The organism is Marinilactibacillus sp. XAAS-LB27 (assembly GCF_036039175.1).
GTDB lineage: Bacteria > Bacillota > Bacilli > Lactobacillales > Carnobacteriaceae_A > Marinilactibacillus.
In genome coordinates, this window is sequence record NZ_JAYXKP010000004.1 from 115344 (window position 1) to 173014 (window position 57671).

The 57671-nt window shown below is 38.1% G+C and carries 48 protein-coding genes and 2 pseudogenes (2 of these 50 cut by a window edge); 40 read left to right on the forward strand and 10 right to left on the reverse strand.

The window, feature by feature from the left end; translation table 11 throughout:
• From VXN63_RS06855 to VXN63_RS06865, 3 genes are all read left to right on the forward strand, one after another.
• Positions 1-738, forward strand: the 3' portion of a protein-coding gene (locus tag VXN63_RS06855) for a CehA/McbA family metallohydrolase (RefSeq protein WP_327757278.1). The gene continues 234 nt to the left of window position 1, outside the view; the window shows 738 of its 972 coding nt (coding positions 235-972); its start codon lies off the left edge, out of view; its stop codon occupies positions 736-738.
• A 360-nt stretch (positions 739-1098) separates the two neighbouring features.
• Positions 1099-2553 (forward strand): amino acid ABC transporter substrate-binding protein/permease, encoded by a 1455-nt coding sequence (locus VXN63_RS06860; RefSeq protein WP_327757280.1) that lies wholly within the window; start codon positions 1099-1101, stop codon positions 2551-2553.
• On the forward strand, positions 2546-3274 hold the full coding sequence (locus VXN63_RS06865) for an amino acid ABC transporter ATP-binding protein (RefSeq protein ID WP_327757282.1): 729 nt from the start codon (positions 2546-2548) through the stop codon (positions 3272-3274). Before VXN63_RS06860 ends, VXN63_RS06865 begins: the two co-directional genes overlap by 8 nt.
• A 186-nt stretch (positions 3275-3460) precedes the next feature.
• Here VXN63_RS06865 and VXN63_RS06870 read toward each other — a convergent pair whose 3' ends face one another.
• From VXN63_RS06870 to VXN63_RS06880, 3 genes are all read right to left on the reverse strand, one after another.
• Complete coding sequence (locus VXN63_RS06870; RefSeq protein ID WP_327757283.1) at positions 3461-4591, reverse strand: MFS transporter; 1131 nt, start codon at positions 4589-4591, stop codon at positions 3461-3463.
• 74 nt (positions 4592-4665) lie between these two features.
• Complete coding sequence (locus tag VXN63_RS06875) at positions 4666-5199, reverse strand: TetR/AcrR family transcriptional regulator (protein WP_327757284.1); 534 nt, start codon at positions 5197-5199, stop codon at positions 4666-4668.
• A gap of 109 nt (positions 5200-5308) precedes the next feature.
• Positions 5309-6061, reverse strand: coding sequence for a DeoR/GlpR family DNA-binding transcription regulator (locus tag VXN63_RS06880; protein ID WP_327757286.1), 753 nt, complete (start codon positions 6059-6061; stop codon positions 5309-5311).
• Between the two features lie 168 nt (positions 6062-6229).
• Between VXN63_RS06880 and VXN63_RS06885 the strand changes: the two genes are divergently transcribed.
• From VXN63_RS06885 to VXN63_RS06930, 10 genes are all read left to right on the forward strand, one after another.
• Positions 6230-7315: an ABC transporter ATP-binding protein gene (locus tag VXN63_RS06885; protein ID WP_327757287.1), complete on the forward strand. Its 1086-nt coding sequence runs from the start codon at positions 6230-6232 to the stop codon at positions 7313-7315.
• 7 nt (positions 7316-7322) lie between these two features.
• Positions 7323-8204 carry a carbohydrate ABC transporter permease gene (locus VXN63_RS06890; protein WP_327757388.1) on the forward strand — a complete coding sequence of 294 codons (882 nt, stop codon included), beginning with the start codon at positions 7323-7325 and terminating at the stop codon, positions 8202-8204.
• Positions 8205-8219: 15 nt separating this feature from the next.
• Positions 8220-9122 (forward strand): carbohydrate ABC transporter permease, encoded by a 903-nt coding sequence (locus VXN63_RS06895; protein WP_327757288.1) that lies wholly within the window; start codon positions 8220-8222, stop codon positions 9120-9122.
• 42 nt (positions 9123-9164) lie between these two features.
• Entirely contained in the window at positions 9165-10490 is a 1326-nt protein-coding gene (locus tag VXN63_RS06900) for an extracellular solute-binding protein (RefSeq protein ID WP_327757289.1), read from the forward strand.
• Between the two features lie 3 nt (positions 10491-10493).
• Positions 10494-11990, forward strand: a complete 1497-nt coding sequence (locus VXN63_RS06905; RefSeq protein WP_327757290.1) for a CehA/McbA family metallohydrolase — start codon at positions 10494-10496, stop codon at positions 11988-11990.
• Positions 11987-12694, forward strand: coding sequence for an HAD family hydrolase (locus tag VXN63_RS06910; RefSeq protein WP_327757291.1), 708 nt, complete (start codon positions 11987-11989; stop codon positions 12692-12694). Before VXN63_RS06905 ends, VXN63_RS06910 begins: the two co-directional genes overlap by 4 nt.
• Before the next feature lie 169 nt (positions 12695-12863).
• Positions 12864-13082 carry a DUF6440 family protein gene (locus VXN63_RS06915; protein WP_327757292.1) on the forward strand — a complete coding sequence of 73 codons (219 nt, stop codon included), beginning with the start codon at positions 12864-12866 and terminating at the stop codon, positions 13080-13082.
• Positions 13083-13162: 80 nt separating this feature from the next.
• The gene (locus VXN63_RS06920) at positions 13163-14278 is read left to right on the forward strand and encodes a lactate oxidase (protein WP_327757293.1); all 1116 of its coding nucleotides are present in this window, start codon (positions 13163-13165) and stop codon (positions 14276-14278) included.
• A 147-nt stretch (positions 14279-14425) separates the two neighbouring features.
• A complete protein-coding gene (locus tag VXN63_RS06925) occupies positions 14426-14650 on the forward strand; it encodes a DUF308 domain-containing protein (RefSeq protein WP_327757294.1) in 225 nt (74 codons plus the stop codon).
• Between the two features lie 108 nt (positions 14651-14758).
• A complete protein-coding gene (locus tag VXN63_RS06930) occupies positions 14759-15178 on the forward strand; it encodes a hypothetical protein (protein WP_327757295.1) in 420 nt (139 codons plus the stop codon).
• Between the two features lie 54 nt (positions 15179-15232).
• Here the strand turns inward: VXN63_RS06930 and truA are convergent, their stop codons facing one another.
• Positions 15233-15973 (reverse strand): tRNA pseudouridine(38-40) synthase TruA, encoded by a 741-nt coding sequence (gene truA / locus VXN63_RS06935; RefSeq protein ID WP_327757296.1) that lies wholly within the window; start codon positions 15971-15973, stop codon positions 15233-15235.
• 204 nt (positions 15974-16177) lie between these two features.
• Here truA and VXN63_RS06940 point away from each other — a divergent pair, with 204 nt between their 5' ends.
• The gene (locus VXN63_RS06940; RefSeq protein WP_327757297.1) at positions 16178-17200 is read left to right on the forward strand and encodes an acyltransferase family protein; all 1023 of its coding nucleotides are present in this window, start codon (positions 16178-16180) and stop codon (positions 17198-17200) included.
• A 23-nt stretch (positions 17201-17223) separates the two neighbouring features.
• Here the strand turns inward: VXN63_RS06940 and VXN63_RS06945 are convergent, their stop codons facing one another.
• On the reverse strand, positions 17224-17487 hold the full coding sequence (locus VXN63_RS06945; RefSeq protein ID WP_225742994.1) for a hypothetical protein: 264 nt from the start codon (positions 17485-17487) through the stop codon (positions 17224-17226).
• A 161-nt stretch (positions 17488-17648) separates the two neighbouring features.
• Here VXN63_RS06945 and VXN63_RS06950 point away from each other — a divergent pair, with 161 nt between their 5' ends.
• The 6 genes from VXN63_RS06950 to VXN63_RS06975 all read left to right on the forward strand — a co-directional run bounded on the left by VXN63_RS06950 (position 17649) and on the right by VXN63_RS06975 (position 25300).
• On the forward strand, positions 17649-18782 hold the full coding sequence (locus VXN63_RS06950; protein WP_327757298.1) for an exonuclease SbcCD subunit D: 1134 nt from the start codon (positions 17649-17651) through the stop codon (positions 18780-18782).
• Positions 18782-21841, forward strand: a complete 3060-nt coding sequence (locus VXN63_RS06955; RefSeq protein ID WP_327757299.1) for an SMC family ATPase — start codon at positions 18782-18784, stop codon at positions 21839-21841. Before VXN63_RS06950 ends, VXN63_RS06955 begins: the two co-directional genes overlap by 1 nt.
• Positions 21842-21942: 101 nt before the next feature.
• Positions 21943-22836, forward strand: a complete 894-nt coding sequence (locus VXN63_RS06960) for a fructose bisphosphate aldolase (RefSeq protein WP_327757300.1) — start codon at positions 21943-21945, stop codon at positions 22834-22836.
• A gap of 379 nt (positions 22837-23215) precedes the next feature.
• Positions 23216-23500 (forward strand): hypothetical protein, encoded by a 285-nt coding sequence (locus VXN63_RS06965; protein WP_327757301.1) that lies wholly within the window; start codon positions 23216-23218, stop codon positions 23498-23500.
• A gap of 107 nt (positions 23501-23607) precedes the next feature.
• Positions 23608-24786, forward strand: a complete 1179-nt coding sequence (locus tag VXN63_RS06970) for a M20 family metallopeptidase (RefSeq protein ID WP_327757302.1) — start codon at positions 23608-23610, stop codon at positions 24784-24786.
• 16 nt (positions 24787-24802) lie between these two features.
• Entirely contained in the window at positions 24803-25300 is a 498-nt protein-coding gene (locus tag VXN63_RS06975) for a GNAT family N-acetyltransferase (protein WP_327757303.1), read from the forward strand.
• A gap of 62 nt (positions 25301-25362) precedes the next feature.
• Here VXN63_RS06975 and VXN63_RS06980 read toward each other — a convergent pair whose 3' ends face one another.
• Together VXN63_RS06980 and VXN63_RS06985 are read right to left on the reverse strand one after the other, a co-directional pair.
• Positions 25363-26880, reverse strand: coding sequence for an ABC transporter permease/substrate-binding protein (locus tag VXN63_RS06980; RefSeq protein ID WP_327757304.1), 1518 nt, complete (start codon positions 26878-26880; stop codon positions 25363-25365).
• On the reverse strand, positions 26880-27848 hold the full coding sequence (locus VXN63_RS06985; RefSeq protein ID WP_327757305.1) for an ABC transporter ATP-binding protein: 969 nt from the start codon (positions 27846-27848) through the stop codon (positions 26880-26882). Before VXN63_RS06985 ends, VXN63_RS06980 begins: the two co-directional genes overlap by 1 nt.
• Positions 27849-27976: 128 nt before the next feature.
• On the opposite strand from VXN63_RS06985, the gene VXN63_RS06990 reads away from it, so the two are divergent.
• From VXN63_RS06990 to VXN63_RS07020, 7 genes are all read left to right on the forward strand, one after another.
• Entirely contained in the window at positions 27977-28459 is a 483-nt protein-coding gene (locus VXN63_RS06990; RefSeq protein WP_327757306.1) for a GNAT family N-acetyltransferase, read from the forward strand.
• Between the two features lie 228 nt (positions 28460-28687).
• Positions 28688-29887 (forward strand): hypothetical protein, encoded by a 1200-nt coding sequence (locus VXN63_RS06995; protein WP_327757307.1) that lies wholly within the window; start codon positions 28688-28690, stop codon positions 29885-29887.
• A 12-nt stretch (positions 29888-29899) separates the two neighbouring features.
• The gene (locus VXN63_RS07000) at positions 29900-31093 is read left to right on the forward strand and encodes a hypothetical protein (RefSeq protein ID WP_327757308.1); all 1194 of its coding nucleotides are present in this window, start codon (positions 29900-29902) and stop codon (positions 31091-31093) included.
• The gene (locus tag VXN63_RS07005) at positions 31090-32037 is read left to right on the forward strand and encodes an ATP-binding cassette domain-containing protein (RefSeq protein ID WP_327757309.1); all 948 of its coding nucleotides are present in this window, start codon (positions 31090-31092) and stop codon (positions 32035-32037) included. Before VXN63_RS07000 ends, VXN63_RS07005 begins: the two co-directional genes overlap by 4 nt.
• Positions 32018-32896: a hypothetical protein gene (locus VXN63_RS07010; protein WP_327757310.1), complete on the forward strand. Its 879-nt coding sequence runs from the start codon at positions 32018-32020 to the stop codon at positions 32894-32896. Before VXN63_RS07005 ends, VXN63_RS07010 begins: the two co-directional genes overlap by 20 nt.
• Positions 32897-32939: 43 nt before the next feature.
• Entirely contained in the window at positions 32940-33620 is a 681-nt protein-coding gene (locus tag VXN63_RS07015) for a hypothetical protein (protein WP_327757311.1), read from the forward strand.
• A gap of 41 nt (positions 33621-33661) precedes the next feature.
• A complete protein-coding gene (locus VXN63_RS07020) occupies positions 33662-34375 on the forward strand; it encodes a hypothetical protein (RefSeq protein ID WP_327757312.1) in 714 nt (237 codons plus the stop codon).
• 481 nt (positions 34376-34856) lie between these two features.
• On the opposite strand, the gene VXN63_RS07025 is transcribed toward VXN63_RS07020, so the two are convergent.
• Positions 34857-37112 carry a S8 family peptidase gene (locus VXN63_RS07025; protein WP_327757313.1) on the reverse strand — a complete coding sequence of 752 codons (2256 nt, stop codon included), beginning with the start codon at positions 37110-37112 and terminating at the stop codon, positions 34857-34859.
• A 289-nt stretch (positions 37113-37401) separates the two neighbouring features.
• Here VXN63_RS07025 and VXN63_RS07030 point away from each other — a divergent pair, with 289 nt between their 5' ends.
• From VXN63_RS07030 to VXN63_RS07060, 7 genes are all read left to right on the forward strand, one after another.
• On the forward strand, positions 37402-38706 hold the full coding sequence (locus VXN63_RS07030) for a TIGR02679 domain-containing protein (protein WP_327757314.1): 1305 nt from the start codon (positions 37402-37404) through the stop codon (positions 38704-38706).
• Positions 38707-38778: 72 nt separating this feature from the next.
• Complete coding sequence (locus VXN63_RS07035; protein WP_327757315.1) at positions 38779-39771, forward strand: LacI family DNA-binding transcriptional regulator; 993 nt, start codon at positions 38779-38781, stop codon at positions 39769-39771.
• A gap of 127 nt (positions 39772-39898) precedes the next feature.
• The gene (locus VXN63_RS07040) at positions 39899-41170 is read left to right on the forward strand and encodes a sugar ABC transporter substrate-binding protein (RefSeq protein ID WP_327757317.1); all 1272 of its coding nucleotides are present in this window, start codon (positions 39899-39901) and stop codon (positions 41168-41170) included.
• A gap of 73 nt (positions 41171-41243) precedes the next feature.
• The gene (locus tag VXN63_RS07045) at positions 41244-42500 is read left to right on the forward strand and encodes a sugar ABC transporter permease (RefSeq protein ID WP_327757318.1); all 1257 of its coding nucleotides are present in this window, start codon (positions 41244-41246) and stop codon (positions 42498-42500) included.
• Positions 42496-43350 carry a sugar ABC transporter permease gene (locus VXN63_RS07050; RefSeq protein WP_442915301.1) on the forward strand — a complete coding sequence of 285 codons (855 nt, stop codon included), beginning with the start codon at positions 42496-42498 and terminating at the stop codon, positions 43348-43350. The genes VXN63_RS07045 and VXN63_RS07050 overlap by 5 nt, the downstream gene beginning before the upstream one ends.
• 39 nt (positions 43351-43389) lie before the next feature.
• On the forward strand, positions 43390-45447 hold the full coding sequence (locus VXN63_RS07055; RefSeq protein ID WP_327757320.1) for a beta-galactosidase: 2058 nt from the start codon (positions 43390-43392) through the stop codon (positions 45445-45447).
• Between the two features lie 97 nt (positions 45448-45544).
• Positions 45545-48088, forward strand: a complete 2544-nt coding sequence (locus VXN63_RS07060; RefSeq protein ID WP_327757321.1) for a glycosyl hydrolase 53 family protein — start codon at positions 45545-45547, stop codon at positions 48086-48088.
• Positions 48089-48177: 89 nt separating this feature from the next.
• Here the strand turns inward: VXN63_RS07060 and VXN63_RS12110 are convergent, their stop codons facing one another.
• Together VXN63_RS12110 and VXN63_RS12115 are read right to left on the reverse strand one after the other, a co-directional pair.
• Positions 48178-49032: an ABC transporter ATP-binding protein gene (locus VXN63_RS12110; RefSeq protein ID WP_442915302.1), complete on the reverse strand. Its 855-nt coding sequence runs from the start codon at positions 49030-49032 to the stop codon at positions 48178-48180.
• Positions 49033-49113: 81 nt separating this feature from the next.
• Positions 49114-49902: pseudogene (locus tag VXN63_RS12115) on the reverse strand (ABC transporter ATP-binding protein); the annotation flags it as partial.
• A 514-nt stretch (positions 49903-50416) separates the two neighbouring features.
• Here VXN63_RS12115 and VXN63_RS07070 point away from each other — a divergent pair.
• From VXN63_RS07070 to VXN63_RS07095, 6 genes and pseudogenes are all read left to right on the forward strand, one after another.
• Entirely contained in the window at positions 50417-51865 is a 1449-nt protein-coding gene (locus VXN63_RS07070; RefSeq protein ID WP_327757323.1) for an ABC transporter permease, read from the forward strand.
• An 18-nt stretch (positions 51866-51883) separates the two neighbouring features.
• The gene (locus VXN63_RS07075) at positions 51884-53341 is read left to right on the forward strand and encodes an ABC transporter permease (RefSeq protein ID WP_327757324.1); all 1458 of its coding nucleotides are present in this window, start codon (positions 51884-51886) and stop codon (positions 53339-53341) included.
• Positions 53342-53408: 67 nt separating this feature from the next.
• On the forward strand, positions 53409-55229 hold the full coding sequence (locus tag VXN63_RS07080) for an ABC transporter substrate-binding protein (RefSeq protein WP_327757325.1): 1821 nt from the start codon (positions 53409-53411) through the stop codon (positions 55227-55229).
• Between the two features lie 266 nt (positions 55230-55495).
• Positions 55496-56367 (forward strand): annotated as a pseudogene (locus VXN63_RS07085) (transporter substrate-binding domain-containing protein).
• A 90-nt stretch (positions 56368-56457) separates the two neighbouring features.
• On the forward strand, positions 56458-57159 hold the full coding sequence (locus VXN63_RS07090) for an amino acid ABC transporter permease (RefSeq protein ID WP_327757326.1): 702 nt from the start codon (positions 56458-56460) through the stop codon (positions 57157-57159).
• Positions 57160-57174: 15 nt separating this feature from the next.
• A protein-coding gene (locus VXN63_RS07095; RefSeq protein WP_327757327.1) for an amino acid ABC transporter ATP-binding protein crosses the window boundary here: on the forward strand, positions 57175-57671 show its 5' portion. The gene runs 247 nt beyond the window's last position; the window shows 497 of its 744 coding nt (coding positions 1-497); the start codon lies at positions 57175-57177; the stop codon falls past the right edge of the window.

The window sequence follows — 57671 nt, forward strand, 5'->3', positions numbered from 1 at the left end:
TCGAAAGACTTTGTTGACTGGAGAACAGCGACGATAGAGTCTATTGGTCATCATATCGATCAAGTAAAAGAGGCAGAAGGATTAGTAGGTATTGCGCATCCATTCGCTATTGGGAACCCAATTTGTACCGGTTGTCATTGGGAGTTTCAAGTACAAGATTGGTCGAAAGTAGATTATATTGAGGTATGGAATCGAACAGCTCCGCACAAACAGTTCTGGAGCGAAAAAGCGTATGATTTGTGGACGAGCAAATTGAAGTCAGGTATAGAAATTTCTTGTTCTGCTGGAAGGGATTGGCACCGTCCAGATGCAAAAGGCTTACTCCCAGGGATTACTTATGTTCAAGTGCCGGATAAATTAGAACAGAGCACAATGAAAGCAGCACTTAAAAAAGGATCCATGTATATTACTCTAGCTCCTCGACTAGAATGGACATTAACTAGTCAAAATATAGACTATTCATTTGGTGATAGGGTACCAGAAGGAACTTATACTATATCAGTATCTTGTCTTGAACCAAGTTTGCCGCTTTTAAAAGAGTTAGATATCGAACCGAAGCGTATACTTGTCATCCAAAACGAAATGATTATAGAAGAAATAGAACTTTCGAAAACAAGTGCATCGTTTCGTTTTGATAAAACATTAGCTAGCGGCTATGTTAGAGTTGAGATTATCGGAAGGTATCAAAACGAGGAAGATATTCGACTAACGATTGGCAACCCAGTGTACCTAAAATAATTTAATAAAAGCACTCTTGAAAAATCTATCGTTACTATAAGATAGATTTTTTATTTAAAGTTAGTATGTTCAAGATTTAAATATACGTAAAAGTGTATATTTATTCTATTTAACTTATAGAAATCGAAAAATAACTTAAATTATATTCAGTTGAAAGTATTCATTATTATCTAATTAATAGTATCGAACTTTACAAGAAGACTGGCATGTAAAGTGTATTAACTAATAATCTAAAGTTTTTCTCATATTTATTTAATAATTGTAGTGTTCTAAGAGGGGCTCTCGATTGTTTCAGGTGGATGCATGCTGTATAATTAAATAATTGTCGTATGGAAAATTGAAAGGGGTACTATGAATATTATGGAAATTAAAAGGAAAAATAAAGTTTCATTAGGAATGCTATTTTTATTTACATTGTTACTAAATCTAGTTTTATCTCCTGTAAAAGTGGATGCAGCTGAAACAGGACAGAATTATACGATTGCTACAGATGTTACGTTCGCACCATTTGAGTTTCAAGATGAAGATGGGAATTATATCGGAATAGACGTTGATATCTTGACAGCAATTGCAGAAGATCAGGGTTTTGAATTTGAACTAAGACCGATGAACTTCAGTGCAGGACTTCAAGCTCTTGAGTCAAATCAAGTTGACGGTATGATTGCGGCAATGAGTATCACACCGGAACGTGAAGAAGCATTCGACTTCTCCGATCCGTATTTCGATGCCGGTCCCGTAATGGCTATTCGTGAGGATAACGACGAAATTAATGGCTATGAAGATTTAGATGGTAAAACAGTAGCCGTAAAAGTTGGAACAACTGGAGCGGAACTTGCAGCAGAACTTCAAGAAGACTATGATTTTGAAATCAACCAGTTTGAAGATTCAGCGGGTATGTATGAAGATGTTGTAGCTAGACACTCTGACGCGGTTATCGAAGATTACCCCGTAATGGCTTATGCCATTCAACAAGGTTTAGAGTTAAGCTTTCCTACTAACCCAGAAGAGGGAGATTCTTATGGATTTGCTGTTAATAAAGGCGCAAATCCTGAACTGATCGAAATGTTCAATGCCGGTCTAGTGAATATCCGAGAAAATGGAACTTATGAAGAAATTGTGCAAACGTATCTAGGTGATAGTGTTCAACCTGGTCAGAGTCTTGGATTCTTCGGTTTGCTCCAAAATAATTTCGGAAACTTAATGTCTGGGCTAGGTCGTACATTAGTGCTGACATTGATTTCGTTTGCGATTGCCTTGGTGGCCGGAACAATCATTGGATTATTTAGTGCAACACCAAGTAAAGTTTTAAATGTTATTGCGGATCTTTACGTAACTGTTTTACGTGGAATCCCGTTGATTGTACTGGCTTTCTTTATGTACTTCACAGTTCCACAATTACTTGGAATACAAATTACGGCCTTTATGGCTGGTGTGGTAACACTTAGTCTTAACACAACAGCTTATATCGCAGAGCAAGTACGAGGCGGTATTGCAGCTGTTGAAAAAGGTCAACTTGAAGCTGCACGCAGTTTAGGACTCCCTTATGGCGTTTCTATGCGTAAAGTTGTATTACCTCAAGCGATCAAAATAATGATTCCATCTTTGATTAATCAATTAGTGATTACGTTAAAAGATACTTCGATTTTATCGGTGATCGGAATCGTAGAACTGACTCAAACGGGACGCATTATTATTGCCCGTTCATATCAGTCAGGACCAATGTGGATTATTGTCGCATTGATTTACTTGATTATCATTACCCTATTAACGAAACTATCTAATCTGATTGAAAGGAGATTAGTAGCAAATGATTAAGCTTAAAACAGAGCAGTTAAGAAAAAGTTTTGGAGATCTTGAAGTCCTAAAAGGACTTGATATAGAAGTAAAAGAAGGGGAAGTCGTTGTCATTATCGGGCCATCTGGTTCTGGTAAGAGTACGTTCCTACGTTGTATGAACTTATTAGAAAAAGTTAGCGGAGGCAAAGTGATTGTAGACGATCACGACTTAACAGATCCTTCTCAAGATATCAATAAAGTTCGTGAAAATATTGGGATGGTTTTCCAGCAATTCAACTTATTCCCGCATTTATCCGTTACAGATAACATTACGTTAGCACCAAAACAATTATTGGATCTGTCGAATGAAGACAGTAAAAAGCTAGCTATGAAGTTACTTGAGAGCGTTGGTATGGAAGATAAAGCTGATGCCTATCCAAGTTCATTATCAGGTGGACAAAAGCAACGTGTGGCAATTGCCAGAGCGTTAGCCATGGATCCTGATATTATGTTGTTCGATGAGCCGACAAGTGCTTTAGACCCTGAGATGGTTGGAGAAGTGTTGGGCGCGATGAAGAAATTAGCGCAAGAAGGAATGACGATGATTGTCGTTACACACGAAATGGGATTTGCTAGAGAAATGGCAGACCGCATCGTCTTTATGGATGAAGGACATATTGTTGAAGTCGGTACGCCGGAACAAATTTTCAATAATCCACAAAGTGAAAGAACACGCGACTTTTTAGATAAAGTACTATAAGTTGTTCAACAAACTTAAGTAGTAGAGATGTCTACAAGAAAACCTGTAAAAGAAATCACTTTTGATTTCTTTTACAGGTTTCTTTTTTATGAACATAAGTAGAACTTTATAACTGAATAGCTGGCATATTTAAAATGACCGTTCCTCTTTTGCGACCTGATTCTACATATTGATAAGCTTTAATAGCTATTGATTAGAAGCGGACGGGGGAATTGGGATGAAAAGGGCTAAAATAACGAGTAAGGAGAACAAAATAAAACTAAAAGGATAAGAAAAGTGTTCTATAGAAATCCCAGCTACAGAAGAGCCGATAGTTTGGCCTATACCCAATGAAAGAAAGGAAATACTGACGCCAAGATCTGGGGAATTCGGAAAGCTCTTCGTTCCCCAGATCAACAAGATACCCGTTATAGCGATATAAGCTACACCGAACAGGATAGCTGATAAGTAAATCGTTAGCATTGGTGGAAAAACAAGTAAACTGATAGATAAAGAAAGTATTATAAGAACACTTTTAAAAGAAAAATCCAGTCCTTTTAATTGAACCAGTTTTCCAGCAGTACTACCGCCGATACCGGCTGCGCCCATGACAATCCAGAATAATATACTACTGGAATGATTCCATTGGTAGATGATCGTTAAATAGCTTCTGGAAAATGTCCAATAGATGGATGTTGAAAAGCCGATTACTAAAGCTGCGCAAATCAGGAATCGTGCCTTTCTTACATCTGAAATAAAATTGAATGACGTTTTAGAGCGTTTGACGGTCTTTAGTTTGGGTTTTGGAAGAACCAGTGCATTCCAAATCAATGTCAGTAAGGAGAGGAAGGCAAAGAAAAGAAAGGATATCCGCCAAAAACCAGTAAATAGAAGTGCTATTGGACCGGAAACAATCACTCCGAAGCTTGTACCAGTATTGATCCAAGAATTGGCAGGGTCTTGTTCATCAACAGGTAAGTTTGACTGAACGATTTTGCTGTAGACTGTAGAACTCCAGCCACTTCCTAAGCCAGCTATCAATGTGCTCAAACCTAAAACGATTATGTTAGTCGCTAAGCTCATTCCAGTTAATCCGATGACTGCACTTAATCCTGCAGTTAGAGCGACGATACAAGTGGTTGCCTTTTGAATGAAAAAGCTAGAGGAAAATAAAGCTACAACATAAGAGAGATAGCCGAGTGTGCCTATAAATCCAGACTGACTTTCCGATAGATTCAAAGAAGCTGCTATTTCTGGTAAAAATAAGCCGAAACTCAGTCGAGCAAGTGCATAAGTCACAGCCACCATAGCGATTCCAGGTAACGTAATGTTTTTCATTAGATTAATCAACCTCCCCGTTTTTATAGATAGAACGTTCATTATACTTTTACGTAAAATTTAAAGCCAACTTTTCAGCTAGCTTTAAATAGTGTATTTACGGATGATAGAAAAACTGCTCTGACGGTTTGGATGTCTGTTGTTTCAGCTAAAGCAGTTGCACCTTCAAGTTGCAGTGACAACCTTAGACTTTCCTCAGTGGATAGACCGTAAGACTCGAGCATGTCTATAACAAACTTTTTATGCTGGTGTACTCGATCAACGATCGGTTCGCATTCGTTTTGATATTCTTCTTTAGCTCTCAGGAACATACATCCATTGAAACTGTTGGCCTCCAGCCAGTTCATATGTGCAGTAGCGATTTTTAATGCTAGATTATCGGTTATTTTGTTTTGAGAGACATGATTTTTTAAAAAGGAAACATAAGCTTGTTCGCGGTGATCCAAAAGCTCTAAAATCAAAATTTCTTTTGATTCAAAATGATTGTATAAAGTCATAAGAGAAACATTGGATTTCGAAACAATTCGTTTAATCCCGACAGCATGAAACCCTTCCTCGTAAAATAAACATTCAGCTGCTTCTAAAACATCTTGGCGCTTTTTACTCATCAAACGACTCCTTTTATAGATAGAACGATCACTCTATTTCATCTATTATGACATGTATAAGGTTACATGTCAAGAATCCTCCTCTAAAGTACTGAAAGCTAAATACGCTCTAAAAAATATTCACGCCACATGCCTCAAATTCATGACGTGTACTTTCGTCAAGAGAGTCATCTGTGATAATTCCTTCTACCCCCAATAAAGGTGCAACATTCAGTAAGGAATGGATACTAAATTTACTTGAGTCACCGACTCCGTAGATACGGTTCGCTTGCTTGAACATTGCTTTCTTTAGTTGTGATTCCCCAAAGCCGTAATCTGTAAATCCTGATTCCAAGGATACACCACTGAAACTCATAAAAAACACATCCATGTGGAATTGCTTGAAAAACTCCGCACTAGATTCTCCTACAAAACAGAGCTCTTCATTTCTAACGGAACCTCCCGGCAAAATCAGTTGAAAAGAACTTCTTTTCGCTAGTTCAATGGCGATTACAATCGAATTTGTCAGAATCGTCAGATTTTTAAAATGCTGAGTCAGTTCAATAGCGATTTGAGTATTTGTCGTACTAACATCTAGACCAATAACCTCATTCTCTTTCACAAAATGAATGGCTTTTTCAGCGATGACTTTCTTTTTAACAGAATTCAAGTTGGCACGATATAAATAGTCTGTTTCATGAACAAATTCTCTATTCAAATAAGCGCCACCATGCATACGGATGATGATATTTTGTTTCTCAAGGTACATGAGATCTCTACGGATCGTTTCCAGTGAAACCTTGAACTCTTCTGCAAGTGTGTTGTTTTTGACCGTTCTGTGAGTGTGAAAGTATTTAACGATATTTTCTTGTCTTGCGTTCATACTGTCCCTCTTTCTATCGTTTCTTATGTGTATAGCTTACTAAATTTTGTGGGGTTATTTGGTTTTTACATATAAATCACACACAAAAACCACTTAATTTACCTCTAATTTACTTAAAATACACACTGGTTTTCTAAACTGGAACTTGGAAGGAGAGCGAATAGATAAATGGCAACCATTGAACTTAAAAAATTATCCAAAACATATGCTGATTCAAAGGAATTAGCCGTTAACCAAATTGATTTGACTGTAAATGACAAGGAGTTTGTTGTATTAGTAGGGCCTTCAGGTTGTGGGAAATCCACAACACTTAGAATGATTGCTGGACTAGAAAAGATTACTGCAGGAGAACTGTATATTGATCATCAATTGATGAATTACGTGAAACCGGAAAACAGAAACTTAGCGATGGTGTTTCAAAGTTATGCGTTGTTTCCACATATGACTGTGGCAGATAACATCGCTTTTGGACTAAACGTGAGAAAAACAAAAAAGACTATCGTAAAAGAAAAAGTGGCTGAGGTTAGTAAAATCGTAGGTCTGGAAGATTACTTACAGCGAAAACCCAAAGAGCTTTCAGGTGGTCAGAAACAAAGAGTAGCACTAGGTAGAGCAATCATCAAAGATATGAACTTGATATTAATGGATGAACCTTTATCCAATTTAGACGCTAAATTGAGAACAAAGATGAGAGAAGAAATTACGAGTTTACATCGAAAATTAGGCGCAACCACGGTCTATGTCACACATGACCAAGTGGAAGCGATGACGATGGCAACGAAGATCGTTGTACTCAATAAAGGAATAATCCAGCAAGTAGGTACACCATTAGAGATTTACGAAGAACCAAAAAATCAGTTTGTAGCCGGATTTATGGGTACACCTTCCATGAACTTACTAGATATGACTGTTGTAGACGGACAGATCTGTCTTGGTTCGCACTTAATGGGAACAGTCAGCGAGAATTTAAAGGAAAATAAGTACACATTTGGTATTCGTCCTGAAAAAGTTCAGATTTCAAAAGAAGGAAGAGGGACACCGGCAAAGATTGAATATGTAGAACGACTTGGAGCAGAGCTATTGGTTCATTTTTCTTTGGAAGGGATTGGACAAACAGTGGTTGGTAAAGTCCCGGCAATAGAAGAAGTTGAACAAGGTGACTCCGTAACAGTCGATTTGAAACTAGATCAAGGGTACTTGTTTGATACGCAGACGGAACAAACCGTATTTTCAAGAGGGAAGATAGGAGGATAAATCAGTGATGAAACATAAATCTTTACAGTTCTTTGGAAATCTAAGTATTTTTATTGTTCTACCTCTTGTCCCATTATTGATATTCTGGTTTATTCCTTTAGCGGTCTCGTTTTGGTTAAGTACAACCGACTGGGACTATATTAGTCCAGTAATAGAGTCGGTCGGAATCGGTAATTATCAAACGATTATGAATTCATCTGTATTTCATGAGGTACTTAAAAATACCGCTGTATTTACATTATGGACGGTTATTCCTACAATCATCCTCGGCTTTTTGGCTGCGATACTGATTCAACAAATCGAAAAGGGTCGTAGCCTTTTAAAAACATTGATTTTCAGTCCTTGGTTTACGCCAACGGTAGCCATCTCTATCGTCTGGTCATGGATTTTCCAACCAGATATCGGGGTATTAAACCAAGTTCTTGGTTGGTTCAATCTTCCGCAACCGACCTGGCTGCAAAGCTCTGATTATGCAATGTGGGCAATTATTATCGTAACCGTCTGGAAAGGGATCGGTTGGTGTATGCTATTTTACTGTGACGCAATCGAAAGAATTCCAAAAGATATTATCGAAGTTTGTCAGCTAGAAGGTACTGGCCCATGGCAGATGATTAAAACCGTTTACTTACCATACACATCACCAACAAGTCTGTTCCTGATCGTAACAACGATCATCTCTTCTTTACAGGCATATGATCAGATTCAAGTTATGACTCAGGGTGGCCCGTCTGGGAGTACGCGAACCTTATTGTATTATTATTACCAGTTAGCGTTTGAACAGTTTGATATGGGCATGGCAACAGCATTGGCAACAATCATCTTAGTGATTACAGGTCTGATTTCCTTATTACAATTTGGATTGTCCAAGTACTGGGTCCATTACCAATAAACAGGAGGTGAAAAGATGAAAATAGACCATTTATCGCAACCAGTCACAATGACGAATGCGCAAGAAAAAGAAATGAAAAAAGATAGAACCATCGATTTAACCAAAAAATCAGTCATTTATCTCGTTTTAATCGGATTTGCTTTTATGACCGTTTTCCCATTGGTCTGGATGTTACTGAGTTCTTTGAAATCGCCAAGTGAGATGCTTGCAGTACCGTTCACCTTGTTTCCTGAAAAGTTACAGTGGGGCAACTTTTCAAGAGCTTTTGAACTAGCACCGTTTGGGCTTTACATGATGAACAGTTTTTTAACCTCTATTGCTATTGTTTTATTGCAAGCAGGATTTTCTTGTATGTTGGCGTACGGATTGACGCATATAAAATTCAAAGGACGCTCCTTTATTTTCAATAGTTTATTGATTTCTTATATGTTACCTACCGCCGTGACGTATGTGCCTAGTTATATTATTCTAGCACGCTTGAATTTGTTAGATACTTTAACAGGAATCGTAATATCTAATGCAGCCAGTGTCTTCAGTGTGTTCTTGCTATGGCAAGCGTTTAGAACCGTTCCGGGTGAACTGATCGAAGCAGCGCGAATGGAAGGGGCAAGTGATTGGAGTATTTTGTGGAAAATCGTGGCACCCCTTAGAAAATCTACCATTTTCATTATGTCTTTGATTTCATTTATTCAAATGTATAACAACTACTTGTGGCCTTCACTGGTTGCAAGAAGTCAGGAAAATTATCTGGTGACCGTTGGATTGAGACAGTTTTATACTTCGCAAGGCTCTTTTTCAAATAATCTTCCGGCCATTATGGCAGCGAACGTCATCACGATTCTACCGTTGTTTATTATCTTTTTGATCTTTCAGAAATGGCTGATTAGAGGGATTGGAGATACAGGCATCAAAGGGTAACATAAATTTAAAAAATCATATAAAAAGAAAAGAGGAAAACACATGTATAAATGGATCATTCAAAACAAAAAAGCAGCATTAACAGGGTTACTAGGTGCGGGTATGTTATTAACCGCTTGTGGTAATGGAGCGCAATCGGAAACGGGTACGAGTGTTGAAGCAGAAGGAACCGTTGAAACAGAATTTTGGTATGGATTGGGTAGCAATGCAGGAGAAAAAATGGAAGAAATCATCAGTGCTTTCAATGATTCTCAGGATCAGTATGTGATTAAAGGTGTGCAACAAGCAGATTACTCGGAAACGTATCAAAATCTTCAAGCAGCGATTGCCTCTCAAACGGCACCAGGACTTGTATTGTTAGAAAACAGATATGTGAATACGTTAGGAAACAGTCAAGCACTTGCACCACTTGAACCCTTTGTTGAACAAGCAACGGATTTCGATCAAGAAGATCTTTTAGGTGCTTTTATGGAACAAGCACAAGTCGATGATACGCTTTATGCTGTTCCAGCATATGGAACAACTCAAGTGATGTATTATCGCTCAGATATTTTTGAAGAAGCTGGAATCGATGCAGATGAAGCTTTTGCTTCTTGGGAAAATCTATTAGAAGCCAGCCAAACACTTCAAGCTGAAGGCGCAGCTGATTATGGATTTGCGCCAATGTGGGGTGCGGGTAATCTAATGGATATCGCACTAAGTAACGGCGGCGAGATCTTGAACGAATCAGGAGACGAAGTGATGATTGATTCTCCGGAATGGATTGAAGCATGGGAAATGGTTCGTAGCGCGATTCATGATGATGAAACGTTCAAACTGAACTCTGGGGGAGAAGGCTGGGAATACTGGTACCGTACAATTGATGAAGTGATTCAAGGTCAAATCGGTGGGTATCTAGGTTCTTCAGGTGATAAAGGAGATCTGGACTTTGATATTATTGATTCAAAAGTACAACCGGGGATGAATGGAAATGCTCCGGCGCCAGCAGCGAACGCTCTATATTTATCTATGCCAAGTTCGTCTGACGAATCAGAACAAGCCGCAGGATTTGCTTTCGCTGAATTCTTTACAAAAGTAGAGACACAAGTAGAGTGGACAAAAGCGATTGGATATATCCCTGTAAGAGAATCAACGTTGTCTAATGAAGATTACATGACTTATGTGGAAGAAAATCCAGCTTTTGGTATTCCGTTTGAACAAGCACAGACTGCTTCGCCAAGTTTCTTGGATCCAACAGGTGGACAGATTACAGATGCTTTAACGATTGCAGCGGACAAAGTAGAACTTGAAAATATTTCTGCCGAAGAAGCGTTAAAAGAAGCCAAACAAGTTGCACAAGAAGCACTGGATGCTACACAAGGAGAATAAGGTATGACGTGGGAAATTAAAAAAGAAGCAGAACAAACAAGCTATCAGGCCGTCCATACCTTTGACGTGTCAGCACAGACAGAACAAATCAAAATTCAGTATACATTAAAGCAAGTGTCCTGGTTGAGATTTTTAGTGTTCGATGATAAAGGAATATTGCGTGCGCAAAAGAGTGGCATCGCCTCGACCGGATCAGTTAGTATACTAGACACAGACAGCGTTCAGCGGACAGATATTGAAGAAATAGAAGACCTTTCTTTTCAACTAGGCGATTTGAATACTTTGCCGGGCACCATTCATGAAGGGCAGTGGCGAATTGAATATAAACTCAATATTTCAGACAAGCAAGAAATAGAGGATATTCTTGGAGAAATAGACATTGAATATCTTACGGGTGAACAAGTAGGTACAGCGCCAAACCAACGTCCTTACGAAGTAAGTTGGAAAAAAGAAGGTGCTACCGTCTTTGAATTAGATGAAGCAGTCTTGGAACGAACGCTAGAAACAACAGCTCGCTGGTACAAAGGAGACTTTCATACGCATACCGTCTTCTCAGATGGGAAAATGACGCGTGAACAGAATTTAGAACAAGCAGTCAAACAAGGTCTCGATTTTTTTGTCGCAACGGATCATGATTTAATGCCAACTTCCTGGCCGCTTTCTTTTAACTGTCTGGTATTGCCAGGCGTTGAAGTGACATCTGATCTTGGACATTACAATCGACTGTTTGGATTGACTCACCCCTTTCAAGATAAGGGGTATCAAGTATTGGATGAAGAAGTAGACCTTGTATCTTCGTTCAATAAAACTGATGAAGAGCAGCATCTTAATTCTGTTAACCATCCATTTTTAACAGAATGGAAGTGGTTAGCCAAGTCACTTCCGATATCAGCAATAGATAGTCTAGAAATTTGGAATGATCCAACATACGAAGCGAACATTGAAGCAACAGAGAGGGCACTCAAGACTTGGGACAGACTGCTTCAAGATGGACATAAGATTACCGGAATCGGTGGATCTGATTCACATCTTATGCCAGTAGAAACGTATCCAAATAGTAGTCTTCCTTCTCTGATTGGGGATCCTGCGACATATGTATTTTCAGAAGCGCTAAACGGTAAACAATTGAAATCCGGCGTAGCTGAAGGTAAAGTCTTTGTCAGTCGTTTTAACTACGAAATTGACTTAACGGTCAACGGTGGAACCATTGGTGATCACTTCGCAGATTGGAAAGAAGAAGTTTCTGCATCCTGCATGATTCATTCTCCTTCTCACTCAACAGATATTCAGATCGAGTGGACTATAGATGGTTCTGTTGTTACTACAACTCGTCAAAAAGAAGACACGCAAGTATTCCTACTTGATTCGAGTCAGTATCACTATGTACGTGTAACAGTTCGTAGTTCAAAAGGAGAACTACTCGCGTTTTCAAACCCAGTATTCTTTGGTGAAAAAGAACCGGAGCTGCTTACGTGGAAAGATGTAGTGGAGTCCGTATGATTAGAGGAATTTTATTCGACAAGGATGGTACATTAGTAGAATTTAGTGAGACCTGGGAGCTAGGGACAATTGATTTCTTGAAAAATGCTTTTGAATTAGATGAACAAGCTAGTGACCGAACATTGAAACAAATCGGATTCGTTGACGGAGAACTAGTGCCAAATAGTCCGATTGCCAGCGGTACATCACTTGATATCGCTGAGGTGATTTCGTCAGAAAACAAGATGGATCAAGAAGACATTTTAAAACAGTTACGAGAACACTACTGTAGATGGACGATTAATCATCCAGAGGCATTGATTCCTCTTACAGATTTAAAAACGCTTTTTCAGGAATTGAAATTGGCGGGTATCAAGATTGGAATTGCTACGGCAGATGATCTTGATGTAACGGAATGGACGGCGCAGCATCTTGGAATTAGAGAGGACATTGACTTTCTGGGTACGAGTGAGCAGTTTCGGGCGAAACCGGATGTGGAGATGCTGGATGCATTCTGTATGAGTACAGGTCTGAAAAAGGACGAAGTGATTCACATTGGGGATTCTGTAGCGGATATGGAATTTTCCAAGCATTGTCATGCAGGAATTGCGGTTTTGTCAGGAGCGGGGACGCGAGCTGAACTTTCGGCTTACACAAATTATATCGTTGATTCGCTAGATGATTTGATTCCGCTGTTACGAGAGACATTCAAAATGGATCGTTAGATGATAATCTACAGTTAATGAGTGAGAACTCTTAGCTGTAGATTTTTTTGTAAGAGATGATTGAAATAATAGATGTAAAGGTATACAGTAGACTTATCCAGCTAGATTAAAAATGTGCAAATAGTCTAGTGCTAATTGTTGATTCAATCTAAGAATGGAGTGGGCCTTAATGTTTGGAAAAGACAAAAACACTACAGAGAATACAACTGAAAAACGATTTGTCGTTAAAACGACCGAAGTAGTCGATGAGTTAGGACAATGTTTTATTATAGTGGATCAAGTAACTGGCGTACATTATTTACAAACATGGGTAGGGGCTGGGAGTAGTATAACGCCTTTACTGGATGCGCAGGGTAGAGTTGTGATAGAGCATCATCCGAACAACTAAAAATGGTGCTATTTACATGGATTCAAAGTCGGGAAATTATCTATTAACGATACATATTACATTATAACAGGGGTGAGAATATGTCAGTAGAAAATCAAGAAAACTATCAAGCACCAACAGAAATTAAAGATCTTGATATTGTGAATACGTACGAATTAGAAGAAAATGCCAAGTCAGTCGTACCGAAAGGTGGGTACGGGTATATTTCTGGAGGGTCCGGAGACGAGTTTACAAAGAAACAGAATATTGAATCGTTTAACCATAAAGGGGTTCTGCCACGTGTCCTGGCAGATGTTGAAAATCCTGATTTGGAAACAACTATCTTAGGACATAAAATCAGAGCGCCGTTTATTATGGCACCGATCGCAGCTCATGGATTAGCGCATGAAACGAAAGAAGCTGGAACAGCAAAAGGTGTTGCAGAATTTGGAACGATTATGTCCATCAGTGCGTATTCAGGCGCAACATTTGAAGAAATTGAAAAAGGATTAAACGGTTCTCCACGCTGGTTCCAACTTTATATGAGCAAAGACGATGAATTAAATAAATTAATTGTGGACGAAGCGAAAAAAGATGGCGCCACAGCAATCATTTTGACGGCAGATGCTACACTGAGTGGGAACAGAGAAACGGATATCCGTAATCAATTTGTCTATCCATTTGGTATGCCTATTGTTTCTCGTTACCTGACGGGTAGCGGAGAAAATATGTCTTTGAATAATATCTACGCGCAATCTAAGCAGAAAATCAGCCCGAAAGATGTGGAATTTCTAGCTAGTTACTCTGAATTACCCATTATCGTGAAAGGCATTCAAGCGCCAGAAGATGCTTTAATCGCAATTAGGGCAGGTGCTTCAGGTATATGGGTGTCCAATCACGGAGGGCGTCAATTAGACGGTGCGCCGGGTTCATTTGATACGCTTGAAGGTATAGCTAAAGCTGTTGGAGGAAAAGTTCCGGTTATCTTTGATAGCGGAATTCGTCGCGGAGAGCACATTTTCAAAGCGTTAGCTAGTGGAGCAGACATTGTCGCACTCGGTCGTCCAATGCTTTATGGACTTGCATTAGGTGGATGGAAAGGTGTGCGCTCGGTACTAGAATATTTTGAAACAGATTTGAGACGTGTGATGCAACTTGCAGGAACACAGACAGTAGAAGATATCAAGCGTACGAAATTGTATGATTTCAAGAAATAAGGATTTAAAGGGTTTATCTAAAGCAGTTCTGTTATCCATATATTTATAGGAATTAATCGCACAAACCAGCAAAGAGATTTCGAACTTTTGATAATCTTTGCTGGTTTGTTTTTTAGTGGATGAGGATATATTATTTGGGAGTGACCTATGGAGATGTTAACAGGTATACAAAGGGCGCTAGAAGCTAGAGGACCGATGATTCTACTAGGAGTGCTCTTTTTAATTGGCGGAATTTCATTGATAATCATTGGAATGAAAATACGGAAACAAAGTAGATCTTCAGCTTTGGTAAGTATGATACTAGGGATTCTAGTTATACTTGGTGCACTCTATTTAATGATATGGACAATGGTTTTTGGGTATAATGCATAAGCAAATAAGGTTCTTGTAATTCAAGATAAATTGATGGCTATAATTTTTAGAAACACTTCTGCTTCATAACAATTGTTCAATTACATAAAAACGAATTGAGGTGATGATTTGTTTTCTTTGCAGCCATTCTACGCTATAATATCAGCATTTATCTATGTGGGAATTGTCTATTTATGTGTTCGAAAGGAAAGAAAATCTATAAAGTTAGGTGTGACCATTTCGGCAGGTTTGTTACAAGTCGCGTTTCTTTATTTATGGTGGAGACAGTCATTCTATCTAATGAGTACTGCAAATGTAGGGTTTCCGGCATATGAAAGATTTCTGTTATTTGTAGAAGTCGCTTATATTGTATTAGCGATTCCGTTTGTCATTGTCCTGTTAGGATATATCATCAAAATAATCATAAGACACGTTCAGTCTTTTTGGTTAAGAGGAGTCGTTATTAGTGTTTATGCAGGTGCACTAGGTGGAATCGTATATCTAGGTCAATTAGCTTTTTTACTTCTATATTATGGGTTTGCACCATAACAGCGTAAAAAAAGAAGCTAAACCATTTGAACAGTCAAGCTTCCTCTTTTGATGTTATTTGTAATAGACTTCGTCCAAAAACAATCCTTGAGACGGAACAGTTACACCGGCCTGGCTTCTAATGCCACTTTCAAAGATTTCGTCGATACTTTCTAATTCTAAGTTTCCTGTACCGATTTCCAGTAAGGTACCCATGATGATTCGAACCATTTTATGCAAGAAGCCTTCGCCGACAAAAGTGAAGTGCAAAAGACCGCCTTCTCTTTGAATCGTAATGTCGTCTATCGTTCTAATGGTTGATTTTTTGGTCTTTTTAAGTGCTGAAAATCCGATAAAATCATGTTCTCCAAGCAATTTCTCACAAGCGGCTTTCATTTTATTTATATCTAATTGTTCAGGATAGTGAAAGCTGTAGTTACGTTCAAATGCGGAAGGCACGACTTGATTCCAGATATAGTAGCTATATTGTTTTCCACTAGCGTGATAACGAGAATGGAATCTTTCAGGCACTTCTTGTAGTGCTTTAACGATAATGTCTTGCGGAAGGTAACGAATCAGATGAGCTTGCATGGTCTGAAGATCCATCGTTGATTCTGTTTTGAAATTAGCGACTTGTCCGCGGGCGTGTGTTCCAGCATCTGTTCGACCTGAGCCGACAATTTCAAGTTTCGTTCCAGTCATTTCTGAAAGAATATTTTCTATTTTACCTTGAATGGTTTTATCTGAATCACCCAGTCTTTGCCAGCCGGAATATCGGCCGCCATCGTACTCAATGGTCATTTTAATATTTCTCATTTTATCCCTCTTCATTCTATGATTCTGTTTATCTTTCATTCAGTATACCAAAAATCGGTGATGTCTTAAGATTATTATGACTATAGACAATAATAGGATTGTGAACTCGCTAATTTTATACTATAGTTTATGTATAAATAAACGTGGGTACTCATTTAAAAGGAGGCATTTTTTATCGAAAACAAACGCCCGGTAAATTTTGCAATGATTAGTGTGTTGCAATTTATTTTTTCTGTTTTAGTTATTTTATTACATTCTGATAGAATCTTTTATAATGATGCTTTTCATTTCACTCAGAAAAGTATCTTTAGTCGGTTGGCTGTTCCTTTCTTTCTAATTTGTTCAGCGTATTTTTATAAGCGGAATACTCAAAAAGAGGGATATTTCAAGAGATCAATCGTGCAGTACATCTGTTGGAGTTTCTTGTACTTACCTTTAGGGTATAGTTACTTTATGGAGTTGGATTTGCCAGCGATTGCGGCGTCGCTAGCAATTATTGTAGGGGTTAGCTACTCTGGAGTCTGGTATCACTTGTGGTACATCCCTGCATGCTTGTTTGGAATATTTTTAGTTAATAAGCTGAATCAGTACTTCAATATGCGAATCGTTTTAACGATTTCGTTAGCTTTATACATAATTGGTTCGATTGAAACGTATTCTGGGTATCTGCAAAATACCATCTTACTCGAAGGATATCAACTCTATCGAACAATCTTTTTAACGAGTCGTAATGGCTTATTTTATGTTCCAATCTTTGTTTGCGTAGGATACATGATTGCAAGTGAAGAACAAAAAGGCATTTTCTCAGAGGGTTTTTATAAGAGAAGATTGGGTTTATCCATAATGTTGCTTTGCTTGGAAGGGAGTTTCGTTTACTTTAATCAAGGGATAGACAAAAACTTTATGCTATCTTTTATACCAGTAACATTGTTTCTATTTATCTGGGCAAAAAATACATCCATATGGATGCATAGGAATTTACATATACTTAAACAACTCAGTATCTATTATTTCTTTATTCATCCTATTTTTATAGAGATTGCAAACCTCTTCTCAAAAGAGTTAAGTGTAAGGATCGGGGTTCACCCAGGTTGGGTCGTTTTTTTGAGTGCATTAGTAGCTACCCATCTCACTTCACTTGTACTGATTAAATTAAATTTATTGGAACGAATGCGCTTGTTGTCAAATGGATTATTTGTAAAGAAATCACAAATAGAAATAGAGTAAATAAAAACGCTACGGGATATCAACTACTCCCGTAGCGTTTCTTCGTTTTCTTCAAAATAGTGTGTAAGATTACGTTCGGCCGTCTTAAATAGATTAGAGTCTGGATTTAAACGAATACTTTGCTGATTCAAGTATACAGAGTCATCCATTAGGAGCTCAGGTAATAGTTTGGGGCGGCCAGTTAATGTAATTTCATACTTAAAAAACAGATCGCCCATTGCATCAATCTGAAAGGTACCGTAGCCTTTTTCAGATTCTGGTATACGTATATTTTTGATTAATGACATAATAAAGACACCTTCCTTTAAATGATGTAAGCGGTAAACCTATTATAACAGGTTCAATATGTAAATACAGTTAAATTACTGTAAACCAAATATATGTTTCTATAGAAAAGGGTTTTTGTTAAAATAAAGGCGAGGACCAAACAGAGAATGGAGAAGGTTACATGAGAATTTTACATACAGCTGACTGGCATATCGGGAAAATCGTGAATGAATTTTCGATGTTAGAAGATCAAGAACACTATCTAAATCAATTAGTGGATAAAGTGAAACAATTGAACGTTGACGTACTCATTATGGCAGGAGACCTGTACGACCGAGCAATTCCACCAAAAGAAGCCGTTACATTAGCCAATAGAATCATCACTCGATTGATTAAAGAAGTAAAAATCCCTGTTCTAGCGATTGCAGGGAATCATGATAGCAACGAGCGTTTAGAGTACGGTGCAGAATTGCTTGAAACGAGTGCCCTTTTTATAGAAGGAACACTGAAGAAGACTACTAGAAAAGTAACCATTGATGGAATGAACTTCTATTTATTGCCATTTGCGGATCACGTAACAATTAGGCAATTACTAGAAAGAGAAGACATCAAAGATCTTGAGGATGCTACAAAAGTGCAAGTGGAATCGATCAAAGCAGAGATGAACTTGGATGAAGTCAATATCTTAATTGCTCATGGGTATATCGTGAATCAGACAAAAGATTCTGTTGAAGATTCAGAATCTGAAAGACCGCTCAGTATTGGAACTGCTGAATTTGTAGAAGCCAGTATTTTTGAAGATTTTGATTATGTAGCGCTGGGTCATTTGCATAAAGCTCAGAAAGTGAAATGGGATAAAGTCAGATATAGCGGTTCTCCATTAAAATATTCGAAATCTGAAGTCCCGCATAAAAAGAAAAGTTGGATTGTAGAAATAGAGAAAGATCGATTAGATATTGAACCAGTTGAAATTGAACCACTCAGAGACATGAAAGTGATTAGAGGGTTTTTTGATACGCTAATGGAAAGTGAATCAAAGGACTATGTTTTTTTTGAGTTGGAAGACAAAGATTATGTCATGGATGCAATGAATCAGTTAAGAAGACGGTATCCTTTTGCGATGGGGCTGGAATATATTGGTCGAGAACGTTCAGATGTAGATGCAGCAAAACAGACCCAACAAACCTTGCAGAAAAAAACGATGGTTGAATTATTCGAAGATTTTTATACTACGTATAATCAAGAAACACTAGATACTAAACAAAAATCAGCAGTAGAACAGATTATGAACGATGTACAAAAAGGAGAAGTCTGATGCGCCCGTTAAATTTAGTCATGAATGCTTTTGGTCCCTACAAAGGGAAGGTGGAAATTGATTTCACACAGCTATCCCAGTCATCCCTGTTCCTAGTTAGCGGACCAACTGGGGCTGGTAAAACAACCATATTTGACGCAATTGCTTATGCGTTATTTGATCAAGCTAGTGGAGACTCGAGACAAAAAGATACGTTCAAATCGCAATTCGCTAAAGATACGGATCTAAGTTACGTGGAACTAGAATTTGAACTGGGCGAAAATCGATATTTTATTCGCCGTGAACCCACTCAAATTGGTCCTGGAACGAGGTCGAAAACAAAACAAATTCAATCTAACGTGACCTTTCATAAAGGGAATCAAGTAACGACTAAAGTAAAAGAAGCCAACGACGAAATTCAACAAATCATTGGCTTAACGTACGATCAGTTCAGACAAATCGTCATGCTTCCGCAAGGGTCGTTTAAAAAGATGCTGGAATCAGATAGTGGAGACAAAGAGAAAATTTTTCGGAATATCTTTCAGACAAAACAAATCGAACAATTTCAAGACCAGCTAAAAGCGAAAGCGAAAGTTCTAGCAGATCAGTATAAAAATAACGAGCAAGCAATGAAACAAGCTATTTCAACAATTGAAATAGAAGAGAATGAAACGTGGACAAAAGCAATCGAGCAGTTTGATATTAAAAGAATTCTAGAGATATTAAGAAAGACGATTGTAGAAGAATCAGCTGAATTGAATTCGGTAAAAGAAACCATTGGTACGCTCCAACAAGCGTTTAAAGATCAGGAACAGATTCTAAGTTGGTTAGAACAGAAAGAAAAGAATCTAGCAGAGCAAACGATTCTGGATTCAAAACGACAAAATATAGAGCAAAAAGAAGTTGCTTTAAAGCAACATACAGAAGCTGTGAAAGTAGTAAATGCTAAAGCAACGCTAGAAGAAAGTTTAACGCAACTCAAGAAACAAAAAATGAGACTCGCTGAGTTAAAAGAGCAAAAAGGAACACTGAAAAAGCAAGAAGCAGAACAGTCAGTGAAACTAGAAGCAGCTAAAGGGGATTTCGATAACCTAAAAAGTATCCGAGAAGCCATTTCAAAACTGAACGAAGCATTAACGATTATTGATCAAATTGAAGAGAAAGATCAATCAATCAAACAACAAAATAAGATAATTGATGAAAATCAGCAGACAATCGAAGCGTTGGAAAAGCAATCCACACAAGTAGCGAAGAGTATTGGAAAAAGTGAAGCGACGTTAGACTCAATCGAACAACTACGTACTAAAATCGATGAATTAAAAGAAGCTATGGTCGTTTCCAAAGAAACTTTAACTAAACTGAGTCATCGCAAAGAACAACTCGAGCAAGTTTGTGCGCTTCAACAAAAAGAACAGGAAGCCGTCGTTCAGTGCGAAGCAGCTAAAGAGAAAAAGGAAGAGGTCTATCTCAAACTAGTTAAAGGAAAAGCTGATTATTATACGAATTTAGCCAGTACACTTGCAGAAGGCTTGGTTGAAGGAGAAAACTGTCCAGTATGCGGATCGGTTCACCACCCAAATAAGGCAACAACAAGTGCACGCACTTCAACAAAAGAACAAGTAGAAGCATTAGAATTAGAAGAAAAACAAGCGAATACAATTTTTGTGCAAATAGAGACTAAATTAGATAATATTCGAGCAGATGTCACTAGTCGCTGTGAACAGCTAGAGATTGAACAGTCGCAAGCGAAGACTGAATACGAAAAAGCGAAAGTAGACGAACAAAATATAAAGGAAACATTCAATGGATTCGCAAAAGAACTCGAAACTGCAGAGCAACAAGTTAGCGAAGAAGCAGAATTGAAAGAACAGCTAGAAGCGTTACGTAAGCAAGCTCAGTCACTTCAGACAGAACAACAACAATGCCAGTCGACAATCGAATTCACTAAGACTCGACTTCAGGAAATCACAGAAGAGAAAGAAAGGTTAAAAGAAAAGGTATCTAGCGAAAGCAAAGAAGAAATACAGCAAACAGTTAAAGAAAAAGAACAGTTAATTGAAAAAATAGAAACAGAATATGAACAGCTTCAAAATCAAACGCATGTATTGAGAAGTGAGCTAGCTTCAACGAAAACAGCGATTGAACTAACAGAATCTCAATTGAAAGAAACTGTTTTACGCAAAGAACAGCTTGAAAAAGATTTTGAGCAAATAAAAGAGACCAGTCGTTTAGGCGACCAGTTTGTTGACTATGTTTTAGAAAAAGCTCAACAAGTATCGTGGTCTGAAGAAGTAGAAACCTATAAGCAATCGGTACTGGTCAATCAAGACCGAATCAATCAACTGGATGAGCACTTAAACCAACTGGAGTCTCTAGAAGAAAAAATAGTGTATGAAGAAGCAATAGTTGAAATTAAAAACAGAATTCAGGAATCGGAACAAAAAAGAGATACACTATTAACAAACACTTCGCAAAATCAACGCGCTGAAGAAACAATCAAAGGTTATCACAAGCAGAGTAGTGAAGTAGAGAAAGCTTATCAGTTGTATGGATTGTTGTCTGATATGGCGAATGGTTCAAAACAAACCGATTATATTTCATTTGAACGATATGTTTTAGGTATCTATTTTGAAGAAATTTTAATGGCAGCCAATCAACGGTTCAGTCAGATGACCAATCACAGATATGAACTTCAAAGACAAACGGAAAAAGGAAAGGGTTCTGGAAAACAAGGACTGGATATGGAAGTGTTTGATCACTATACGGGCAAGACCAGAAGCGTGCATACCTTATCTGGAGGCGAAACCTTTAAGGCGTCTCTAGCCTTAGCACTAGGTCTTAGTGACGTCATACAAAATCAAAATGGCGGAGTCAGTGTGGATACGTTGTTTGTTGATGAAGGGTTCGGAACGCTCGATTCAGATTCACTAGATATGGCTGTTCAAACCTTACTGGATCTACACCAAAAAGGTCGGTTGATTGGAATCATATCTCATGTGGATGAGCTGAAAACGAGGATTCCAGCGCATATTGTTGTTGAGAAAACGGCTACAGGAAGTACAGCACACATAAAAAATTAACACTTCTCTAGGATAAGTGTCTTTCCTTTAAAAATCTGATAAATGAGCGTTATAATTAACGTGTAGAAAATAGAAGTTATTAGATGAAAGGAAGGATTTAATTGAATAAAGAACAATTAGAACGAATGAAATCTGGAAAAGGATTTATTGCTGCATTGGATCAAAGTGGTGGTAGTACACCTAAAGCACTTGAAGCCTATGGTGTACCAGAGACAGCTTATTCCACAGACGACGAGATGTTTACGGTTGTTCATGAAATGAGAACGCGTGTGATCAAGAGTCCCTCATTTACTTCCGACCACATTCTAGGTGCAATTCTGTTTGAAAATACGATGGACCGCATGATTGATGATAAATATACGGCAGATTATTTATGGGAAGAAAAAGGTGTAGTGCCCTTCCTTAAAGTCGATAAAGGTTTGGCAGAAGAGGTTGATGGTGTTCAAATTATGAAGCCAATGCCTGATTTAGAACAGTTACTCAAAAGAGCTGTGGACCACAATGTCTTTGGTACTAAAATGCGTTCAGTTATCAAAGAAGCCAACGAGTCTGGGATTAAAAAAGTTGTAGACCAACAATTTGAAGTGGCGCAACAGATTTTTGAAGCAGGACTCGTTCCAATCATTGAACCTGAAGTAGATGTCTACAGTAAAGACAAAGAAAAAGCTGAAGAAATGCTAAAAGTAGAAATTAAAGCACATCTAGATCAGCTAGATGAACAAACAAAAGTGATGCTTAAATTGACGATTCCAAATAAAGTGGATACGTACGTTGAATTCACGGAACATCCAAACGTTGTACGTGTCGTCGCACTATCAGGCGGCTACAGCAGAGAAGAAGCCAACGAAAAACTTTCTCAAAATAAAGGTTTGATTGCGAGCTTCTCTAGAGCCTTATCTGAAGACTTGAATGCTGATCAGACAATAGAAGAATTTGATCAACATCTATCGGATGCAATTAGCTCAATTTACGAAGCATCTGTATCACCAGAATAGAAAAAGAGTACAAAGAGCAAAGGGGGCAACGAATCGTTGCTCCCTTTTTTTGTGCTGTTATAGTAGTCTATACATAAGATGAAATCGGATAACATCATAAAAGTGGGAGTGAGTATACTGAGAAGAGAAGAAGTAGGTAGGAAAAAGCTTTTTGTCATTTTTTTAATGATGGGGAACCTTTATGTAGCATATTTAAGTTACGAGCAGTATAAGCTCAGACTAGAGTTCTTTAACAATTGGCCATGGCAGCCTGTTTTTTTACTCGGCATTCATCTCATCTGGTTTTTATTCAATTTCTATCATTTGCTGAAAAAAGAGTAAGTAGAAATTAACAAGGTTAAATAGTTAAAGCTAATAAGACTGGAAGGTGAGATTATAGTTGAAGAAAAGATATATTTTTAAGTTTATATTTGTAGTAATAATCATTAATTTAATGGTGTATAGTTTCTTGATAGATGCAAGAATAAGAGAGGCTACTCTCTTTAGTATTGTTGCTGGGTTTGGATGGTTAAGTACACTGATTTACGATGAAATACAATATAAAAGACCACGTGGTGACGATAGGACAGAGCGAGAGAAGAAGATTGATTGGGCTTTATTAGGTATTGTTTGTGTTAATGCATTAGATATTATTAGGTCAATTATGTTATACGGAATCACCTGAAAACCAAATTTCATTTGTATAAATTTTGAATATTTATACAAATCGAATTGACTTTTAAGTAGAACAAGATTAAACTAATCAATAAAACTTAAAAGTGGGAGAATCCTATGTCAGTGAATCAGCATACCGAAATTATTCAAGAATTAATTCAATCCGTAAGTCCGGAATTAAGGGAACTAAGCGAATATATTTATGACCATCCAGAACTAGGACACGAAGAGTTCCTTTCTTCAAAAGCGCATGTGGAGTTACTTGAAAAGCATGGATTTGAAGTGGAATATCCATATCTTGGTATCGACACTGCATTCAAAGCAGTGTATAAAGGCAAGAAAGAGGGGCCGACAATTGCTTACTTATCTGAATATGATGCATTACCTGGAATTGGCCATGGATGTGGTCATAATCTGTTAGGGGCTACGGATACAGGAGCGGGTATTGTGTTGTCTAAGTTGGTCGATGAAGTTGGGGGAACAGTGATTGTGCTAGGCACGCCAGCAGAAGAAACGAATGGTGATAAAGTGACGATGGCAGAATCAGGAACATTTAACGATATTGATGTCGCTTTCTGCACACACCCATCTGATGGGTACTATGCAAGTGGAACATCTATGGCGATGGAGGCGATTGAATTCCGTTTCCACGGTAAGACCGCCCATGCTGCAGCTTCTCCTTTTGAAGGGAAGAATGCATTGGATGCTTGCTTGAATACATTTAATAACATCAATGCGCTTAGACAGCAACTTCACCCTTCAGCACGTGTTCATGGCGTCATTAAACAAGGTGGGGAAGCAGCGAATATTATTCCAGACTTCACACGAGCAGAGTTTTATGTGCGTGCGATGGATATGCCGTATTTGAATGAACTCAAACAAAAGGTGATTCAATGTGCTGAAGCAGGAGCACTAGCAGCGGGTTGTAAGATGGAGTGGGATCATTATGAAGCAAGCTATCAGAATCTAATTACAAACAAAACGCTTTCTGAAAAGTACAATGATAATATGAAAGAACTAGGCATTGAGATGGATACAGAAGAAAAAGATTCTATGGGTTCCATGGATATGGGGAACGTGAGTCAAGTCGTTCCAGCTATCAATCCATATTTTGAGATCAGTAACGGGAATAGCGTGACTGCGCATACAGTCGAGTTCAGAGAGTACACGAAGACAGAACCGGCTTATGAAGGTATGGAAAAAACGATTGCGGCTTTTACTCAGACAGCTCTTGATTTGATAATGGACAAACAACTATTAGCTAATGTAAAAGAAGAATTTAGTACTAAAATATGAAGGGAGTATCAATGTCTTGCAATTGAGGAAGCTATTAATCACAGATGAAGTATCCTATCGAGAGTACGTTAAGTCTTGGAAAAGTGAAAAGATTGTCCCAACATCTTCTAATTTTAATAAAAATCCTTACCGAGACTTTTTACAGCAGTTGATTAAAGCTGAAGAGGGTATGGATCAATGGGTGCCTTCTGAAACCTATTTTCTTTTCCTTGAAGAAAATGAGATAGCCGGTGCCATTAATTGCCGCTATCAATTAAACGACCAGTTGAAATACATTGGTGGACATATTGGCTACGGTATATCTCCGGAACATAGAAGAAAAGGTCTAGCTCAATTGATGCTGGGAAAAGTATTGCCGCTATTCAAAGAGCGGGGTATAGAACGAATTTTATTGACAGCTAACGATGACAATGTTGGTAGTGTTCAGGTAATACTAAATCACTATGGTAAACGAGCATCATCTGGTATAGAAGAATCCGGAAAAACATTTGGTCGTTACTGGATAACTATCTAAAAAAGACCCTTTTACTAGTCAGTTTATAAACTGATTCAGTAAAAGGGTCTTTCTCAATGATGTTATTCAGATATCAAGCCTTCTTCAACTAAGAATTCTCTAGCCACATCCTCAGCGACACGACCATCATAATCAACTTGATAGTTCATAGAACGCATTTGATCGTCAGTGATTTGACCACCTAATGTATTTAATATATCTTCTAGTTCCGGATATTCTTCTAGAAGTTCATTTTTCAGTAGTGGAGCACCTTGATACGGTGGGAATAATTCTTCATTGTCTTCTAGTACAACAAGATCATATTCTTCGATCTGGCTATCTGTACTATAAGCGTCAAGTAAATTAATATCGCCACGTTCAACAGCAGTATATCTAAGCTGTGGTTCCATCGTCTGGACGTTTCCAAAAGAGATACCATACATTTCTTGGATACCTGGATAACCATCTTCACGATCATTGAATTCTAGTGTGAATCCAGCATTGACTTGATCAGCAACGGAAGCAAGATCTGCAATCGTTTCTAGGTTGTTTTCTTCTGCGAATGCCCTAGGAACAGCTAATGTATAGGTGTTATTGTAGGCCATTGGTTCAAGAAAAGCCAAGTCATATTCTTGATTCAATTGTTCAGCAGCGTCCATATAAACCGATTCTGCGGAAGCACCTGGCTCAGGGACATCATCGAAGAAAGTAGCCATAACAGTCCCAGTAAATTCCGGATAGATATCGATATCATTTGATTGTAAAGCGCTGAATACGAAAGACGTTTCCCCAAAGTTTGGTTCAACCCTAGCAGTGAGATCTGACTGATCTTCAATCAGTAATTTATATAAGTTCATTAAAATTTCTGGTTCTGTATTTAGTTTACCGGCAATGATTAAATCATCTTCTTCGTTGATAAGGGTTGGCACAAAGATGATACCTATGATCAAGGCAAGACCAGACCCTAATATGATGGCTGTCTTTTTGACGGAAGTTTTTTGAAGGTAGCTCAGTAACCAGTCGAAAAAGATCGCTAATAAAGCAGCTGGTATAGCACCGAGTAAGATCAAAGCGTTGTTCCCTCGGTTGATTCCGAGAAGAATCAAACTACCAAGACCACCAGCACCAATTAAGGCAGCGACTGTGGCTGTCCCTATAATCAAGACCATACCTGTTCTGATTCCGGCCATGATAACCGGGAGAGCAATAGGGATTTGTACTTGAATGAGTTTTCTAAAACGACTCATCCCCATGGCGTCGGCTGCTTCATCTATTGCAGGATCGATTTCTGCTAGTCCAGTGTACGTGTTTCTAAGGATAGGGAGTAAAGCATAGACAACGAGTGCAATTACGGCTGGCAAAGTGCCAATTCCAATCAACGGAATCAATAGACCTAAAAGCGCCAAAGAAGGAACTGTCTGGAAAATCGCAGTAACTTGAATAATTGGTTCTGCGATCCGTTTATGTTCAGTTAGGATGATGCCTAAGGGAACCGCAATTAAAACAGCAATGAGTAAGGAGATGAAAGATAATTGCATATGTTCGAGTAGGGCTGTCCAAAAATCACCACTACGTTGCTGGAATGTTTCTATAAGATTCATTAACGGTTAGCCTCCTTTGATGCAGACGCTTCTCCTGCAAGAAAGCTGATCAGGTTCGATTTGGATATAGCGTAAACAGCTGTTTCATTTTCACGGTGAACAGAAACTGCCTCATGATTTGAAAGAAGTATGGTCAGTTCTTCAACTGTTGCTTGTGCAGAAACGGAATTTTCTGGCAAATCTTGAAGTTGACTACAAAAGCCTGCATCTATTAAGTCCTGTACATATTTTTCTTCTTTGTAATTTGGAAGACCGGTCTGAATAAACTGACGAACGAAATCATTAGCAGGGTGTTTCAAAATTTCATCAGGAGTTCCGACTTGTTCAATCTTACCTTTATTCATCAAACAAATACGGTCTCCTAATGTAATGGCTTCTTGCATATCATGCGTAACGAAGACGACGGTTTTCTTAAGTTGTTGCTGTAATTTCAGCACATCTTTTTGTAAATTATCTCTAGTGATGGGATCTAGTGCACTGAAAGGCTCATCCATTAAAATGATATCTGGATCAGCGGCTAACGCTCTGACGACACCTATCCGTTGCTGTTCACCACCGGATAATTCTGTTGTTTTACGATGTCTGTAGCTGTCCGGATCCATTTTAACGCTCTCTAGTAGCTCCGTTACGCGGTTCGTCATATCTTCTTTGGACCACTTTTTCATTTCCGGTACGACTAGGATATTTTCTTCGATTGTCATATTCGGAAATAACCCTACTTGTTGTAGAACATATCCAATATTCCATCTAAGTTCCTGTAAGTCATAGTCGCTTATAGGTCTTCCTTCAATTCGAATATAACCTTCTGAAAGGTCAATCAACTGATTAATCATTTTGAGGGTAGTTGTTTTACCACTCCCACTGGGACCAATCAGTACGAAAAACTCACCTTCTTTAATTTCTAAAGAAAAGTCTGATACAACTGCTTCTTCGTTATACCGTTTATACACTTTCTCGAAACGTATCATTTGTTTTCTCCTTTATTATTTCTCTTGTTATTATTCAGTATATCAAAAGCGATTCCTCAACCCTTACAAATATGTCTTGAGAACAAGATGACACTTCCCTATAATTTTTAGCAAAGGAGAGATGAAAAATGAATTTGACTATTAGAAAAATTGAGCCAAAAGATGACCAAAAAATGGGTGAAATTGTTCAGAGTAGTTTGGAAAACAGAGGGCTAGCAATTCCAGGAACAGCTTATTATGATCCTTATCTCTACAATTTATCTGAAGTATACAAAGCAAAAAGATCAGACTACTGGGTTTTAGAAAAAAATGGGAAAATCATTGGTGGCGGTGGTTTTGGTCCATTCGGCCAATATGAAAAAATCGGAGAACTACAGAAATTATATATTCTTGACGAAGAACAAGGGAGTGGTTACGCTCATATGCTGATGAAGCAAATTATTGAGAGAGCTAAACAGGACTACGAAGAATTATATATTGAGACATTCAAGTCACTAGATACTGCTAATCAACTTTATTTGAAATACGGATTTGTTTCGTTGAGTCAACCATTAGAAGGTTCTGAACACGGAGCATGTGATGCATGGTTATTAAAAAAACTGTCTAAATAATCTTACAATTCTAAGGTCCTTAGAAAATCTCTATGATCCATTAGTGAAATGAAAATAGATTAATTAAAAGAATTTATGCATATAACTGTTTATAAAAGGCGCTAACTTAAAATTTTATGCTAAATTGTTCCTTTTATTAGATCTAGGTTATGGTACACTTATCTAGTAAGTATTGGATAAGAAGAATATGATAATTCATTCATTTTTAGATTTTGGAGGAGCTTTTAAATGGTCAGAGAAGTTGTATTTGAAACAATTAAATATATGTGGCGTAGTAAAAAGAATCGACTTTTCATGATCTTAACTCTAGGAGTGATGCTAGCGTATTCAGTAGTCCTCTTACCAAATACAGCGGGGCTTGAAGAGGTGGATGTCCAGCAGCTTGAACGAGAAATGCTTGGAAATGAGCAAACTTATAAGGATGCTTTAGTAAAAGGGCAGACAGTTCCGACTGTTATGACAGGGACTTCGGCTTATGAAGCGGCTCGTACAGAATTTCTTAATCAACGACAACTGCTCACAGCGCTTAAGCAAGGAGATGCAAGGCGATATTTGGAAATCGGCTACAGACCAGATATTACGGAGCGTGTAATGGTTCAGGAATCACTTGATTTAAACGTTTCAGTAATGGGTAGAGAAGCTGAGAATGTTTTCCAGCCTTTAAAGAATCAGGCATACATATATGAAGTAGAAGCATTGAGTTTTCATATCGTACACGATCGAACGAGTCTTCAGCAAATTCATCTTTTTCTCATCGGTCTAGGTCCTGTTCTTTTATGTTTAGGGGCGATTTTTATGATCAGCGATATTACGGTAAAAGACCGTAAGTTAACGACTCAAAAAGCAGGCGTACCTATGAAGTGGGCTGATTACCTGTTTGTCCAGTCAATAACTGCAATGTCCTTTGTTTTGTTATTCTATCTATTTTCTGCAAGCATATTTTTTGTCATAAACGGACTTCTGTATGGTTTCGGAACCCTTTCTTTACCCGTAGGTCTATTCCAGTTTGATCAAACCAATCGAAGTATATATACTAGTCCGCTGGAGTTATTTTCTATCGGGCAGTTTCTGATTAGGACCGTTCCATTTTTTCTTTTGATTCTTTACTTGATCAGTAAGTTGAATACAATCTTTAGTCTCCTATTCAAGCAAGAAGTCGTTGTTTTGATCAGTGGTGCTTTCATGATTTTATTCCAGCAATTGTATTATGGAGTAGAAACAACTGAGCTGTTAGGGATCAACATTAGCTGGTTTCCTCAAACGTATTTAGATTTTGGGAAGATCGTCACGGGAAGAGTCAATGAAGCGATGATTGAAGGGGATTTTTACATGCGAGGTATACTCGTTTTAAGCGTAACCATCCTAATAGCGGAAGTTCTGGTTTATTTAACTGCCAAACACATCACAAGACAGAAATTTGTACGATAAGGAGAGAGTTGGATGAAAAAAATCGCTTATTTTGAGTGGTTAAAGATTGTAAGGGACTGGAAAACTAGAGTCATAGCGTTAGGGTTTTTACTATTTTTCGGAACTTTCTCCTTATTATATCGCCAGCAAGAAGTGGTGTTGCCAGTTATGCAGCTCAGAGGAGAATACGCAGATGCACAGCAAATCTTCAGACTCATACCCGATCAGCATTTTGAAGGAGAAACAGGCGAAGACGTTCAGCTGGCACTTGGCCGAAATGCTACTTTGATAGGATTGAATCAATACATATTAGCGCAACAAGAAGGGAATACAGTATCTGGTGTTGAAGAGGTTGTTTCTGATTATTTAAGTAACGGTCGTCAAATTGCTGAAAACAATCAATTTTTGTACAATGCGACAGAATTTGAATCACTCAATCTCTTAAAAGAAGTTTATCTACCAGCAGAAGAAGAGATAGAAAAAGACTTGAAATTTTATGAAGCGCTTGAAGCCGATGATTTAAATATCGAGTGGAATCCGCTAGCATCCTCACAAATTTTAAAACAGCAAGTTGAGTTAGTAACAGGAGTGATTTTATTTATCTTCATTGCACTTCTGGCAGGTGATCAGTTTACGAGAGACCAAGTCAAAAATTGGAGTGTGACTCAAGGCATTCCAATCTCTTGGAAGCGGCAATGGCGGTCACGGAGTTTGATGTTGTGGGGAATTATCTGGTCTGTGACACTTCTGGGAGTCGTTACAAGTTATTTAGGTAGTCTATTCTTTGAAACATCAGGAACATTAAACTATCCGGTCCCGATTTATTTAAATCAGACCACCGAATATCTTCCAATTTGGCAATATACCTTGATTTTGCTAGGTTCGGGTATGATTTTAAGTTTTATCGTATTATTGATTGCGAACGGTTTAAGCTGGATAATTCGAAATATCTATTTAACGATATTACTTGTAACAGGCTTATATTTTCTTCCAGCAATTGGGGGACAATTAACGTCCGTCTCTTCTTGGCAACCTTCTTTTTATTTTAATATTCAACAAGTCGTTCAAGGAACAAGCGCTAGAATATACGGATTAGAGGCAATAGAAATTTGGAAATTGCCGATCGTACTGTTTATACTCTGGGTGATTTTAGAGCTTGCTTTCAAATATATTTTTAATCTGATTCCGACACAGACACTCGGTTTGAAAAGGAGGAAATCATTATGACATTGACCGTGAAAAATTTAACGATTGCTTATGGAAAGAGAACCGTACTAGAAAATATCAGCTTTACAATAGATAAAGGAACCATCATTGGTTTAGTCGCACCAAATGGTACAGGAAAAACAACCTTATTTAATGCAGTGATGCGTTTTATTCCAGTTAAAGAAGGCGAAGTTTACCTGAACGAAAAACAATATACAGAGAAGGAAGCCGATGTATTAGCGCTTCACAAGCAAATCACTTTTTTTCCAAATCAAGATGATCTGTATGAAAATTTTACCGGTACAGAACATATTCAAATGTATGCAAAAGTCTGGTCAGGAAAAGAATTAGCTGTAGAGGACATTATTGATCAATTACAGATGAGAGATTATGTCGGGCGTCCCGTAAGAACCTATTCTCTTGGTATGCGACAAAGACTCTGTTTTGCCATGATGGTCGCTGCCAATACACCGGTCATGTTTATGGATGAAGTAATGAATGGTCTGGATCCAGAGAATGTTTCACTAGTATCAGATATTTTGATTGAATTAAGAAAATCCGGGAAAATTATCATCGTTGCTTCTCATTTATTGGACAACTTAGATGAGTATGCCGATAAAGTCTTTTTCTTAAAAGACAAGAAATTATTCAGGATCAATGATCATCATGAGCGGAAACCAGATTTTTACAAGGTCGTTTGTTCAAAGGAACAAGTGCGTATGCTGGAACAGACAATGTTATTACCTGAAGAAACCATTCATTTAGGTAATAGTGTGCTTTGTATTCCAGTTGACGCATTGACCGAAGAAGAACAGATAGTGTTGTTCAGACAAATTAGGTCGCTGAAAAATACAGAGTTAAAAGTTGGTCCTCTAGGCACATCTGAATACTACTCGCACATTTATGGACTAGAAATCCACTCGTTTGATAGGGGGAATCAGGCGGATGTTGAAACTACAGAATAAAATTACTCAAATATTTGGAACGATTATGCTGATAGGGTTTTTTGCTGGATGCTCGAGCTATGCGGGGATTAGAACACCAACTTATGACGGAGAACCTGTCCAAATAGACGAAGAAGCTGTCGCTGCTTACAGAGATCACCGAGAAATCATTGGAAAGAATAAAGAACTGTATTTAAAAGAATCCATTAGTCCTTCGTTAAACGATCCGGCTCTGGACTTTACGGGGGAAGATCCTGTTCTTTTAGAATCCGGTCACTATACAATTGGTGAAGATTTGCCGGCTGGTAGAGTTTATATGAGGGGGGCAGACAGTGATTTTGCTCCTGATAAGCGGATGATTCATGTAGGTACAGTGACGATAATGGATGAAGAAGATCATCTTTACTTTGAAACGCTTTTCAATGACGCGGCAGGAATTAAAGAAGCTTACGTAGATCTGCGTGAAGGACATACGATTAAAGTAGTCGGAGAAAATCCAGAAGTCATGGTTCATTATGAGGATCCGATGCAAGTAGATACGAGTACAATATTGATAACAGGTCAATATGAAGTAGGGAAACAAATTGATTCTGGTGTGTATGAAATTGCGAATGTCGTTGCTCCCGGAGTAGGTAGTATGTACTGGTATCAAGGGGATGAGATACCTAGAATCATTGAGCTGTCAATGCCTCAAGCTACTATGACCAAAGAAGAACTCGCAAATGAACGAAAAGATGGCTATATCAATGAAACAGAATATCAGCTTCAACTTGAAGCGATAGAACAAGCTGAAACACAAAGACCGACAGTGAGCCTAGAGGCAGGAGATCGTTTATCTATACCGATGGTTCATACACTAGAGTTAATCAAAGTAGAATGACGTAGAGGTAAGAAAATAAGAAGGTCATACGGGGGAGAAAAAGATGTACGAATTCTGGAAACAAGCAGAATTTTTTTACGGAACAGTGTTGCCGATCGTAGCTATTATTTTTTTCATGATGCTGATTGTTGGTCTCTTTATCTTTTACTATACGACTAAGGATAGCAAGAAGAGAAAGATTATGGGGGGCTTATTTTTAACCGTTTTTGTAGGCACCTTAGTCTTTTCTGTCTGGGAACACATAAAATACCGACATTGGATCGAGCAGTCAGCTTATGTTAACCCTGGTGTTCGAAACCAGAGAGAAATCATGGGAAGCGTTGTGCTAGAAGATCCCAAGATGGCTTTAGCTTATCAGAAGATCGATTTAAGAGAACAATACAGTCAGCTAGATATGTACCGTGTTCGTGAAGAGAGTAGGGAACTTTCAAATCGTTACTTAGGCTTAAGAGACAACCGTCATTACTTTACGCTTGGTAGCGACGAACGGTATGCCTTCTGGTATACAGGGGACGTCGAGTTTACGAATGAAACTACCCATATAACAGGAGTTTCTTTTGAGTTGAATGATGATCGATTTGAACAGCTTGGATTCACACCGAGTACGCCGAACTATCTAGAGACCATTTATATCAATCAAGAAGCGTTTGATCAAGCAGAACAAGATATTCCATCAGAAGTTTTTCCGTTTTCAGAGGCATTCACAGAATGGATTACATCGTAAAAAGTTTGTAGCGTCAAATTAAATAAAAAGAAGGTAAACGAATGTATGAGTTTTGGGTAAAAGGAGAAACACTTTACACGATGATTTTGCCAGTATTATTTGTTATCTTAATGGTTCTTTTAATTGTCATCTTATTTCTTTTTTACTATACAGATAAAAAAAGCAAGAATAGAAAAATAGGCGCAACGATTGTTTTGCTTTCTGCAGTAGGCGCTATTTTATATGGGTACTTTCAGCACACAAGTTATCGACATTGGCTGGAACAATCTAGCCTAGTCAATGCTGGGGTCAGAGACCGTTACGAAATAATGGGTTACGAAGTCTTGGAAAGTCCAGAACTCGTAAAGAGTTATCAGTCTATGAACTTGCTAGCTCGTTTTCAGGAGTTAGACATGTATGAAGAACAGCCAGTAGAAGAACAAATAGAGTATACCTACTTGGGAACAACTGGGCGGCAACATTATTTTTCTATGGGAGACGAAGAGAAATATGCTTGGCGTTATACAGGAGAGGTCGTTTATACAGACGAACCAACGCATCTTTCAGGTAGTCAGTTCCGACTATTGGATAACAGGTTCGAATCGTTGGGATTCATAGCTGAGTCGCCGATTTATTTGGGCACTTTTTATATCAATCAAATAGATGCAGAACAAGCAACAGGTGAGATTCCAATCACAATCATTCATCCTTCAGAAGTATTTAAGAACTGGAATTTAGGGCACCAGCCGACTAAAGGGACAAGTCTGGGATATTAGAGATTATATTGTAATCTATTCGGTATCAAACTGATATTGTGTTTGTTCTCAGTACGCTGTAGAATGAAATTTAGACTACTGAGAAAGGAGCTTGAATACAAATATGGAAGCTTTTACACTGTTTCGTCCTATCTTTTATATCTTACTAGGAGTTTTGGTGCTGACTTTGATCGTCTCTCTTATCCCCAAAGGAAGAGATTCCAAAATCAACATGGTCTCCATCTTGTCAATTTCAATAACGCATCTGGTTATCGCTAGCGCACTGCTTGTAATTGAAAACCAGGTACTAGATAGATTTTCCTTGGAAGGTGATTCTATCAGCTTTTACACTTACTTAGCTATACTTGTTCTGAGTATTTTAAATCCTTTAATGTACTACATCAGAAATAAGCAAAAACGTCGAGGGTCTTATCGGTTCAGTTAACTAAAAAAATAGGAGAATCGAGCATTCTATCGCTCGGTTCTCCTATTTTTGTTTAAACTATTTTATTTTTTGTTTACCACCAAAGAAATAGAATCCTCCGCCAAATGATGCGAGGGTCACCACACCAATGATAACGGCTGGCTTGGGGATATTTACAGAATCAGAAACGCCAGCTTGATTCGCTTCGGCATCTTCAGTCTCTGCAGTGTTTTGATCTTCGTCAGTCGGTGTTTCTTCAGACATTACGGCTTCTTCGTCTGTTTCTTCTTCATCGACTTCCGTTTCTTCTCCAATATCTTCTTGCTCTTCTTCAGTCTCTTCAAAAGCAACAGGAGAGAAGACGCCTAGAGTTCCAACTGCGTTTAAATCAGAAACGACAGCACCATTTTTATAAGTACTATCTAAAATGATCCATTCTTCTTGATCATTACTCCAAAGATATAAGTGATCTTGATTTTCTTCTGCAGCAGCTGAAAAGAAGCGATACGTCATATTGGATTCGAATTCTGTGATACTTGCGCCATTTACAATCATGTTCATTTGGTAAAGAGGGCTTTTAGCTTCTTCAATACTAGAAACTTCTTGTGAAAGGTCGTTACTGAACCTTAAAACCGTTTCCCCTTCTTGGAAATTGCTTGAAGGAATAAGCCATTCCATATCTAATTTAGCAATCAAGATACTGATGTTTCTTTCTCTTAACACAAGAACTTGTTCAGCTGTTAAGGAAAGTTGATCAACGGACTCCATTGTTGCGTCAAATGAAACAGCGATTACACCATTATCTGCGACAGATGCAAAGTCTTCTTTAGAAAGTAAGGCTGTTCCATCACTTTCTGACGGACGTATCCAAACAGCATTTTCAGAAACATCTACAGGCTGTTCTTCTTCTTCTGAAGCGGCCTCTTCATTATCTGGAGTTTCTTCGGGTATGGTTTCTTCAGGAACATCTGTAGATTCAGAAGGGCTTTCTGTTTCAGGTTCTGTACTAGGTTGCTCTGATTCTGTAGGTGTCTCTACTACTTCTTCTTGAGGTTGTTCTGTTTCAGGTTCCTCTTCAACTTCTTCAGAAGGTATTTCTTCAACCGGTTCCGTTTCTTCAGGGACGGTTTCCTCTGGAGTATCTTCAGTTGGTTCTTCTTCAATAGGTACTTCTTTTGAATAACGCACTAATCCAAACCCATAACGGTCATCTCTACCTTCAGGGCCGAGGTCGGTAGCATTCTTTTGAAGAAGTGAACGAACTTGTCTGGTGCCTTGTTTTTGCATCAATAAAGCAGCAATTCCCGCAACGTGTGGTGTTGCTTGAGAAGTACCAGAATTTTCGGCGTAACCACTTCCGGTATTACTTAAACTATTAATAGAACGGCCAGGTGCAGCCAACTCGTTTTCAAGTGAAACTTTAGAATCACTAGCAATTGTTCTGTTTCTATCCACGTTAGCAACAGCAACCGCCTCTGGATACGCAGCAGGATAGTCTATACCAGAAGATCCTGTTCCATTCCCACTTGCAGCAACAACAAGGATGCCTGCATTCGTGGCAGAAATAATCGCATCGTGAATGTCTTGATTCGGATCTTGAAATCCAGAGCTGATGTTAATAATGTCAACACCCATTTTCACTGCTTCTTGAATACCAAGTAATAAATTACTAGCAGAAGTCGAGTTTTTTTGGGTTTTATGATAAACCTTAATACCATATATAGACGCACCTGGAGCAATCCCACGAACGGGAGACTGAGTAGAAGCACCGATAATACCTGCGACGTGTGTTCCGTGCCCATCATGGTCATTACGCCAGTCATCAGCGCCAAGTTTGTGGTTTTCGTCGAAAATACTATATCCACCAGCGTAGGTGATATCAGGATGATTGTAAAAACCAGTATCGATAACCGCTACTTTTATGTCTGTTCCGGTAATATTTTCATCCCAAGCATCGAAAGCACCGACCATTTCATTATTCCAATCATTATCTGTTAAAGCTCTACTAGAAACTTCCGTGTCTTCAGAAGTTGTCATTTCCTGATCATAACTGACGCGTCTGACGCCTTTTTGTCGGCTGATTTCTTTCACTGCTGAAGCAGGAACGGTCATCGTTTGAATGGGCAAGAAGTCGAGCGTTCGCACATTTTTATAGCTTGGATCGAGCGTTTCAGTATCTGGAACGGTCTCTTCATAACGAACAATGATATCAACGAGTTCGTCACTGTCAGCCGTTTCTTCACTAGCAAACACAGAATAGGTTGGAGCGAGCAGTGTAAATATAAACATAAATGCTAAAAACAGTGAACCAAATTTAAGTATAAGCTTTTTCACTAAACAATCTCCTTTGAATCTTGTCATCTAAATCATCAATTTATCATGATAATCGTTTAAATCATTAAAAATATCTTATCATAGACGTGTTACAATATTAGAGAGAAATCACTCTGTTTTTTCAAATTGTAACGGGAACTGTCATATTTTGTTAAAAAATTACCTTGTTGTTCTATTATAATGGCTTTATCAGGAAAACAAAGTGTTTTGAGAAGAAAAGAATCAGCTTATTATAAAGAATATTCTATTAATTAAACTTATAAATTCAATAAAAAGGAAGTAATGACCCATGAATAGACCTGAATCCATAAAAAAAGCTTTAACTTATTTCAAATCAAATGAAATCTTTTTTCATTTATTTTTGTTGTTCAAAAATGAATATGACGCTGCAAAACATCCTTTAGGACCCGTAGATGTCTCAGAGTTTACAGAAGAAGAGCTTGAGCCTGTTAAAACATTTCTAAAAACAAACTTAGATTCAGAAAATGGAACGACAAAAATCGACACGAATCTGTTTGAAGCCAGAATGCAGGAACAGTTCGATTTGTCTTTATCACTGGATGCGTTTCTGACAGAATACTTCAAAGATATGCTGAGTATTAAAGAAACAGAAGGAAAGCAGCCGCATCAGGAAATGAAGAATTTCTTAGATTATCTTGAAAGAGAATATGCTCTACTGACAAGCTGGTTCAACTATCTTAAAAGAGGAACCTACGATAGCCAGTGGATTTATCAGCTGATTTCTGAATCACCAAAGGTATTTGAAGACCATGTCCTTCATCTTTCTGAAGCCATTCGACTATTACCGGAAAGACCCATTCGTTTAGCTTTATTTGGACAGATTGTTGCAGGAGAACCACACGCTTTTGAGCGTCATTCGACTCTTGGAAAGCTTTTACTTCATGTGCTTGCTGAAGATGCAAGATATCATGCGATAGAGCCGGTCACCATTCCAGGGAGCAGCGAAGAAGTGAACCAGCTTTTATTGAAGTTCAATATTTTGAGAGATGATGTTACCAACTACACAACACTAGTGAATCTTTATGCAGAAACCATAGAAGGATATCATCCTATGTGGGAATCTGCCGCACACTCGCATAGTGTGATGAACGCTCCGATACGAGAGTTGATCAATATTGTGGCTGCTTATCCAGCTCATGAAGCTCAAATTGTATGGGTGATCGAGAACCCGGTCGTATTTTCAAACATTTTGGATGAAGTTCCAAATGTCCCTATGATTTGTACGCAAGGTAAGCTAACACTGGCAACAATGGAACTGTTGGATCGTCTTGCTGAAGAAGAAACAGATATTAGATATTGTGGAGACATTACGCCAGAAGGTATCAAGCGAGCAGAGACCATACTGATGAGGTACCCGGAAAACTCGCAGCCTTGGAAAATGGATGTTCCATCCTATCTCGCATCAAGATCTAAAGACAAACACTTGACTGACAAAGACCTTGAGATATTGAATACCTATTCGTTGGATATTTTTTCTTGCTTAAAAGATGAAATGAAAGATAGAGGGAATCCAGCGTGTCAAGAAATGCTACTTGACGAGATAATCAGTGAGTTGAAGTACTATTACCAATAGACTATTAGGCGTCTTTTATAATATACTCTCATCACAAGTTATATAGTAAAAACAGATTGAGAAGGTGAAGGCATGAGTACGATAAAGAAAGTGGCTGAAGATGCTAAAGTATCTATAGCAACGGTGTCGAGAATATTGAACAACGATCCTAGCTTGAACGTTATGGAAGCTACTAGAAAAAGAGTGATTGAATCTGCAAAAAAATTAGGTTATCGAAAAAAAACCTTCGATTTTCCGCTACTAAATATTGCATTCCTTTATTGGTTGACTCAAGAATCAGAGCTTGAAGATGTCTATTTTGGAGAAATGAGACAAGAGATCGAAAGAGAAGCAAAAAAATATAACATTGAAATTACTTGTTATACGATTGAAGAAGGGATAGAGGTTGTGCCGTCATCGATACAAGGGTTTATAGCGGTAGGGAATTTTAAAAAAGAGGAATTAGACCGTTTGAAGTCAATCACTCAAAATGGTGTGTTCATCGATACTTCTCCAGAAACCACTAAGTACGATTCTGTTAGACCTGATCTATTTGAAATAACAGACCGAGCGATTGATCATTTCGTTCAGAGTGGTCACGAAAAGATTGGGTTTATCGGCGGGACTTATGTAGATAGAAATATAGACAAAGATTATCCTGATATTAGAGAAAAAGAGTTTGTAGCGAAAATGGAAGAAATTCAGTTATTGAACAGACAATATATTTTTACTAAACGTGGATTTACATTCAAAACGGGTGTTGAACTAATGGAACAGGCTATTTCCGAGCTAAATGATCAGATGCCCACGGCCTTTTTTGTTGCATCTGATGCTATAGCCCTAGGGTGTCTTCAAGTCTTGAACAAACGAGGATACTCTGTGCCTAAAAGGGTCAGCATCATTAGTATCAATAATATTAGCTTAGCTAAGTTCGTTACTCCTCCGCTGACAACCTTTAGTATAAATGTGAATGCCTTAGTGTCGAATGCAATGAAGCTTTTGTCTGAACAAATTCTTGAAGAAAGAACTTATAGGAAAAAATTATTCATAGAATCGGATTTGATTGTTCGGAAAACAACGATATAGTTGTTTTCCAGTAAAATGTTTTACTAAAAAAGTAAAATAAAACCGTTTACATATGGTAAACGGTTTTATATACTTTAGAAGTAAACTAAATGACAATCGATTTAAGAGATGAAAGGAATGTAACCTTATGAAAAATAAATTTTACTTATTGAGTAGTGGTTTAATCGTCAGCTCCCTTCTTGCAGCTTGTGGACCTGGAGAGTCTAGCAGTGAAACATCAACAGAGCCAGAGAACAGTGATGGTGCGACAATCGTCATGTGGGAAGACGTTGACAAAATGGTCGGAACAGAAGAAGCCATTAAAGCTTTTGAGGAAGAACATAATGTAACAGTAGAAGTTCAAGAAAAACCTTATGGAGATAATATTGAAGATTTGCGCTTAGATGGACCGGGCGGAACAGGACCAGATATTTTTGCAATGCCTCATGACAACCTTGGAACTGCTGTAACAGAAGGCTTGGTTCAAGCTTTGAATGTTGATGAAGAAGTCACAAGTATGTATACAGATTCCGCTATGATGTCTCAGACAGTAGATGGCGTTGTATATGGGTTACCTTATGCAGTTGAAACAACTGTTCTATATTACAACCGCGACTTAGTGGATGAAGAAAACTTACCTGAAACACTGGATGACTGGTATGAGTTCTCTAAAGAGGCCACTGAGGGAGACAATTATGGATTCCTAGCACTTTGGGATCAAATTTACTATGCACAAAGTATTATGGGTGGTTACGGCGGTTATGTTTTCGGAATGGATGACGATGGTAACTATGATACAGAGGATATTGGATTGAACAATGAAGGTGCCGTTGAAGCAACTGAATATATCCAAAAATTCTATGAAGAAGGACTTTTCCCTAGTGGTATTATCGGAGAACAAGGAATCAACGTTTTAGATTCTTTATTCAGCGAAGGAAGAGCAGCAGCAGTTATTTCTGGACCGTGGAACCTTGGGCCGTTTGAACAAGCAGGAATTGATTATGGTGTGATGGCACTTCCAAGACTTGAAAATGGCGATCAAATGAGTTCATTTGTAGGAGTCAAGAGTTACAATGTAAGCTCGTACTCTCAGTATCCTGAACTAGCTCAAGAGCTAGTTGAATGGTTGACAAATGAAGAGAACCAATTAACTCGTTATGAGAATACAATGGAAGTACCTGCAATTGAAGCACTAGCTAACGATCCAATTGTTACTGAAAGTGAGTCAGCACAAGCAGTAGCTGAGCAGTCTCAATATGCAGAGTTGATGCCAGGCATTCCAGAAATGAACGAAGTATGGACGCCTGTAGATTCAGCACTACAAACGGTTGCAACTGGATCTGAAGAGCCACAAGCAGCATTAGATAGCGCTGTTGAATCAGTTAGAAGTCAGATTGAAGCAAACCATAGCGGAAATTAATAGAGCATGTAAAAGGTATCTCTTAAGGGAGATACCTTTGCTATTAAGAAGAAGGAAAAGGTGGTCATGAAACATGCAACATAAAAAGAAGGCAGCATTTTTGTCTCTCGTGCCAGGTCTAGGGCAATTGTACAATCGACAATGGTTGAAAGGTGCTCTATTTTTGGTGCTTACGATAGCTTTTGGTTTTGTATTTGCAGATCTACTCAACATTGGTTTATGGGGAATTGTAACATTAGGTACAGAGGTTCCACGTGATAATTCAGTTTTCTTACTAGCGCAAGGAATTCTAGCGGTTATCGTCGTCGCATTCGGTTTAGCTTTTTATCTATTTAATATACGAGATGCCTACAGAGTGGGAAAAAGAAGAGATGAGGAATTACCTCTATTCACTTTAAAAGAACAATACTTTAATTTGATAGATCAAGGATATCCCTATTTAATTAGTGGACCGGCTTTATTGTTACTAGTTTTTTCTGTTGTTTTTCCAATTTTATTCAGTTTCTCAATCGCATTTACAAATTACAATCTTTACAATTCACCACCCGCTAATTTAATTAATTGGGTAGGGTTCGATACATTTATTCAGATATTCACAGTGGATATTTGGAGAACAACATTCTTTGATGTACTTAGTTGGACAATAATTTGGACATTATTGGCAACAACATTGCAAGTTAGTATAGGGATTTTCCTAGCAGTTCTAGTGAATCAAAAAGACCTTAAGTTTAAAAAGTTGATTCGGACGATTTTGGTATTGCCATGGGCAGTTCCTGGATTTGTAACCATTTTGATTTTTGCAGGTCTATTTAACGATAGTTTTGGTGTAATCAATACAGGATTGCTCTCTTTCCTTGGAATTGAGTCTATCCCTTGGCTAACGAATCCATTTTGGTCAAGAGTTGCTTTGATTGGAATCCAAGGCTGGTTAGGCTTTCCTTATGTATTTATCGTTACGACGGGCGTACTTCAGTCCATTCCAGATGATTTGTATGAAGCGGCCATTATAGATGGAGCTTCAGCTATTCAAAAATTTAAAACCATTACTTTGCCATTAATCTTTATATCCATTTCACCAATCATCATTACGCAATACACATTTAACTTCAATAATTTCAATATTATCTATCTATTCAATGGTGGTGGACCAGCAGTGTCTGGTTCAAATGCGGGAGGAACAGATATATTAGTCTCGTGGATTTATTCTCTGACTATGTCATCAAGTCAATTCGCTTTGGCAGCGGCATTAACGATCCTATTGTCTATCTTCGTCATTTCCATTGCGCTATGGCAATTTAGAAGAACAAAGTCATTTAAAGGAGTAAATTAAGATGATCTCTTCAAAAAAAAGTAAATTAGCACGATTATTTTTCACGTATAGTTTTTTAATTTTAGTCATGATCATAATCATCTATCCATTGTTATGGACCATTGGAGCTAGCTTTAACCCAGGTAACAGTTTAGTGAGTACCAAGATGATACCGGACAATCCGACTTTATTTCATTACCAAAGGTTATTCTCTGGAGATAATAGTATCCAATATGTTCAATGGTACTTCAATTCTATGAAAGTTAGCATATTTACAATGGCTGGCACATTGTTTTGTGTATCTTTAACGGCTTATGCTTTTTCTCGTTTCAGGTTTAAAGGTAGAAAAAATGGACTTGTACTATTTTTACTACTACAAATGATCCCTCAATTTTCGGCTTTAATTGCGTTATATGTATTAGCTCAAATGCTAGGGATGATGAACAACCATTGGCTGTTAATTCTTTTATATATAGGTGGCCAGATTCCGATGAACACCTACTTAATGAAAGGGTACTTTGATTCTATTCCGATTGAATTAGATGAAAGTGCACGTATTGATGGGGCAGGAAGTACACGTATCTTCTTGCAAATCTTGATGCCGCTTGCTAGACCAATGCTTGCTGTAGTGGCTATGAATAGTTTTACTGGACCGCTAGGAGATTTTATTCTATCTTCCACTATTTTAAGATCGCCTCAAACCTATACTTTACCTTTGGGGCTATATAATTTGGTCAATCAACGTCAAGGAGCGAGTTATACAACTTTTGCCGCAGGAGCAATTTTAATAAGTATTCCTGTAGCGATTGCATTTTTATTCTTACAAAAACACTTTGTCTCTGGTCTGACGGCTGGAGGTACTAAAGGCTAAGTTAATTCAAGTTAATGTAAAAAAGAGAGGAATATTTAAATGAAGAAGCACCAAGTGACTAAAGACACAAGACTACTACACGGGGGAGATTATAATCCCGATCAATGGTTGGATTGTCCTGGTATTATTGATCAGGATTTCAAGTTAATGAAGCAAGCACATACGAATACATTCTCGGTAGGGATGTTTTCTTGGGCATCTTTGGAACCAGAGGAAGGTGTCTATACATTTGAATGGCTTGATGATATATTCGATAGAATAGAAGCGATGGGTGGAAATATGATTCTAGCGACGCCAAGTGGAGCAAGACCCGCCTGGATGTCCCAGAAGTATCCTGAAGTATTAAGAGTAGACGCGCTAAGAAGAAAACAACTCCACGGTGCTCGACATAACCACTGCTTTACGTCTCCGTACTACCGGGAAAAAGCACAAGAAATGAACCGGAAATTAGCTGAGAGATATGGAAAACGCTCTTCTTTATTAATGTGGCATATTTCAAACGAATATGGTGGGGAATGTCATTGTGATCTTTGTCAAACAGCGTTCAGAGATTGGCTGAAAGTACAATATGATAACGACTTAGACAAAGTAAACCAGTCATGGTGGGGGCCTTTCTGGAGTCATACATTTACAAATTGGGAACAAATCGAATCACCCTCTCCAATCGGAGAAAATGCTGTGCATGGACTGAATTTGGACTGGAGAAGATTTGTAACGGACCAGACGATCAGTTTCTATAAAGATGAGATTGTACCTTTACGTGAATTGACACCAGAAGTACCTATTACAACGAATTTCATGTCAGATAATCCCTCTTTCACGCCATTTAGAGCGTTAGATTACAGTAAATTTGCCAAGGAAGTCGATGTGATTAGTTGGGATGCTTATCCAGCGTGGCATAATGATTACGAAGAAACATATGAATTAGCATCTAAAGTTGGCTTTATGAATGATTCATTCAAGAGTATGAAACAAAAACCTTGGCTACTAATGGAGTCAACTCCAAGCCATGTGAACTGGCATCAGTTCAATAAAGCAAAAAGACCGAGTATGCATTATCTATCTGCTATGCAGATGCTAGCACATGGATCTGATAGTAATCTTTATTTCCAATGGAGAAAATCTCGTGGATCTTCAGAAAAATTCCACGGTGCAGTGGTTGACCATGATGGCTCTACAGAAAATAGAGTATTCAAAGAAGTTGCTAGACTTGGAAAAGCAATGGAAGATCTATCTGAAAAAGTCGTAGGATCTCAAAGGATTGCAGAAGTCGGTTTGCTCTATGATTGGGATAGTGATTGGGCGCTTGAACACACGCAAGGATTTGGGTTACAGACGAAATTGTATCCAGAGACTTTGCAAAAACATTACCAGTCCTTATGGGAAAAAGATATTCCTGTAGATGTCATCACAAAGGAAAACACATTTAAAGATTATAAATTACTTGTCGTACCCATGCTTTATTTAATGAGTGAAGAAACTGTTCAGCGCTTAAAAGTATATGTAGCGAATGGTGGAACCTTGGTTTCAAGCTATATTACCGGATTAGTCAATGAACACGATCTAACGTATCTAGGTGGGTGGAAAAAAGAGCTTCAGGAAGTTTTTGGAATTGAACCACTTGAAACAGACACTTACTACACGAGTGATTCAAATGAACTAACATTCAACAACAAACAGTACGCGATTCGTGACTACGCAACGATTATCGACGTCAAAGAAGCAGAAGTACTGGCGCAATATGAAGGGGACTTCTATGCGGATAGCGCAGCAGTAACTTTAAATAATTACAAAGATGGGGAAGCTTATTATATCGGAGCAAGAGCTGAAGATGACTTTAATAGAGACTTCTATAGTCACCTGATTGAGAAGCTAGATCTTTCTCCGGGGCTGAAAGTTGAGCATGAGATAGGCGTTTCTGTTCAAGGAAGAATATTGGATGATGGAACCTCTATCATATTTATCATGAACTTCACTGAAGAAGAACAAGCGATTGAAATTTTGGAAGACGTACGAGATAGCTTTACGGGAGAAACGTTAAGTGGTGATGTATCACTGAAACCTTATGAAGTACTCGTAGTAGATAAAAACAACTAGCCAAAATAAAGATAACAGAATAGGGTGTTGGATTATTTCAATACTCTATTTTGTTTTGTAGCAAAATGTTAACGGTTACTTAAAAAGGAGAATGGAAATGAATCTAAAATGGTTTAATAGACTTGCGTTAATTGGAAGTGTGTCAGTAGCGTTTTTGCAAACGAGTACGGTTCATGCTGAGGAACAGCCGATAGTTTCAGATATTTTTGTTGAAAAAGTAGAAGGAATCTCAGATGACTTTATTCACGGAGTAGATATTTCGAGTGTAATTGCTTTAGAGCAAAGCGGTGTGAAATTCTACAATCAAGATGGACAAGAACAAGATGTATTCAGAACGTTTAAAGAATCAGGAACTAATTATGTTAGGGTCCGAGTTTGGAATGATCCATTTGATTCTGCTGGAATGAGTTATGGCGGCGGAAATAACGATGTGAAAAAAGCTATTGAGATTGGAAAACGTGCTACTGAAAATGGTATGAAAGTTTTAGTGGATTTCCACTATTCAGATTTCTGGGCAGATCCAGCTAAACAACAAGCGCCTAAAGAATGGAAAGGATATAATTTAGAAGAGAAAGAACAAGCGCTTTATGATTTTACTTACGATACGATTACTCGAATGAAAAATGAGGGTATTGATGTAGGGATGGTTCAAATTGGTAATGAAACTAACAATGCGATAGCTGGAGAAAATACTTGGGAAAATATGTCTACTCTTTTCAATGCTGGAAGTAGAGCAGTTAGAACGATTGATTCTGAACTTAAAATTGCGCTTCATTTTACAAATCCTGAAAGAGTTGGAAGCTATGAGAATATTGCACGAGAATTAAATCTCAATAAAGTGGACTATGATGTATTTGCAAGCTCTTATTATCCATATTGGCACGGAACATTAGACAATTTGACCAATGTACTCTCAGATATAGTAGAAACTTACGACAAAGAGGTCATGGTAGCAGAGACATCTTATGCTTATACTGATCAAGACGGCGACGGACATCAGAACACGGTTCCAGGAGAGGGGTTAGTTACGAATTATCCGTTTACGGTTCAAGGTCAGGCACATTCTTTGAGAGAAGTCATTCAATCAGTGGTCGACGTCGGTGACAAAGGTGTTGGTGTCTTTTACTGGGAACCAGCGTGGCTTCCCGTAGGGCCAATTGAAAACATAAATCAGAACCGTGAAAAATGGGAGACTTATGGATCAGGATGGGCTTCAAGTTTTGCTTCGGAATATGATCCAGAAGATGCTGGTGAATGGTATGGAGGTTCAGCAGTTGATAATCAAGCGCTGTTTGATTTTGAAGGACATCCTTTGCCATCTATCAATACATTCAAGTACGTACACACAGGCGCCATAGCAGAAGTGAGAGTGGAGCATATTAGAGTAGTTGATTTAGAATTCTTACTTGGAGATCCAATCAGTCTTCCAGAAACCGTGACCGTGATATATAACGACAATACAGAAGGATTAGAATCTGTAAGTTGGAATCAAGAAGATTTGGAAAAAGCTATAGTAGGAACTACGGGAGTCTATTTAATCAATGGGTTGCTAGAAGATGGTACGGAAACAACCGTAACTGTTACGATTACAGCAGTCAATTATACGGTGAATCCAAGTTTCGAAGAAGCCAATCGCTCAATGTGGAATATTAGCTATCCAGAAGGCGTTCAAGAACATGTAACGTTTCAGAATAATGCTTCAGATGCAAAATCGGGAAATTACTCAGCACACTTTTTTTCTTCAGAAAAAGTGAACTTTAGATTACAACAAACTATCCAAAATTTGGAACCGGGTATTTATGAGGTAGCTGCTCATATTCAAGGTGGAGATGCTCGCAATTCAGAAATATATTTATTTGCAGAGACAAGTACAGATGAGATTAAGGTCAATACTAGAGTTAATGGATGGGCAAACTGGCTTAATCCTAGAGTAGAAGGCGTTGCTGTGGAAAATGGAACTCTGACTATAGGTATGAACGTTTTGGCCGACGGAGGAGCTTGGGGATCAATAGACGATTTTGTCGTGAATCGTGTTGGGGATTTAGAGAAGAATGATGAAGATCAAGCAGGCCCCTCAGTGCCAGAAGAAAATTTATCAAAACCAGAACCAGATAAAAACTCGGAAGAGCCTTCAAATGATAAAGAACCTATAATCGTTACGCTACCTACTAAACCAGTAATTGAACCTATATACGCGGGGGATAAAACGATTAGAGGTAATGGACAAAAAAATACAACAATTGTCGCTCTGATTGATCAAAATGAAATTGGTCGAACAACAGTTAATAGTCCGTTTGAGATTGCGCTAGAACGGCCTCTTAAAGAGGGAGAACAAATTGAATTGTATGCATTAGATGAATTCGGAAAGCGTGGGGAGTCTATAGTAGTAACGGTTCAACCTACTCAATCTAATGCGGAAACTGAAACGGAAACTGAAACTGAAAGTGATAAGACGACATCACTTGAATCAGAAAATAAAGGTCAAATGACTGAAGAAAGTACGAAAACAGACGAAACTAAAGAGACAAAGCTTCCGCAAACGGGATCAATTAAAAATTCTTTCAGCCTCTTGGGTGGGATCAGTATAATTATTGGATTGACCCTCTTCATCTTTCGAGGTAAAAGGATACAAACTATGTAATATGAATAAGATTCAATAATAAAAGGTACTACACCGATTTTCATTGGCGTAGTACCTTTTATTATTGTAATTACGGGACAATTCTTTTACTAGTTTTCTTTATTGGGCATAGCTACCCAGTGTCTTGGTGAAACTTCCTGGAAAGTCGTTGCCGAAGCGTTATAGGTAGCTGCGTCAAATTCTTCTACTGATTTTTGACGAGTGGCTTCGTAAGCTGGGTCAGGAACTGGAATTGCAGCTAATAATTTTTTCGTATATGGGTGGATAGGGTTTGAGAATAGCTCCTCAGAGTCTGCCAGTTCAACTAAGTGGCCGTTATACATAACTGCCACACGATCACTGATGCGCTTAACCATAGAAAGATCATGAGCGATGAACAGATAAGTTAATCCTAGTTTTTTCTGAAGGTCTTCTAGTAATTCTACGATCTGAGATTGAATAGAAGCATCTAATGCCGATAGTGGTTCATCGCAAACGATAAACTTAGGATTAACAGCTAAAGCTCTCGCAATACCAATACGTTGACGCTGACCACCTGAAAATTCATGTGGGTACCGCATCGCAAAGGATGCTTCCAGACCAACTAATTCCAGTAGTTCGACGACTCTATCGTAACGGGCTTTTTTGTTTTCTGCTAAGCCATGAACATCAAGAGACTCACCGATGATGTCTAAAACCTTCATACGAGGGTCAAGAGAGGCATAAGGATCTTGGAAGATCACTTGCATATACTTTCGCATATCTTTCATTTCACGAGCATTTAGATGGTTCAAATCAAAGCCTTCATAAATCACTTCACCACCGGTCGCTTCATGAAGTCGAAGAATCGTTTTGCCTGTAGTTGATTTCCCAGAACCAGATTCCCCTACTAAACCGAGTGTTTCATTTTCATAGATATCAAAAGTAATGTCATCTACAGCTTTCAAAGTAGCCCCTTTACCCATATCAAAATGTTTTTGTAAATTTTTGATAGAAAGTAACGGTTTTTTAGACTGTTCTACATTGAGAACGGATTTCTGTTCATTCTGAAGATTAGGCACAGCATCTAGTAATCGTTTAGTGTATGGATGACTTGGATGCTTGAATACATCTGTAGTCGTTCCGCTTTCGACTACTTTTCCATCTTTCATCACAATAACGCGATCACACATATTAGCGACAACACCAAAATCATGAGTAATTAAGATGATAGAAGTGCCAAATTTTTTCTGGATATCTGTTAGTAATTCTAAAATTTGAGCTTGTATCGTAACATCCAAAGCTGTTGTTGGCTCATCAGCAATTAATAAAGCTGGATTACAAGCTAAAGCAATAGCAATCATCATTCGTTGTCGCATACCACCTGAAAATTCGTGAGGGTATTGCTTGTATCTGAAATCAACATCTTTGATGCCTACAAGTTTCATAATATTCAGCGCTTCATCTTTTGCGGCTTTTTTCTTAAGTTTCTGATGGAATCGAATACTTTCTGTTATCTGATCACCAATCGTCATAGTCGGGTTGAGTGATGTCATTGGATCTTGAAAAATCATTCCAATATCTTTACCACGTATTTTTCGCATTTCTTTTTCAGTTAATTGAGTTAAATCTTTACCCATGAAAACAACCTTGCTGTTTTCTCCATTTTGGGCGTTTGGAGGTAGTAGGCGCATAATCGAGCGCGCAGTGACACTTTTACCACTTCCAGATTCTCCTACAATACCTAATGTTTCGCCTTTTGCAACTTCGAAATGAACACCAGTAGCCACTTCATTAGAAGTATCCCCTTGTTCAAATACAATAGATAAATCCTTTACGTCAAGCAGTTTTTCCATAGTTCCGCTCCTCAAAGTTCGACTAGAATAGTTTGATTATAGCATGTTTGTCAATAGTTTCGAAAAATATGAGCGTTTAGGACTTGACGATGTAATGGCAATTTGGTATATTGTGTTCAATCATATTACTTTGAAAAAATAAGTTAAAAGACTAAGAAAAGAAGAGTACAGATCATTGCGATTTCGAAGAGAGTCCCTATTTGCTGAGAAGGGATAATGAGGAATGTCTGGAAGTGCGTCTTGGAGTCATACTGTTGAATTCTTGTTTCAAGAATTAGATCGTATCGGGTAAGCCCGTTATAGCTTTACAGTATAGAGGATCATGATCCGAGTACTGAATGAGATGTTGTGGAGCCGAGCCGGAATTTTTAGGTTTAGAGTTGTACAATTCTTTAAGGTGGAACCGTAAAATCGACTATTTTGCCCTTAAATTCAGAATTATTCTGTTTTTAAGGGCTTTTTTTATGTCTAGAGCGTCAATAAAAAGATGTACGGAATGAACGGAGGGAACGTAGTGGGAGCAGAAACAATTATTAGACAAGATCAGGGAGTTCTTCAAAAAACAGCCCGGCAGTACGAGAAAGCTTACATGAACTGGATTTATCGAATCGGTTTATTGCTGTTAGGTTTTCCTTTCCAGTTAGTCGTTTTACTAGTATTTTTGAATAAGAAATATGTAAAAAAACAAAACGGAAAAGTCAGTAGCGAAGCGGAGCAGTTACTAAAGCAGCAGGGTTATGCTGTTGAACTGAAAAATCGATTAAGACAACAAGAGCAAAGTAAGCAGGCCTTTTTCAATAAAAAACTTTCTGAAAAAGAAACGGATAAAAAAGTTGAACAAGTCTTTTCAAAACAATTCCAAGAAGCTATTGATCAGAAGGCTCATGAAATTTATAGAAAATCTGGTCGGGAAAAAGTCACTTTTCTAGGACAGACATTAGATTTTTTAACAGATCCAAAATACTTTGCGCTTTCTATCATACTGGGATTCCCAATGTATGCTCTGCTGATTGTACATGCTTTTCCATTTTTGAAGTATCTGTTTGAGCGTTTGCTGATGATGGTATTTGTGATTTTAGGAGTTACCGTTATCGTATTCACTTTACTCTACTTCTCACCATCCGATCCTGCTAGAAATATTATTGGTGAAACAGCGACTCAGGCACAGATTGATAACTTCCGTGGTATGTACGGCCTTGACGATCCTTATCTCGTTCAACTTGGTCGAACCATTAAAGGCGTATTCAGTTTTGATCTCGGGAATGCATATTCTGGAAATCAAGCTGTTGTATCAACAATCATGAGAAGATTCCCAGTTACACTGGAATTATCTGTTTTTGCACTGATCATCGCATTGATTATTGCTTTACCAGCTGGAATTTACTCAGCCGTTAAGGCAAATACACTGTTCGATCACGTATTTATGTTTATCGCATTGATTGGATTATCTATTCCAAGTTTCTGGCAAGGGCTCGTATTTATTCTCGTCTTTTCTATTAATCTAGGTTGGTTACCAGCGACTTTCAATACAGAAAACTTTGCTTCGTTGATTATGCCAGCGGTCGTTCTAGGGACATTGCTGATGGCTTCGGTCGCCAGAATGACACGTTCATCAACGCTAGAAGTCATTAATGAAGATTATATCCTGACTGCTCGTTCAAAAGGGTTATCGAATAGTCGAGTGATTTTAAAACATGCGGTACCAAATGCGTTAATTCCAATTGTCACTATTATTGGATTGCAGTTTGGTGGTGTACTCGGAGGTGCTGCAGTCACAGAGCAGGTCTTTAACATCAACGGAATCGGGCGTTATATTGTAGAGCGCCAATTTATACCGGATATCCCAAGTGTGCTCGGTGGGGTTATCTATATTGCAATTGTTTTATCCGTTGTCAACGTAGTGATCGATATGCTCTACGCATTTATCGATCCTAGAATCCGTACAAATCTGAAACGCTATTAAAGAGAGGAGAATATTACTTTGAAGTCATACAAAGATACACTTGTTTACAAACAAGTAGAATTTTCATTAGGTCTTTCTCTTCTATATACAGTGATTTTAGGATTTGCAGCGATGGATTTTAGTACGTTTGCAGTACAGCCTTTCATCTTACTGCTTGCTGGACTAAACGGATTCGCTACAATCGTACAAGCGTTATTGACTGTAAAAATTAGAAAAGACAGTAAAAAATCATTAGTGATTAATCGTATCAGTCAAATCATTGCCGGATTGTTGATACTGACTCTGGCAATCGGAAATCTGTTTCTGGTTCTTTCTTCCTTGTACCTTATCAAAAAGAAGGTATCTCCAGGTTACGTCTATGCCGTTTATATGGTCTTGACAGACCTGTTAGTCATTGGTGTATCAGCGTTAAATCTGTTTAAAGCTTATGTAACCAATTCTTTTATACCAGCTATGATCGTTTTGTTAGTCATCCTGGTTTTCCACGTTATCGTACTCATTGGATACGATAAACTGATGGCTTTATCACCAGGATCTAAAAAGCTCTTCCTTCTATTGTTTACGTTAACGGTTCTGATAGGAAATCTTTTTGTTCTTTTAGTTTCAGCTTCTATGGTTCAAGACGCGAACAAAGCGATCACTAAACGAAAAGGGATCCGCGAGAAGATTTTAAGAAACCAGGCATCGATGCTGGGGCTGCTATTTATTGTTTTTCTAGTAGCCATATCGATTTGTAGTGTTTGGACATTCAATTACCGGTTTGCAGTGACAAATGACTATAGCGCGATTCTACAACCGCCAAATCTTGCGTATCCTTTTGGAACAGACAACTTTGGTCGAGACGTTTTCTCCAGAATTATCTTTGGTGCTAGAATTTCTCTAGCAGTCGGCGTGCTAGCTACATTTATCCCGTTTATCTTCGGGGGTATTCTAGGAGCAATTTCTGGATATTACGGACGACATACAGATAACCTGATCATGCGGTTTTTGGATATCCTATACGCGATTCCAGGAATTCTTTTAGCAATCACAATTGTTGCAGCTTTTGGCGCTTCAACAACCAATTTGATTATCGCTTTAAGTGTAGGGTACATTCCAAGTTATGCGAGAACGATGCGTGCAAATGTTATTCAAGTCACAAATCTGGAGTACGTTGAAGCTTCTAGAGCCATTGGAAATCGTAATTTCAATATTATTCGTCAGCATGTGATTCCCAATTCTATGGCACCGATGATCGTTCGAGCAACATTAACCATTGGATCAGCGATTATTGCGACAAGTAGTTTAAGTTACTTGGGCTTAGGCGTAGAAAACTATATCCCGGAATGGGGAAACATTCTTCGAACAGGTAGTTCTTATCTTGAGACAAAACCTTATCTGGCTATCTATCCCGGACTAGCGATTATTGCACTTGTTTTATCTTTTAACTTTTTGGGTGATGGCATAAGAGATGCTACAGACCCAAGATTATCCTAAGCACGATTAAAAAGGTATTTGCATAATATAAATAAAAAAGATCAAAAACAGAAAAGAGGAAAAATAGATGAAAAAGAAATTACTCAGCACAGTTATGATACTAGGAACACTGGCTTTGGCAGCTTGCGATAGTATTACAACGGAAGATCAAGCCAATAACGGAAGCTCAAACAGTAATCAAGAAACAGTAGAGATTGACTTACTTGGTGCAGCTGCAGACGAAAAAGACTTGAACATCTTACGTGACCAGTTAACTAGAAATGGTTTTGAAGTCAACGTAAACCAGCAACCGGACTACGCGAGTTATAGAGCGCAAAGAGATGCCGGAAACTTTGATGTTTCTATTGCAAGCTGGACAACTGTAACCGGAAATCCGGATTATGCTGTTCGCTCGATTTTCTCTAGCGATGGAGACAGTCGCGTCATTGAACCAAACACCGAAATAGATGAATTAATCGACCAAGCTGCTGCACAGACAGAGGGCGAGTATACAGAGACTTATAACCAGCTTGAAAATGAGCTTGTAACAGAAAATGCTTATATCGCAGGTCTTTATAATTCTTTAAAAGCGCAGGCTTTCGACAAAAACTTAATCAACCCAGATTCAGTGAACTTGTATAAATCTAGAGCCTTTGCTTGGGATCCAGTTTCTTTCAATGATGAGGCAATGAATGATTCAGAAACACTCGTATTGACTCAAATGGAGTCTGATTTGACTTCTCTTGATCCTGTTAAAGGAAATGATTCATCTATTAATCAACTGAATACAAATATGTATGTGCGTTTAGTAAACCTTACAGAAGATGATCAAGTAACTTCTGATGCGTCACTAAGTTACAACCATGCAATTGCAGAAGGCAATTCTGATTATTACTTTATCTTGAGAGATGACATCAACTTCGCAAGTGTTGAAGATGGACAAGCCGTGGATACTGGGGAACGTGTTGGAGCTGATGATGTTGTTTACTCGCTAGACCGCGCAAGCGATCCAGAATCTGTTCCAGATCAAAGAACGTATAGTTTGCACGAATATATTAATGAAGTAACGGTTGTAGACGACTTGAGTGAACTAGAAACTGCAGAGTTAGCAGATGGAAATACGACAGTCAAAGAAGCGTTGGAATCAGGTTTGGATACACCAATTAATAGCTTGGTAACAGACAAAACACAAGCAGATAACGCAACAGGTAACTACCAAGTTGTCAAACTGACAACAACTGAGCCATTCCCGCAAGTACTGAATTATTTAGCGCACCAGTCAGCTGGAATCGTATCTGAACAACAGGTAGAGAGTGTCAACACATATGATATCGATAACTATAATGTGGATACAGATATTGCATACGGAGATCAACGCGCTGTTACAGAAGGCGACACTTATGACAATCATCTTTTTGCAAGTGGACCATATATTATGATCTCTAAAAACGATTACGAAGCAACATTCCAGAAAAATCCTGCTTATATGACGGATACTGAGAATGCAGCCAATATCGAAAATATCACTGTTCGTTTCATCGGCGACATGGACAGCTCACTTTCTGCTTTAAGAAGTGGTGAAGTTCACTTGCTTTATGGATTAAGCGAAACACAATATGAAATCGTCGAAGGCGAAGAAAATCTTGAATTACAAACGGGAGACAGCAACGCTGTGAGTTATTTGATTGTTAATACAATGAACGAAGATCGTAAGACTGCTGGCAGTGTTGATTTACGTAAAGCCATCGTTCACTCAATCAATCAGGAAGACTTTATCCAGTCTTATGATGGACAAAAGAAAAAAGCATTCTCTCCAGTATCACCTTTAGTAGACACAGAAAATGAATTAGAAGCAGATGCAGATCTTGTTCAAGATCACTTGTCTAAATACTTGGAGCAAGCAGAATAATAGTAAAAGATTAAATTAGATAGAACAGAAAAGATAAGAGCCTGGCCAATCAATGCAACATTGACGGATATTGACCAGGCTATCTTTTTACCTATTTATGAAATGTTTAAGGGTAGTCCAATAAGTGAACAAATTTTAAAAAAAGATTTAAGACTAATAAAAAGTAAGCTAAGAAGCGTGACACTAAGAATCATTAATGCTATATTAGCGTACCAGTGTTCAAAATAAATAAAGTTAACTGAATCAAGAAGACGAGGAGAAAAATCATGTTTAATAAAAAATTAGGAATCACTTCATTACTAACTGTAGGACTACTACTAGCAGCTTGCAATTCTACAGACGAAACGGCAACAAACGAATCAGAAGAAGCAACAACGGAAGAAGATACTTCTTGGACAGACGTTGAAAAAGCAGGAGAACTAGTCGTTGGAACTTCAGGAACGTATTCACCCATCACTTACTTGGATGATAATAATGAGTTAACAGGTTTTGAAGTAGAATTACTTCGTGATATTACAGATGAATTAGGCATAGATATTCGATTCGAGACGATGCAATTTGATGGATTACACCTGCATTACGTAACGAGCAAATCAATGTAGCAGCGAACGATTTTGCCATAACAGAAGAGCGTTTAGAAATCTTTGATTTTGTTGACTCGCATAAATATTCTTACGGGTCAGCAATTGTGCGTGCAGATGAAGTAGATGAGTTCTCTTCTGCTTATGATTTAGAAGGCCGTGATATTGGATTGGGATCTTTAACAAGTAATTATGCGGTTTTTGCTGATAACATTGGAGCTAACGGAACAGCTTATGACGGTGGAACAGATACTATTTTAAGAGATATCGTTAATGGTAACCAAGATGCTTATCTAAATGACCGTCTAGTTTTACAAGAAAATCTTGAATCGTTTGGTGATGACAGTTTGGTCGTTGCAGAAGATGTTAAGTATCACCCAACTGAAAGTGCATTAGCTGTTTTGAAAGGAAATGTAGCTTTGAGAGATAAACTATCTGAAGCTTTAGAAACTGTTAGAGAAGACGGAAGACTTGCAGAACTGTCTGAAGAATTCTTGGGAGCAGATTCTACACAACCAATCGATCAATCAGAAGTGGTTAGTCTAGAAGGAGAATAAGATAACAGTCAATAAATGACATACGAGGAGCTCTATAGGAGCTTCTGGTATGTTCTTTTCTATCAGTTTGGATATTGGAAGGAGCACAACATGTTTGAATTTTTCTCAGAGATTAAATGGGAATATCTTTACGATTTTGATTTAGCCATTGATTCTATTCCTTTTTTACTTCAAGGATTGCGTATCACGATGATTATCGCCGGATTTAGTATGGTTTTTGCACTCTTGATTGGAATCGTTGTTGGAATTGCGAGAATGTCGAAATTAGCCATATTTAGATTACCAGCTAAGTTTTATATTTCATTTATGAGAGGGACACCGCTTTTAGTGTTTGTCTTTATCCTGTATTATGGCTTACCGGTTATTGGAATAGAATTTTCAAGTGCAATCGTAGCCGCTATCGTGGGGGTGAGTTTAAACTTTGCCGCTTATTTAGCTGAAGTTGTGAGATCCTCAATATCCTCTGTACCTAAAGGTCAATGGGAAGCTGCTGAAACGCTGCAAATGAACTATTTTCAAACCTTGAGAAGAATCGTCATCCCTCAAGCAACTAGAATTGCGGTACCACCTATTTTTAATATTTTTATGGATGTACTAAAAGGAACTTCTCTTGCATCGGTTATCACGGTTCAGGAACTACTCTATAGCGGGCGCTTGATAGCAGGAAGAACGTATGACAGTATGACAATGTATATAACCGTTGCCATCATTTACTGGTTAGTTAGTGTAGTAATTGGGACGATTCAAAGTAAATTAGAAGTAAGATATAATCGTTATTTAGCTAAAGGATAAGGGGGCAACTTTGAAATGATTACAGTAGAAAATATGAAAAAGACATTTGGAGATCAAACCGTTTTAGAATCTATCAATTTCAATGTAAATAAAGGAGAAGTTGTTTGTCTAGTGGGGGCTTCAGGTTCTGGCAAGACAACCTTATTGAGATGCTTAAATTTACTAGAAAAACCGAACGAAGGAAAATTGAAAATTGGTTCAAAACAAGTTGAGTTTGGTAAAACGAAGTTAACAAAAAAAGATATAGAAGAGATTAGACAGTATTCAGGAATGGTATTTCAAGGATTTCACTTGTTTCCTCATATGACACTGATGGAAAACATTATTGAAGCACCACTCACAGTGAAAAAAAGGGATAAAAAAGTAGTAATGGAAGAAGCTAATGAAATCCTTCAAAAAGTAGGTTTAGTGGAGCACAAAGATAAATATCCCGATGCTTTATCAGGAGGTCAGCAGCAACGTGCTGCAATCGCACGCTCTTTAATGATGCATCCAGAGGTATTGTTATTTGA

Bases quoted from the DNA above. Each gene is read 5' to 3' on its own strand.
- VXN63_RS06860 (WP_327757280.1), top strand. From the start codon at position 1,099: ATGGAAATTAAAAGGAAAAATAAAGTTTCATTAGGAATGCTATTTTTA.
- VXN63_RS06865 (WP_327757282.1), top strand. From the start codon at position 2,546: ATGATTAAGCTTAAAACAGAGCAGTTAAGAAAAAGTTTTGGAGATCTT.
- VXN63_RS06870 (WP_327757283.1), bottom strand. From the start codon at position 4,591: ATGAAAAACATTACGTTACCTGGAATCGCTATGGTGGCTGTGACTTAT.
- VXN63_RS06875 (WP_327757284.1), bottom strand. From the start codon at position 5,199: ATGAGTAAAAAGCGCCAAGATGTTTTAGAAGCAGCTGAATGTTTATTT.
- VXN63_RS06880 (WP_327757286.1), bottom strand. From the start codon at position 6,061: ATGAACGCAAGACAAGAAAATATCGTTAAATACTTTCACACTCACAGA.
- VXN63_RS06885 (WP_327757287.1), top strand. From the start codon at position 6,230: ATGGCAACCATTGAACTTAAAAAATTATCCAAAACATATGCTGATTCA.
- VXN63_RS06890 (WP_327757388.1), top strand. From the start codon at position 7,323: ATGAAACATAAATCTTTACAGTTCTTTGGAAATCTAAGTATTTTTATT.
- VXN63_RS06895 (WP_327757288.1), top strand. From the start codon at position 8,220: ATGAAAATAGACCATTTATCGCAACCAGTCACAATGACGAATGCGCAA.
- VXN63_RS06900 (WP_327757289.1), top strand. From the start codon at position 9,165: ATGTATAAATGGATCATTCAAAACAAAAAAGCAGCATTAACAGGGTTA.
- VXN63_RS06905 (WP_327757290.1), top strand. From the start codon at position 10,494: ATGACGTGGGAAATTAAAAAAGAAGCAGAACAAACAAGCTATCAGGCC.
- VXN63_RS06910 (WP_327757291.1), top strand. From the start codon at position 11,987: ATGATTAGAGGAATTTTATTCGACAAGGATGGTACATTAGTAGAATTT.
- VXN63_RS06915 (WP_327757292.1), top strand. From the start codon at position 12,864: ATGTTTGGAAAAGACAAAAACACTACAGAGAATACAACTGAAAAACGA.
- VXN63_RS06920 (WP_327757293.1), top strand. From the start codon at position 13,163: ATGTCAGTAGAAAATCAAGAAAACTATCAAGCACCAACAGAAATTAAA.
- VXN63_RS06925 (WP_327757294.1), top strand. From the start codon at position 14,426: ATGGAGATGTTAACAGGTATACAAAGGGCGCTAGAAGCTAGAGGACCG.
- truA (WP_327757296.1), bottom strand. From the start codon at position 15,973: ATGAGAAATATTAAAATGACCATTGAGTACGATGGCGGCCGATATTCC.
- VXN63_RS06940 (WP_327757297.1), top strand. From the start codon at position 16,178: ATGATTAGTGTGTTGCAATTTATTTTTTCTGTTTTAGTTATTTTATTA.
- VXN63_RS06945 (WP_225742994.1), bottom strand. From the start codon at position 17,487: ATGTCATTAATCAAAAATATACGTATACCAGAATCTGAAAAAGGCTAC.
- VXN63_RS06950 (WP_327757298.1), top strand. From the start codon at position 17,649: ATGAGAATTTTACATACAGCTGACTGGCATATCGGGAAAATCGTGAAT.
- VXN63_RS06955 (WP_327757299.1), top strand. From the start codon at position 18,782: ATGCGCCCGTTAAATTTAGTCATGAATGCTTTTGGTCCCTACAAAGGG.
- VXN63_RS06970 (WP_327757302.1), top strand. From the start codon at position 23,608: ATGTCAGTGAATCAGCATACCGAAATTATTCAAGAATTAATTCAATCC.
- VXN63_RS06980 (WP_327757304.1), bottom strand. From the start codon at position 26,880: ATGAATCTTATAGAAACATTCCAGCAACGTAGTGGTGATTTTTGGACA.
- VXN63_RS06985 (WP_327757305.1), bottom strand. From the start codon at position 27,848: ATGATACGTTTCGAGAAAGTGTATAAACGGTATAACGAAGAAGCAGTT.
- VXN63_RS06990 (WP_327757306.1), top strand. From the start codon at position 27,977: ATGAATTTGACTATTAGAAAAATTGAGCCAAAAGATGACCAAAAAATG.
- VXN63_RS06995 (WP_327757307.1), top strand. From the start codon at position 28,688: ATGGTCAGAGAAGTTGTATTTGAAACAATTAAATATATGTGGCGTAGT.
- VXN63_RS07000 (WP_327757308.1), top strand. From the start codon at position 29,900: ATGAAAAAAATCGCTTATTTTGAGTGGTTAAAGATTGTAAGGGACTGG.
- VXN63_RS07005 (WP_327757309.1), top strand. From the start codon at position 31,090: ATGACATTGACCGTGAAAAATTTAACGATTGCTTATGGAAAGAGAACC.
- VXN63_RS07010 (WP_327757310.1), top strand. From the start codon at position 32,018: ATGTTGAAACTACAGAATAAAATTACTCAAATATTTGGAACGATTATG.
- VXN63_RS07015 (WP_327757311.1), top strand. From the start codon at position 32,940: ATGTACGAATTCTGGAAACAAGCAGAATTTTTTTACGGAACAGTGTTG.
- VXN63_RS07020 (WP_327757312.1), top strand. From the start codon at position 33,662: ATGTATGAGTTTTGGGTAAAAGGAGAAACACTTTACACGATGATTTTG.
- VXN63_RS07030 (WP_327757314.1), top strand. From the start codon at position 37,402: ATGAATAGACCTGAATCCATAAAAAAAGCTTTAACTTATTTCAAATCA.
- VXN63_RS07035 (WP_327757315.1), top strand. From the start codon at position 38,779: ATGAGTACGATAAAGAAAGTGGCTGAAGATGCTAAAGTATCTATAGCA.
- VXN63_RS07040 (WP_327757317.1), top strand. From the start codon at position 39,899: ATGAAAAATAAATTTTACTTATTGAGTAGTGGTTTAATCGTCAGCTCC.
- VXN63_RS07045 (WP_327757318.1), top strand. From the start codon at position 41,244: ATGCAACATAAAAAGAAGGCAGCATTTTTGTCTCTCGTGCCAGGTCTA.
- VXN63_RS07055 (WP_327757320.1), top strand. From the start codon at position 43,390: ATGAAGAAGCACCAAGTGACTAAAGACACAAGACTACTACACGGGGGA.
- VXN63_RS07060 (WP_327757321.1), top strand. From the start codon at position 45,545: ATGAATCTAAAATGGTTTAATAGACTTGCGTTAATTGGAAGTGTGTCA.
- VXN63_RS12110 (WP_442915302.1), bottom strand. From the start codon at position 49,032: ATGGGTAAAGGGGCTACTTTGAAAGCTGTAGATGACATTACTTTTGAT.
- VXN63_RS07080 (WP_327757325.1), top strand. From the start codon at position 53,409: ATGAAAAAGAAATTACTCAGCACAGTTATGATACTAGGAACACTGGCT.
- VXN63_RS07090 (WP_327757326.1), top strand. From the start codon at position 56,458: ATGTTTGAATTTTTCTCAGAGATTAAATGGGAATATCTTTACGATTTT.